General features: G+C 67.6%; 44 protein-coding genes, 4 tRNA genes and 1 riboswitch (1 of these 49 running past the window's edge). Of the genes, 25 read left to right on the top strand and 23 right to left on the bottom strand.

The genetic code is table 11. The features are described from left to right. The 4 genes from AB0280_RS19825 to AB0280_RS19810 form a co-directional block, all read right to left on the bottom strand. Positions 1-1,019: the 5' end (the start) of a hypothetical protein gene (locus AB0280_RS19825; protein ID WP_366368499.1), read on the bottom strand. 1,837 nt of this gene lie to the left of the window's left edge; only the first 1,019 of its 2,856 coding nucleotides appear in the window; its start codon is at positions 1,017-1,019; its stop codon lies beyond the left edge, outside the window. Further along, positions 1,019-1,756, bottom strand: coding sequence for an ABC transporter ATP-binding protein (locus AB0280_RS19820; RefSeq protein WP_307488018.1), 738 nt, complete (start codon positions 1,754-1,756; stop codon positions 1,019-1,021). The genes AB0280_RS19825 and AB0280_RS19820 overlap by 1 nt, the downstream gene beginning before the upstream one ends. After that, positions 1,753-2,358, bottom strand: coding sequence for a PadR family transcriptional regulator (locus AB0280_RS19815; protein ID WP_224024946.1), 606 nt, complete (start codon positions 2,356-2,358; stop codon positions 1,753-1,755). Before AB0280_RS19815 ends, AB0280_RS19820 begins: the two co-directional genes overlap by 4 nt. 121 nt (positions 2,359-2,479) lie before the next feature. After that, a complete protein-coding gene (locus AB0280_RS19810) occupies positions 2,480-3,463 on the bottom strand; it encodes an NAD(P)H-quinone oxidoreductase (RefSeq protein WP_366368496.1) in 984 nt (327 codons plus the stop codon). Between the two features lie 108 nt (positions 3,464-3,571). Between AB0280_RS19810 and AB0280_RS19805 the strand changes: the two genes are divergently transcribed. Then, positions 3,572-3,659 (top strand) — tRNA-Ser (locus AB0280_RS19805). Positions 3,660-4,082: 423 nt separating this feature from the next. Then, on the top strand, positions 4,083-8,603 hold the full coding sequence (locus AB0280_RS19800; RefSeq protein ID WP_307488013.1) for an ExeM/NucH family extracellular endonuclease: 4,521 nt from the start codon (positions 4,083-4,085) through the stop codon (positions 8,601-8,603). A gap of 102 nt (positions 8,604-8,705) precedes the next feature. On the opposite strand, the gene AB0280_RS19795 is transcribed toward AB0280_RS19800, so the two are convergent. Continuing rightward, positions 8,706-10,640, bottom strand: coding sequence for an FAD/NAD(P)-binding protein (locus AB0280_RS19795; RefSeq protein WP_307488011.1), 1,935 nt, complete (start codon positions 10,638-10,640; stop codon positions 8,706-8,708). An 84-nt stretch (positions 10,641-10,724) separates the two neighbouring features. On the opposite strand from AB0280_RS19795, the gene AB0280_RS19790 reads away from it, so the two are divergent. From AB0280_RS19790 to AB0280_RS19775, 4 genes are all read left to right on the top strand, one after another. After that, on the top strand, positions 10,725-12,968 hold the full coding sequence (locus tag AB0280_RS19790; protein ID WP_307488008.1) for a prolyl oligopeptidase family serine peptidase: 2,244 nt from the start codon (positions 10,725-10,727) through the stop codon (positions 12,966-12,968). 5 nt (positions 12,969-12,973) lie between these two features. Then, positions 12,974-13,498, top strand: a complete 525-nt coding sequence (locus tag AB0280_RS19785) for a GNAT family N-acetyltransferase (RefSeq protein WP_307488006.1) — start codon at positions 12,974-12,976, stop codon at positions 13,496-13,498. Positions 13,499-13,605: 107 nt separating this feature from the next. Continuing rightward, positions 13,606-13,694: transfer RNA gene (locus tag AB0280_RS19780), tRNA-Ser, on the top strand. Positions 13,695-13,931: 237 nt separating this feature from the next. Continuing rightward, positions 13,932-15,413: an MFS transporter gene (locus AB0280_RS19775; RefSeq protein ID WP_307488004.1), complete on the top strand. Its 1,482-nt coding sequence runs from the start codon at positions 13,932-13,934 to the stop codon at positions 15,411-15,413. Here AB0280_RS19775 and AB0280_RS19770 read toward each other — a convergent pair. Further along, positions 15,337-17,541, bottom strand: a complete 2,205-nt coding sequence (locus AB0280_RS19770) for a RecQ family ATP-dependent DNA helicase (protein WP_307488000.1) — start codon at positions 17,539-17,541, stop codon at positions 15,337-15,339. The genes AB0280_RS19775 and AB0280_RS19770 overlap by 77 nt on opposite strands. Positions 17,542-17,692: 151 nt before the next feature. On the opposite strand from AB0280_RS19770, the gene AB0280_RS19765 reads away from it, so the two are divergent. From AB0280_RS19765 to AB0280_RS19750, 4 genes are all read left to right on the top strand, one after another. After that, positions 17,693-19,111: a phosphomannomutase/phosphoglucomutase gene (locus tag AB0280_RS19765; RefSeq protein ID WP_275180903.1), complete on the top strand. Its 1,419-nt coding sequence runs from the start codon at positions 17,693-17,695 to the stop codon at positions 19,109-19,111. Between the two features lie 6 nt (positions 19,112-19,117). Then, positions 19,118-19,615 (top strand): hypothetical protein, encoded by a 498-nt coding sequence (locus AB0280_RS19760; protein WP_307487997.1) that lies wholly within the window; start codon positions 19,118-19,120, stop codon positions 19,613-19,615. A 15-nt stretch (positions 19,616-19,630) separates the two neighbouring features. After that, positions 19,631-20,080: an RrF2 family transcriptional regulator gene (locus AB0280_RS19755; RefSeq protein WP_159632945.1), complete on the top strand. Its 450-nt coding sequence runs from the start codon at positions 19,631-19,633 to the stop codon at positions 20,078-20,080. A gap of 140 nt (positions 20,081-20,220) precedes the next feature. Then, a complete protein-coding gene (locus AB0280_RS19750) occupies positions 20,221-21,381 on the top strand; it encodes a globin domain-containing protein (protein WP_224024926.1) in 1,161 nt (386 codons plus the stop codon). Between the two features lie 86 nt (positions 21,382-21,467). Here AB0280_RS19750 and AB0280_RS19745 read toward each other — a convergent pair whose 3' ends face one another. Next, positions 21,468-23,300 (bottom strand): phosphoenolpyruvate carboxykinase (GTP), encoded by a 1,833-nt coding sequence (locus AB0280_RS19745; RefSeq protein WP_159632947.1) that lies wholly within the window; start codon positions 23,298-23,300, stop codon positions 21,468-21,470. A gap of 276 nt (positions 23,301-23,576) precedes the next feature. On the opposite strand from AB0280_RS19745, the gene AB0280_RS19740 reads away from it, so the two are divergent. The 5 genes from AB0280_RS19740 (at position 23,577) to AB0280_RS19720 (ending at position 28,666) form a co-directional block, all read left to right on the top strand. After that, a tRNA-Arg gene (locus AB0280_RS19740) sits at positions 23,577-23,653 on the top strand. Positions 23,654-23,729: 76 nt separating this feature from the next. After that, positions 23,730-25,184, top strand: a complete 1,455-nt coding sequence (locus AB0280_RS19735; protein ID WP_366368490.1) for a dihydrolipoyl dehydrogenase family protein — start codon at positions 23,730-23,732, stop codon at positions 25,182-25,184. A 67-nt stretch (positions 25,185-25,251) separates the two neighbouring features. Continuing rightward, positions 25,252-25,989 (top strand): ABC transporter ATP-binding protein, encoded by a 738-nt coding sequence (locus AB0280_RS19730; protein ID WP_366368488.1) that lies wholly within the window; start codon positions 25,252-25,254, stop codon positions 25,987-25,989. After that, the gene (locus AB0280_RS19725) at positions 25,986-28,022 is read left to right on the top strand and encodes a YhgE/Pip domain-containing protein (RefSeq protein ID WP_366368486.1); all 2,037 of its coding nucleotides are present in this window, start codon (positions 25,986-25,988) and stop codon (positions 28,020-28,022) included. The genes AB0280_RS19730 and AB0280_RS19725 overlap by 4 nt, the downstream gene beginning before the upstream one ends. Beyond that, the gene (locus AB0280_RS19720) at positions 28,019-28,666 is read left to right on the top strand and encodes a TetR/AcrR family transcriptional regulator (RefSeq protein ID WP_224024916.1); all 648 of its coding nucleotides are present in this window, start codon (positions 28,019-28,021) and stop codon (positions 28,664-28,666) included. Before AB0280_RS19725 ends, AB0280_RS19720 begins: the two co-directional genes overlap by 4 nt. A gap of 604 nt (positions 28,667-29,270) precedes the next feature. On the opposite strand, the gene AB0280_RS19715 is transcribed toward AB0280_RS19720, so the two are convergent. Next, positions 29,271-30,275 (bottom strand): EamA family transporter, encoded by a 1,005-nt coding sequence (locus AB0280_RS19715; protein WP_307487988.1) that lies wholly within the window; start codon positions 30,273-30,275, stop codon positions 29,271-29,273. Between the two features lie 72 nt (positions 30,276-30,347). Here AB0280_RS19715 and AB0280_RS19710 point away from each other — a divergent pair, with 72 nt between their 5' ends. Continuing rightward, complete coding sequence (locus tag AB0280_RS19710) at positions 30,348-31,286, top strand: LysR family transcriptional regulator (RefSeq protein WP_307487986.1); 939 nt, start codon at positions 30,348-30,350, stop codon at positions 31,284-31,286. Here AB0280_RS19710 and AB0280_RS19705 read toward each other — a convergent pair. The 3 genes from AB0280_RS19705 to AB0280_RS19695 all read right to left on the bottom strand — a co-directional run bounded on the left by AB0280_RS19705 (position 31,255) and on the right by AB0280_RS19695 (position 34,504). Next, positions 31,255-31,782 (bottom strand): SixA phosphatase family protein, encoded by a 528-nt coding sequence (locus AB0280_RS19705; protein ID WP_159632955.1) that lies wholly within the window; start codon positions 31,780-31,782, stop codon positions 31,255-31,257. The two genes, AB0280_RS19710 and AB0280_RS19705, sit on opposite strands and share 32 nt — an antisense overlap. Before the next feature lie 367 nt (positions 31,783-32,149). Beyond that, on the bottom strand, positions 32,150-33,016 hold the full coding sequence (locus tag AB0280_RS19700) for a winged helix-turn-helix domain-containing protein (protein ID WP_159632957.1): 867 nt from the start codon (positions 33,014-33,016) through the stop codon (positions 32,150-32,152). 567 nt (positions 33,017-33,583) lie between these two features. Next, on the bottom strand, positions 33,584-34,504 hold the full coding sequence (locus tag AB0280_RS19695; RefSeq protein WP_307487983.1) for a hypothetical protein: 921 nt from the start codon (positions 34,502-34,504) through the stop codon (positions 33,584-33,586). A 226-nt stretch (positions 34,505-34,730) separates the two neighbouring features. Between AB0280_RS19695 and AB0280_RS19690 the strand changes: the two genes are divergently transcribed. The 5 genes from AB0280_RS19690 (at position 34,731) to AB0280_RS19670 (ending at position 43,729) form a co-directional block, all read left to right on the top strand. Next, a complete protein-coding gene (locus AB0280_RS19690) occupies positions 34,731-35,471 on the top strand; it encodes a response regulator transcription factor (RefSeq protein ID WP_159632959.1) in 741 nt (246 codons plus the stop codon). Between the two features lie 13 nt (positions 35,472-35,484). Next, on the top strand, positions 35,485-36,960 hold the full coding sequence (locus AB0280_RS19685; RefSeq protein WP_366368482.1) for a sensor histidine kinase: 1,476 nt from the start codon (positions 35,485-35,487) through the stop codon (positions 36,958-36,960). Positions 36,961-37,034: 74 nt separating this feature from the next. Continuing rightward, positions 37,035-40,469, top strand: coding sequence for a glycosyltransferase family 39 protein (locus AB0280_RS19680; RefSeq protein ID WP_366368480.1), 3,435 nt, complete (start codon positions 37,035-37,037; stop codon positions 40,467-40,469). 30 nt (positions 40,470-40,499) lie between these two features. Beyond that, positions 40,500-42,602 carry an ArnT family glycosyltransferase gene (locus AB0280_RS19675; RefSeq protein WP_366368478.1) on the top strand — a complete coding sequence of 701 codons (2,103 nt, stop codon included), beginning with the start codon at positions 40,500-40,502 and terminating at the stop codon, positions 42,600-42,602. A gap of 234 nt (positions 42,603-42,836) precedes the next feature. Continuing rightward, positions 42,837-42,998, top strand: a riboswitch (cyclic di-AMP (ydaO/yuaA leader). 5 nt (positions 42,999-43,003) lie between these two features. After that, positions 43,004-43,729, top strand: a complete 726-nt coding sequence (locus AB0280_RS19670; protein WP_366368476.1) for a hypothetical protein — start codon at positions 43,004-43,006, stop codon at positions 43,727-43,729. A gap of 221 nt (positions 43,730-43,950) precedes the next feature. Here AB0280_RS19670 and AB0280_RS19665 read toward each other — a convergent pair whose 3' ends face one another. The 3 genes from AB0280_RS19665 to AB0280_RS19655 are packed head-to-tail and all read right to left on the bottom strand — an operon-like array spanning position 43,951 to position 45,917. Next, entirely contained in the window at positions 43,951-44,400 is a 450-nt protein-coding gene (locus tag AB0280_RS19665; protein ID WP_366368474.1) for a glyoxalase superfamily protein, read from the bottom strand. Positions 44,401-44,444: 44 nt separating this feature from the next. Then, positions 44,445-45,080, bottom strand: a complete 636-nt coding sequence (gene upp / locus AB0280_RS19660; protein WP_141158139.1) for a uracil phosphoribosyltransferase — start codon at positions 45,078-45,080, stop codon at positions 44,445-44,447. A 12-nt stretch (positions 45,081-45,092) separates the two neighbouring features. Further along, on the bottom strand, positions 45,093-45,917 hold the full coding sequence (locus AB0280_RS19655; RefSeq protein WP_275180917.1) for a phosphatase PAP2 family protein: 825 nt from the start codon (positions 45,915-45,917) through the stop codon (positions 45,093-45,095). 55 nt (positions 45,918-45,972) lie between these two features. Between AB0280_RS19655 and AB0280_RS19650 the strand changes: the two genes are divergently transcribed. Further along, a complete protein-coding gene (locus tag AB0280_RS19650; RefSeq protein ID WP_307487965.1) occupies positions 45,973-46,521 on the top strand; it encodes a nucleoside deaminase in 549 nt (182 codons plus the stop codon). On the opposite strand, the gene AB0280_RS19645 is transcribed toward AB0280_RS19650, so the two are convergent. The 4 genes from AB0280_RS19645 to AB0280_RS19630 form a co-directional block, all read right to left on the bottom strand. Then, on the bottom strand, positions 46,478-47,560 hold the full coding sequence (locus AB0280_RS19645) for a glycosyltransferase family 4 protein (RefSeq protein WP_366368471.1): 1,083 nt from the start codon (positions 47,558-47,560) through the stop codon (positions 46,478-46,480). The two genes, AB0280_RS19650 and AB0280_RS19645, sit on opposite strands and share 44 nt — an antisense overlap. A gap of 2 nt (positions 47,561-47,562) precedes the next feature. Then, a complete protein-coding gene (locus AB0280_RS19640; protein ID WP_224024891.1) occupies positions 47,563-47,958 on the bottom strand; it encodes a 6-pyruvoyl trahydropterin synthase family protein in 396 nt (131 codons plus the stop codon). Between the two features lie 3 nt (positions 47,959-47,961). Continuing rightward, positions 47,962-49,002 carry a zinc-dependent alcohol dehydrogenase gene (locus tag AB0280_RS19635; RefSeq protein WP_275180920.1) on the bottom strand — a complete coding sequence of 347 codons (1,041 nt, stop codon included), beginning with the start codon at positions 49,000-49,002 and terminating at the stop codon, positions 47,962-47,964. Between the two features lie 70 nt (positions 49,003-49,072). Then, positions 49,073-50,623, bottom strand: a complete 1,551-nt coding sequence (locus AB0280_RS19630) for an HNH endonuclease signature motif containing protein (protein WP_366368468.1) — start codon at positions 50,621-50,623, stop codon at positions 49,073-49,075. A gap of 110 nt (positions 50,624-50,733) precedes the next feature. Between AB0280_RS19630 and AB0280_RS19625 the strand changes: the two genes are divergently transcribed. After that, positions 50,734-50,823, top strand: a tRNA-Ser gene (locus AB0280_RS19625). Between the two features lie 115 nt (positions 50,824-50,938). Here AB0280_RS19625 and AB0280_RS19620 read toward each other — a convergent pair. Beyond that, a complete protein-coding gene (locus tag AB0280_RS19620) occupies positions 50,939-51,973 on the bottom strand; it encodes a zinc-dependent alcohol dehydrogenase family protein (RefSeq protein WP_366368466.1) in 1,035 nt (344 codons plus the stop codon). 177 nt (positions 51,974-52,150) lie between these two features. Further along, positions 52,151-52,687, bottom strand: a complete 537-nt coding sequence (locus AB0280_RS19615) for a GNAT family N-acetyltransferase (protein ID WP_307487954.1) — start codon at positions 52,685-52,687, stop codon at positions 52,151-52,153. 188 nt (positions 52,688-52,875) lie between these two features. On the opposite strand from AB0280_RS19615, the gene AB0280_RS19610 reads away from it, so the two are divergent. Further along, a complete protein-coding gene (locus AB0280_RS19610) occupies positions 52,876-53,262 on the top strand; it encodes a hypothetical protein (protein ID WP_366368463.1) in 387 nt (128 codons plus the stop codon). A gap of 11 nt (positions 53,263-53,273) precedes the next feature. Here the strand turns inward: AB0280_RS19610 and AB0280_RS19605 are convergent, their stop codons facing one another. Further along, positions 53,274-53,837 carry a hypothetical protein gene (locus AB0280_RS19605; RefSeq protein WP_159632993.1) on the bottom strand — a complete coding sequence of 188 codons (564 nt, stop codon included), beginning with the start codon at positions 53,835-53,837 and terminating at the stop codon, positions 53,274-53,276. Positions 53,838-54,262: 425 nt separating this feature from the next. On the opposite strand from AB0280_RS19605, the gene AB0280_RS19600 reads away from it, so the two are divergent. Then, positions 54,263-54,883 carry a Rho termination factor N-terminal domain-containing protein gene (locus tag AB0280_RS19600; RefSeq protein ID WP_366368461.1) on the top strand — a complete coding sequence of 207 codons (621 nt, stop codon included), beginning with the start codon at positions 54,263-54,265 and terminating at the stop codon, positions 54,881-54,883. A gap of 68 nt (positions 54,884-54,951) precedes the next feature. On the opposite strand, the gene AB0280_RS19595 is transcribed toward AB0280_RS19600, so the two are convergent. Together AB0280_RS19595 and AB0280_RS19590 are read right to left on the bottom strand one after the other, a co-directional pair. Then, the gene (locus AB0280_RS19595) at positions 54,952-57,231 is read right to left on the bottom strand and encodes a gluconokinase, GntK/IdnK-type (RefSeq protein ID WP_366368459.1); all 2,280 of its coding nucleotides are present in this window, start codon (positions 57,229-57,231) and stop codon (positions 54,952-54,954) included. 29 nt (positions 57,232-57,260) lie between these two features. Next, the coding region (locus AB0280_RS19590; protein WP_366368457.1) for an enolase C-terminal domain-like protein at positions 57,261-57,671 on the bottom strand (411 nt) is incomplete at its 5' end.

Genomic DNA, 57,671 nt, shown 5'->3' with positions numbered 1-57,671 from the left:
ACGGTGGCAGTGTCCGCTCCGGAGGAGGCCAGCAGTGCCAGCTCACGTACCTGGCGCTTGGCACCGACGGCGAAAGCGGCACCGGCCAGCAGGCCTACCTCGAGCAGTGCGAGCGCACCGACCAGGCCGAAAGTGGCATAGACGGTCACCAGGACAGGGGTGTTGTCGTGCAGCTGGGAACCGGGAACCGTGCGCTGGCCGGCGGGCGGCGGGTCCAGCACCACACTGCGGGAGAGCACGCCCACGCCTTCGCTGTTGGCCTCCCTGATCAGTTGCCAGGTGACCGGCTCGGGGCCCACCAGGTAATAGGACACGGACTGGCGGGTCGAAGGGCCCGGTGCCAGGTCCGCGGGCGCCTGGCCGGCCTTAAGGTACAGGATGCTGTTGCTGTCCGCGGCGGACGCGTCACGGATGGTACCCACCGGGACGAAGGTTCCTGCCGACGTCGTAAATTCCTGGCCGAAGGCGAGGTGGAACCGCGTCATCAGCCCGGGCGAGGCGAGCACTTCCGTCCCGTCGCGCGGTGCGCGGCCGGCCAGCAGGCTGTACTTGCCGTCAAAGGCCGGATTGAGCGCGTCCACCTCGCGGCCCGGCAAGGAAACCAGGGCCGCGCCCACGCCGGTGGTCAGCGTGAGCGTCCGCTGCGGAAGGACCTCGTAGCCCGCAGGAATGGCGTCGGCAGGGTTTGTCCGCTGGAAGTCCGGGTCGTAGCGGCCGGAGCTGGAAGCGACGACACCGTCGTTGAGTGGGTCCTGCAGGGAGTCAGCGCTGGGTACCGGCAGGACGCTGAACCTCGCCTGAGTGTTGCCCAGTTCGTACCGGACAATCTCCCCGGGCGTGCGCTGGGAGCTCTGGTAGAGGGTGGCGGCGCCGGTCATGCCCGCCACCGGCAGCATGATCAGAAGGACGATCAGGAGCGAGCGCCCCTTATGGCGGGCGATGTCGCGGCGGGCCAGCCGCAAGGCAACGCGGCGGCCGCTCCGGCGGCCCTGCGGCGCGGGAGCGAGGTCAAGCGGCATCAGAGTCCGGCCTGCGTCAGGAGCATCGTGGGGTCGTGCATGGCCGCCGCCTGGTCAATGATGCGTCCGTCGCGCAGGAAGACCACCCGGTCCGCCCAGGCGGCGTGCCTGGCCTCGTGGGTGACGAGCATGACGGCGGCTCCGGCATCGGCCCGGGCCCGCAGCACCTCCATGACCCCGTGGCCCGTTGTCGAATCCAGCGCACCGGTGGGTTCGTCGGCCAGGATCAGGCGCCGCTGGCCCACGATGGCCCGGGCGATCGCCACGCGCTGCTGCTGGCCGCCGGACATCTGGTCCATGAACCGGTCCGCCAGCTCCGGGATGCCCACCTGCCGCAGCGCATCCGCGGCCTGCCGGTGCGCCTTCCTCGCGGATGTTCCATCCAGCTCCAGCGGCAGCGCCACGTTTTCGCCGGCAGTCAACGTGGGGACCAGGTTGAAGTCCTGGAAGACGTAGCCGACGGCGCGGCGGCGCAGGCGGGCCAGTTCGTTCAGGCCCAGCCCGGCCAGGGGCGTGGATTCGACAAAGACAGCGCCCGACGTCGGCCGGTCCAGTCCGCCGGCAACGGCGAGCAGGGAGGACTTGCCTGAGCCCGACGGACCCATCACTGCGACGAACTCCCCCGCGCAGATGGTGAGGTCGACGCCGCGGAGGGCTGCCACCGCCGTCGCGCCTTCCCCAAAGGTCCGGCCAACCTGGGCAAGTTCCAGGACCTGCTGCGGCCCCAGCACGCTCACCGGCGGCTGTCCGCGTTGAGCGGGGCGTCTTCCGTGACCCCGTTGGACGTTTTCCGGGCGGACCCCGCGGCCGCGGCCTGCGCCTGCTGGACCATCCTGGCCTCACAGAGGTCCAGCCAGCGGACTTCCGCTTCGGTCTGGAAGATCAGCGAGTCCAGGACCAGGAGCCAGGCGGTATCCGTGGCCCGCTGGTTCGCCGCGGTGTCACGCCGGGCTTTGGTGTAGTCCTGCAGGGCCCTGATGGACGCCACGCGCTGGGCCTGGATGATGGCCTGGACATCAACCCCGGGCAGGGTGACGGCGAGCGCCAGCTTGATGGCGAGCTCGTTGCGGGGCGGATTGTTCCGTTCCACGGGGGCAGCGAACCAGCTCTGCACCTCCGCTTTGCCGGCGGCGGTGATGCTGTACACCACGTGGCCCTCGCCGTCGTCGCCTTCCTTGGCCACCAGGGAATCGCGTTCCAGCCGGTCCAGGGTGGTGTACACCTGCCCGATATTCAGGGGCCAGGTGGCTCCGGTGCGGTTCTCGAACTCGACCCGCAGCTGGTAGCCATAGCGTGGCTGGTCCTGCAGCAGGGCGAGGAGGCTGTGGCGAATCGACATGGTGCTCCCCCGGGCTTAGTCATTGCCGGTATGCACAGGCCCCCAAGACCCGTGCATACCGCGTATAGGCAGCCTAAACCGGAAGCATTCGGAACGCAATACCGGGTATGCATCCGGGGTCTTACATCACCAGGAGGACCTTGCCCACGTGGTCGCCGCTGTCGAAGTACCGGTGCGCCGCGCCCACCTGGTCCAGGGGGAAGGTCTTGGCAACCAGGGGACGGATCCTGCCGTCTGCCACCAGCGGCCACACAGCGTCGCGCACGGCGGTCATGATGGCACCTTTTTCCGCCACCGGCCTGGGCCGCAGGGCAGTGGCCACCACGGCCGCCCGCTTCTTCAGCAGCAGCCCCAGGTCCAGTTCACCCTTGGTTCCACCCTGCAGGCCGATCACCACCAGGCGCCCGTAGTCGGCCAGGGCGTCCACGTTCTGCGGCAGGTACTTGGCCCCCACCACGTCCAGGATGACATCAGCCCCCTTGCCTTCGTTCTGCCGCCGAAGGCTCTCCGGGAAGTCTTCCTCTTTGTAATTGATGGCGATATCCGCCCCGAGGAAGGCTTTGGCGGTGCTGACTTTCTCGTCACTTCCGGCCGTGGTGGCCACCCTGGCACCGAAGGCCTTGGCGAGCTGGATGGCCATGGTGCCGATCCCGCCGGTGGCACCGTGGATGAGGACCGTCTCGCCCGGCTGCAGCTGCGCCGTCATGATGAGGTTTGAGTACACCGTCGCAGCCACCTCGGGCAGCGACGCGGCGGTGACCAGGTCAACCCCTTCGGGGACGCGCAGCACCTGCTCGGCCGGGACCGCCACCTGCTGGGCGTAGCCGCCGCCTGCCAGCAGGGCCACTACCTTGTCCCCCAGCGAGAACGGCTTGCTGACACCGGGTCCGAAGCCGGCGATCCGTCCTGACACTTCCAGCCCGGGGACCTCGGAGGCACCCGGCGGCGGCGGGTAGAAGCCCCTGCGCTGCTGGACATCGGCCCGGTTCAGGCCGGCTGCCACCACGTGCATCAGCACTTCGCCCTGGCCGGGCACAGGGGCGTCCACGTCCCGCACTTCCAGCACTTCCGGGCCGCCCGGTTCCGATATGTAGACGGCTTTCATGGACCTCTCCCGTTCCTGACTAAAATCCTGGCTGCATCCAGTGTGCACCGGGCGCTTCCCCGGGCCTGTTTTGTTGCAGGCAAGCGCCTATGAAACACTACTAGCTGAGGAAGGTTGTCCGAGCGGCCGAAGGAGCTGGTCTTGAAAACCAGTGTGCGGTAACCCCGTACCAAGAGTTCGAATCTCTTACCTTCCGCAAGGGAACCCCTGGCAGCCGGCACCGGCCGCCAGGGGTTTTTTGCTTTAAGCAGCCCCGGCCTGCCCTGTTGCGCGGACGTAAATTCTTTGGACTAATCCCCTGCCGAACCCGGGACCCAAAGCTACCCGCGGGTATTGTTTGTGACTGCCGGCACATTTGCGTGTCTGCCGGCAGCATCACTCCCGCCAACAGCACCTCCGGTCCGGGCTAGGGAAGCCCCGGACCGCAGGGCGGGCCGCTCCGCTGGGGAACGTCCCGCCGAATGCACGCTCTAGCCACCCTGCGTTCATTCAGCGCTGTTGTCATGTGCCGGACACCACTTGACCAGGAGCAGGGTCCGGGCCCACGTCCGATCGGTACAACCACGGACGCACTCCACCGGGCCACCCACCCGGGACACCTCAATGAAAGTAAGAGCGGATGCATCAAAAAACATGGAAGTTATCGCTGGGCACAGCGTTGTCCGCGGGGCTCATCGCCGCCCCGCTGGCAGCTGTCCCGGCAGCCGCGGAGGTCTCAGCCGCGGCCGGCACCTCCCCCGTTGTCATCAACGAGGCCTACCTCAGCGGCGGCAGCAGCGGCGCCGCCTACAAGAACAAATTCGTGGAGCTGTATAACACTTCGGACGCCCCGGTCTCCCTCGAGGGCTGGTCCGTGCAGTACCGCTCCGGGACCGGCGCTGCGGCGCCCAGCGGGGTGGCTGCCCTGTCCGGGTCCATCCCGGCCAAGGGCTACTACCTGGTGCAGGGCGGAAGCAATGGCACCAACGGCGCCGACCTGCCCAAGCCTGACCTGGTGGCGGGCGCCATGAACTTCGCCGGGGCCTCGGGAACCATCGTGCTCGCCAAGCAGCCCACCGCCGTCGCGCTTCCCACCGGTTCCGTGGTGGAAACAGCCGGCGTGGCAGACCTCCTGGGCTACGGCGCCTCCAACACCTTTGAGACCCAGGCTGCTGCGGCACCTGCCGGAAACACGGATGTGAAGAGCCTCAACAGGGCCGCCGGGGCGGACAGCAACAATAACGCCGCTGACTTCACGCTCCTTGGCGCCATCACGCCAACACCTTCGGGCGGCACAGCTCCGGCTCCGGACCCCGCGCCCTCGCCGGATCCCGTTTCCAGGACCATCGCGGAGATCCAGGGCACCGGGACGGAAAGCCCGCTGGCCGGAGCCACCGTCACCACCAAGGGCCAAGTCACCGCAGCCTTTCCCACGGGCGGCCTCAACGGCTACTACCTGCAGACCCCCGGCACGGGCGGTGACCTGACGGCCACCAACCACGCCGCATCCGACGGCATCTTCGTCTACTCTCCCGCCACCGTGGCTTCGGTGCAGGCCGGTGACTACGTCCAGGTGACGGGCACGGTGGCCGAGTACTACGGCATGACCCAGCTCAACGTCACGGCAGCGGCAGGCCTCACCAAGCTCACCGACGCTGCCCCCGAGGTCAAGCCCACCATCTTCACCCTTCCCGCCGCGGAAACCTTCCGCGAATCCCTGGAAGGCATGCTGCTGGCACCCCAGGGGCCCATGACGGTGAGCGACAACTACAGCCTGAACCAGTACGGCGAGATTGGCCTGGCGGGCGGGACCACTCCCCTGGTCCAGCCCACAGCTGTGGCACCGTTCGGCTCCGCCGAGTACACCGCCGTGGTGGCTGACAACGCTGCCCGCGGCATCAAGCTCGACGACGGGTCCAGCACCAACTTCCTGAAGGACGCCGCCACCAAGGCCGAGGTCCTGCCGTACCTGACCACCGCGGACCCCGTCCGCGTGGGTTCGCCAGTGGACTTCACCACCAACGTGGTGCTGGGTTACGCCAACAATTCCTGGAAGCTCCAGCCGCTGACCCACCTGACCGAGGCCAACAAGGCTACGGTCCAGCCGGCCGGCTTCGGAGCCACCCGGACGGATGCCCCGGCAGCCGTTGGCGGCAACGTCAAGATCGCCTCGTTCAACGTCCTGAACTACTTCCCCACCACCGGTGACATGCTCTCCGGCTGCACGTTCTACGAGGACCGCGCCGGCAACCCCATCACCGTCCGTGGCGGCTGTGACGCCCGCGGTGCAGCCAACGCGGAGAACTTCAAGCGCCAGCAGGACAAGATCGTCTCTGCCATCGCCAAGTCCGGCGCCGATGTGGTGACCCTGATGGAGGTGGAGAACTCCGCGCAGTTCGGCAAGGACCGCGATGATGCCCTGGCCAAACTCGTGGAGGCGCTCAACATCCCCACCCCGGGCATCTGGGACTACGTCCGCTCACCCGCCAATGCGCCCCCGCTGGCCGACGAGGACATGATCCGCACCGCGTTCATTTTCAAGAAGGCCGCCGCGGAACCGGTGGGCGAATCCATCATCCACAACGACACCGTTGCCTTCGCCAGCGCCCGCAAACCGCTGGCCCAGGTGTTCAAGCCCGTCAGCGGGGCCGCGGGCAGTGAGTTCATCGCCATTGCCAACCACTTCAAGTCCAAGGGCTCGGCCGCCACCCCGGACGACACGGACAAGGGCCAGGGCGCCTCCAACCTCGCCCGCACGGCCCAGGCCAAGTCCCTGCTGGACTTTGCCACCTCCCTCCAGCAGGACAAGGGCACCGACAAGGTGTTCCTGATCGGTGACTTCAACTCCTATGGCAAGGAAGACCCCATCAACGTCCTCACGGGCGCGGGGTATGTCAACCAGGATGACAAGGCGCGCAACCCCGACGGCTCAGCCAAGCACTCCTACCTTTTCGGCGGCCTGGTGGGCTCACTCGACCACATCCTCGCTTCCCCCGCCGCCAACGGTGTGGTCACGGGCGCGGACATCTGGAACATCAACTCGGTGGAATCCGTGGCGCTGGAGTACAGCCGCTACAACAGCAACGTCACCGACTACTACACGCCGGACCAGTTCCGCGCCAGCGACCACGATCCTGTGGTGGTGGGCCTGGATCTGGCATCCACACCTGCCACTGTTGACCTGAACCTCCTGAACATCAACGATTTCCACGGAAGGATCGACGCCAATACGGTCCAGTTCGCGGGCACCATCGAGAAGTTGCGCGCCGCCGCTCCGGGGACCACGGCGTTCCTGTCCGCGGGCGACAACATCGGTGCCTCCCTGTTCGCCTCGGCCGTCGCCAAGGACCAGCCCACCATTGACGTGCTGAACGCATTGGAACTGAAGGCATCTGCTGTGGGCAACCACGAGTTCGACGGCGGCTGGGCGGACCTGCGCGACCGCGTCATCGCCGGAGGCACGAATGCGAAGTTCCCCTACCTGGGCGCCAACGTCTATAAGAAGGGCACCACCGAGCCGGCACTTCCGGAGTACACGGTGCTGGACCTGAACGGCGTCAAGGTGGCCGTCATCGGCACCGTCACCCAGGAGGTCCCGTCCCTGGTGACGCCGGCCGGCATCGCCGACCTCGACTTCGGGGACCCTGTGGACGCCATCAACCGGGTGGCCGCGAAGATCACCGCGGACAAGATTGCCGACGTCATCATCGTGGAAGATCACGACGGCGCCGGCTCGGGTGTGGTGGAAGGCGCCACGCTGGAGCAGGAAGTGGCAGCCGGCGGGCCGTTCGCCAGGCTGGTCACCGAAACGTCCGCCGACGTTGATGCCATCTTCACCGGCCACACCCACAAGGAATACGCCTGGGACGCACCCGTTCCCGGCGTGGCGGGCAAGACCCGGCCCATCGTTCAGACCGGCAACTACGGCGAGAACGTGGGCCAGATCCAGCTGACCGTGGACACCGCCAGCAAGCAGGTGACCGCCTACAAGGCCGGGAACGTCAAGCGCACCACGGACGCCGCCGCCGGCCTGGTGGCTGCCTACCCGCGCGTGGCCGCCGTCGATGCCATCGTCAAGAAGGCCCTGGCGGACGCCGCTGTGGTGGGCAACCAGCCCGTGGGTTCGGTCACCAAGGACATCACCACGGCTTTCACCACCGATGCCACCGGCGCCGCCAAGCGCGATGACCGCGGCAGCGAATCCACCCTGGGCAACCTGGTGGCCGACTCCCTGCTCGATTCGCTGAAGCCCGCCGGCCTCGGCGGCGCGGAAATCGGCGTCGTGAATCCCGGCGGCCTGCGCAACGAGCTGTACTACGCGCCGGACGGCACCATCACCTACGCCGAGGCCAACGCGGTCCTGCCGTTCGTGAACAACCTGTGGACCACGTCGCTGACCGGTGCGCAGTTCAAGACCCTGCTGGAGCAGCAGTGGCAGACCAACCCGGACGGTACGGTCCCCAGCCGCGCCTACCTGCAGCTGGGCCTGTCCAAGAACGTGAACTACACCTACGACGCCGTCCGGGCCGCGGGTGACCGGATCACCGCGGTGCGGGTGAACGGTGAACTGCTGGACCCGGCCAGGTCTTACCGGGTGGGCACGTTCAGCTTCCTGGCCACCGGAGGCGACAACTTCCGGATCTTCACCGAGGGCACCAATACCCGGGATTCCGGGCTGGTGGACCGGGACGCCTGGATCGGCTACCTCCAGAAGAGCAGCCCTGTGGCTCCGGACTTCGCGCGGCGTTCGGTGGCGGTCACCAACACCACCGCCGACGGGGTCAAGCCCGGTGGGCCCGTCACCCTGGCGGTCTCGAAGCTTGACCTGACCTCCCTGGGCAGCCCGGTGAACACGGCCCTGGAGGCTTCGTTCACCGACGCTGCCGGCACGGTGACCCCGCTCGGGACGGTTCCGGTGTCTTCCGGCGCGGCGGCTGTGAACCTGGCGGTCCCGGCCGGGGCGGCGGAGGGCGCGGCAACCCTGGTGCTCACCGCCGTCGAGTCCGGCACCGTGGTGAAGGTGGCCGTGCTGGTGGGAGCGGATACGCCGGCGCAGCCGGTCTGTGTTCCGCCGATCAAGCCCACCCGTCCCGCTGACGTCAGGGGGCAGGCGAACTACGGCCAGGCCATGGCTGCCTATCGCGCCTGCCTGCGGGGCTAAAACCCTGGGTGCGCCATCACTTGTGGTCCCTGTTCCGCCGGTTCAGCGGCCATAAGTGATGGCGCATCGCCGTTTAAGGCCCTGTGAGTTAAGCCCTGTGAGTTAAGCCCGGCGAAGGATGGCGACGGCGATCTCGTCCGCATCGCGGAGCGTGCGCTGGCCACTGCGGTACGCGGGGCCGCCGGGCTGGACGGCCTCGGCGGCGATGGCGGTGCCCCACTGCGCTGACGACAACTGCAGCCCCAGCACAAACAGGCCCTCGGTCACTGACCCGTTGGCCGCAACCGGGCGGTACGGGTGGGCCTCCACGTCCAGGCCGGTGGACTCGATGGGGGCACCTTCGGCGGTCATCATGAGTTTGGGCCGCACCAGCCCATCGGCCAGCAGCTGCTCCAGTACCGGTGAATCGTTGGCCGAGACCCGGTTTCCGGGGGCCAGTGCTTCCACCATGGTCCGGGCCGTGGCGGGCGGCGCGGAAACCCACGGCGAAGCAGCGGTGAACATGGCCGCCTTCCGGTCCACCCGGAATTTCGGGTCCGGCCCAACAAAGCTGACCACCCCGGCCCTGGCCAGGGCGGCGAGCTGTTCGGAGCGCAGCGCCGGCGGTCCGCTGGCCAGGCCCTCCACGAACGATTCGAACCAGCCACGCAGGCCGGCGACCCATGACTCGTCGGTGATGCCGCCGTCGGCCACTGCCGTCTTCAGGACGGCGCGCCCGTGGTGCAGCGCGGCGATGGCCATTTTGACCGGATCGTCCTCGCCCAGGGCCGACCGGCGGGCATCGTCGAGCAGGAACTCCACCACGGCGGCGTCGTGGCCCCTGCGGGAATCGAACGAACGGCCTGCCAGTGGAGCCGCGAGCCCGGGCAGGTCCAGGCGGTGCCGGGGACCCACGTGGACGGCCAGGACGCTCTCAACGCCGTCCTCCCAGTTCGCGGCGCTGTGCGCGTGCGGCTGCAGGGCTTCCTCCAGCGCTGCGAGGAACGCGGGCGCGTCGGGCACTGCGCCGGGCTGCGAGCGCACCAGCGTCGAGTAGTAGGCCCACAGCGCGTCGCGGTGCAGCAGCGGCCACAGGTCATGGTCGAACGAAGGGCGGATCCCGGCCTTCGCCAGCCGCTCGATGGCGGCCTCGGTGAGGTAGCGGAGCGTGATGGAGGAGGCGTAGTAGCCGTCCAGTGCCGCCTTGGCACGGTACGGGGTCCCGCGCCGGGACGCTGCGATGATCAGGGGTTCCTGGCCGGACGGTTCGTACTCCAGGCCTGCGCCGTTGGACACGAACTTGCCGCCGCGGCCTTCGGTGAGCTGGCCCATGGTGTCGAAGAAGTTCAGGCCCATGCCGCGGACCAGGACCGGCTCGCCGGCGGGGATCAGGGACCAGTCCACGTCCGCCGGGACGGCGGGGGGAAAGTACTGCAGGCCCAGGTGCCCGGCGGCGGCCTGGAGCTCCCGCTGTTCAGGATTCAGCCGGGAGGGGATGTGCCCCAGGGCCAGCACCACGGAATGGGCGCGGATGTCCTCCCCGGTGGCCAGGCCGACGTCGAACATTCCGTCCCCCGCGGGACGCACCGACACAGCGGTCGTTTCGTGGAATTCGATGGTGACGCCGTCGGGGGCCGTGCCCAGCAATTCCTCCACTGTGCAGCGCAGGTAGCGTCCGTAGAGGGCGCGGCTGGGAAAATCATTTGATCCCAGTACCGCCAGCTCCGCCCGGTCCCCCGCGGTGAGGGCCGGCAACGGGTCCCGCTGCTGCCGGGCCCGCCACTGGTCGAACGTGGTGCCGGCAACAGGAGCGGGAAGGGCAGGGTCCTCGGGAACCAGGGTGGGGTAGAAGGACTGCGTGTTCATGAGGAACAGCCGGGACTGGCCCGGTTGCCACACATGTCCAGGGCCTGCCGGGCAGGGGTCCACGACGTCGATGTGCAGGGCCGTTTTTGGGTTGCCGGCGACGGCGGTGTGGGCGAGCAGCCGCTCCAGCACGCTGGTGCCGCGGGGACCGCCGCCGATGATGACGGCCCGGTTGCTCTGCGATATTTCCACGCCATCCAGCGTACGGGCTGGAAGCGGAGCGTGCGCCGGACGCTTGACTTGCCAGCCATGGGGGATGTTGTTTGGATGGGGCGCATGACCACCACAGCAGCTGATCAAGCGTCCGTACCCGGCTCCGGCCGGGACATCTCCGGCAGCAACTCCAGGGAAACCGCGCCGGAACCCGTCGACGAGAACGTGTGGCTGGAGGACATCTACGGCGAGGAACAGCTGGCCTGGGTCAAGGAGCAAAACTCCCGCACCGAGGACCTGCTGGAGGACGGCGGCTACGCGGAACTGGAAACCGGCATCCTGGAAGTACTGGACTCCACGGACCGGATCGCCATGGTGGGCAAGCGCGGCGACTGGTACTACAACTTCTGGAAGGACGGGCAGAACCCCAAGGGCCTGTGGCGGCGGACCACTTGGGAAAGCTACTGCACCGACTCCCCGGAATGGGACGTGCTGCTGGACGTGGACGAACTGTCCCGCGCCGAAGGCGAGGAGTGGGTGTTCCACGGCGCCACGTTCCTGCGCCCCGCAGCCGGGGAGCCCTACCGCCTGGCGCTGCTTGCCCTCTCCCCCGACGGCGGCGACGCCAACCGCTACCGCGAGTTCGACGTCGAGGCGCGCGGCTTCGTGGACCCCGCCCGCGGCGGGTTTGACCTCCCGACAGCGAAGGGCAACGTGTCCTGGCTGGATGCCGATACGCTGCTGGTTGCTTCCACCGCGGACGGGCTGCCCAAGACAGCGTCCTCCTACGCGCGGACGGCGGTGACGCTCAAGCGCGGAGAGTCCCTGGCAGCGGCTCCGCGCCTCTTCGAGGTAGCGGAAGACCACATGATGGCCGTGGCGGCCCATGACTCCACGCCCGGCTTTGAGCGGACGTTCGCCGTGGACTACATCGACTTCTTCAACCGCTCCAACTTTGTGCTGCGGGACGGATCCTGGGTACAGATCGACGTTCCCACCGACGTCAACGTCAGCGCCCACCGGGAATGGCTGCTCTTCCGTCCGCAGCAGGACTGGATTGTGGACGGCACCACGTATCCTTCCGGGGCCCTGCTCGCCGCCAACTTCGAGGACTACCTCGCCGGCAGCCGCAATCTCACGGTCCTGTTCACCCCCGACGCGCACACGTCCCTGCAGTCCTGGAGCTGGACCCGGAACTTCCTCCTGCTCAACCTGCTCAAGGACGTCTCCTCCGAGATCCGGGTCCTGGACCCGTCCCGGCCATCCGGCGGCGCGGACGGCGGCTGGGCGGCCACGCTCCTGGACGCCTGCCCGCCGCTGCACGATGTGAACGCCTACGCCGTGGATGACGAGGACGAGGGGCCGGCGCACGGCGGCGCGGGCGATGACTTCTGGCTCATCGCCACGGGTTTCACCACCCCCACCACCCTGATGCGCGGCACCCTGGAACGCGGAAGCGCCGGGACGTCCGGCGTGGTGAGCCGGCATGCGGTGGTCAAGACCTCGCCGTCGTTCTTTGCCGATGCTGACTACCAGGTGGAGCAGCACTTCGCCGTGTCCGACGACGGCACCCGGGTCCCATATTTCCAGGTTGCTCCGCGGGACCTGGCTTTGGACGGGCAGAACCCCACCCAGCTGTCCGGCTACGGCGGATTCGAGGTGTCCCGGACGCCCGCCTACAGCGGCACCGTGGGCAGGGCATGGCTGGAGCGGCGGACCACGCTCTCGGACGGCAGCGACGGGAAGGCCCCCCACTCGCGCGGCGGGGTGTATGTGGTGGCGAACATCCGCGGAGGCGGCGAATACGGGCCGGCCTGGCACCGTGCCGCGCTGAAGGAAAACCGGCACCGCGCCTACGAGGACTTCGCAGCCGTGGCACGGGACCTCATCTCCCGCGGGGTCACCTCGCCGCGGCGGCTGGGCTGCGTGGGCGGATCCAACGGCGGACTCCTGGTGGGGAACATGCTCACCCGGTATCCGGAACTGTTCCGGGCCGTCTCCTGCGGCGTTCCCCTGCTGGACATGCGCCGCTACACCAAGCTCTCCGCCGGGCACTCCTGGATTGCCGAGTACGGGGACCCGGACGTTCCCGAGCAGTGGGAGTACATCAGGACCTTCTCGCCCTACCACCTGCTCAAGGACGCGGTGGAGTACCCGGAGACGTTCATCTGGACCGCGACCTCGGACGACCGGGTAGGCCCCGTGCAGGCACGGAAGATGGCCGCCCGGATGCTTGCCATGGGCATCCCGAACGTGTGGTTCCACGAGGCCCTGGAGGGTGGCCACGCCGGCGCCTCCGACAACCGGCAGGCCGCTGCCCTGCAGGCGCGCAGCCAGCACTTCCTGTGGAAAGCGCTGGCAGGCTGACCGCCATGGCACCCGGGCTGGCGGTACGGCGGGCCGTTGCCGCGGACGTGGAGCGGCTGGCCCAGGTGCACGTCCGCTGCTGGCAGGAGACCTACCGGGGCATGCTGTCCGATGCCTTCCTCGCCGCCGTGGACCCGGAAGACCGGCTGCGGCTCTGGCAGCACCTTCTGGACCGGGCCGAACCCGCCGAAGCGTGGGTGGCGTGCGACGGCGGGACGGTGGTGGGGTTCGCCGGTTCCCGCCGGCTGCCTGCCCCCGGCTCCCCGGAAGGGCATCCGCCGCCTGCCTCCGGAGATCTGGAGTTGTGGGGGCTGTACCTGCTGGCCTCGCATCAGGGTCTTGGCTTGGGCGCCCTTTTGCTGGACGCGGCCATCGGCTCCAGGGCGGCGAGCCTCTGGGTGGCAGCCGCCAACAGCCGGGCCATCGGTTTCTACCGCCGCTTCGGCTTTGCACCGGACGGCGCAGCGGACGTCCTGCCGGAGTGGGAGGACCTCCCGGAGATCCGGATGGTCCGCCCGGCGCAGGGCTGAGCGCGGAGCAGCCGAACCCCGTTTACCGGGGGCGGCGCCGGTGGCGGGCACCGTTTTGCACTGCATGGCCGGATCTGCGTATCCTTGGTGGGCTAGTAATAGCAACTGGAGACGTGCCAGAGCGGCCGAATGGACTTCACTGCTAATGAAGGGTCGGGGTTAAACTCGACCGGGGGTTCAAATCCCCCCGTCTCCGCGTTTGGCCCCGGTCCCTTGGACCGGGGCCTTTTGCGTTTCCAGGAGTAGCTGCACGACGGCCTCTGCAGCCTGGGCCCCGTCAGTCCCGGGCTGCTTCGCAGATCCGGGCGTTCAAGCTTCGGAAACGCGAACAACCTTATGACTCTCCGGGGCATGGCTCGGCAACCGTCGGAAAACGCTGTCCGGTAGTCGGACGCGGCGGGCGCCGCCGGAGCCACGGTGGCAGGATTGGCCCATGGCGGCACGCAGCAACCCACACCACCCGGACGTCGTCCAGACAGCATGGAATCCGCGCCTGGCACTCCTGGTGGCGGCAGCGTTCTTCATGGAATTCCTGGACGGCACGGTCCTCACCACCGCCATTCCCAGTATTTCGGCGGATTTTGCCATCCCCGCCGCCGACGTCAACATCACCATGACCGCCTACCTGCTGACGGTGGCCATCGGCATTCCCCTCAGCGGCTGGCTGGCGGAACGGTTTGGTGCCAGGCGGATCTTCTGCACTGCCATCGCGGTGTTCACCCTGTCGTCCCTGGCCTGTGCATTCAGCCAGGACCTGGCCACCTTGACCCTGAGCCGCATTGCCCAGGGTGCCGGCGGCGCCATGATGGTACCGGTGGGCACCCTGGTGGTGCTGCGCGGCACCCCGAAGTCCGAGCTGCTGCGTGCCACCGCGTTCCTGGTGTGGCCCGGGCTCCTGGCACCCGTACTCGCCCCGTTGGTGGGCGGGGCGCTCACGACGTACCTGTCGTGGCACTGGATCTTCCTGGTCAACCTTCCGCTGGGGGCGGCCGCCTTCGTGGCGTCCCTGCGGCTGGTTCCGGCGGTGGCCGGAGATCCCGGCCGGCGGCTGGACTGGCCGGGAATGCTCCTGACAACGGTTGGCGTCGGTGCCCTGGTGACCGGCCTGGAGCTCGCCAGCAGCCACCCGGGACTGCCCTGGGCAGGAATCAGCGCTGCGGCCGGGATTGCGGCACTGGCCGGGGCGGTCCTGTGGATGCGACGGGCTCCCCATCCGCTGTTCAACCTGCAGGTCTTCCGCACCAGGACGTTCCGGGCCATGGCCACGGGCGGATTCGTGTACCGGGTCACCATCAGCTCCGTCCCGTTCCTGCTGCCGCTGATGTTCCAGGCGGGGTTCGGCTGGTCGCCGCTGCACGCCGGCGCCCTGGTGGCAGCAGTGTTCGTCGGGAACATCGGGATCAAACCGGCCACCACGCCGTTGATCCGGAAGTTCGGTTTCAAGGCGATGCTGGTGTTCGCCTCGCTGGCATCAGCCGTGACGTTCGCCCTCTGCGCCTTCCTGACACCGGAAACCCCGGTGGCTTTGATGGCCGCACTGCTGGTGTGCAGCGGCGCCTTCCGCTCCATCGGCTTTTCGGCCTACGCCTCGGTCCAGTACGCGGACATTCCCCCGGCGCAGCTGACCTCCGCCAACACCGTGTCCGCCACCCTGGTGCAGCTCGGCACAGGCTCCGGCATCGCCATCGCTGCCCTGCTGATCCGGACCTTCGAGGGCCTGTCCTCCGCGGCCCAGGATCCGGCCGGGCCATTCCGCGGCGCTTTCCTGGCGATGGCGGTCCTGATGCTGGCAAGCACCGCGGACAGCATCCTGCTCCCCCGGCACGCGGGGGCAGCAGTCAGCCGGCCTGGGCCAGCACCAGGGGCAGAACCGCTCCCGCCCCGGCCTGCCGAAGGGCGCGCCCCGCGACGGTGAGGGTCCACCGGCTGTCGGTGAGGTCGTCGATGAGCATCACCGGCTGGCCTTGGACGGACTGCAGGGCGGCCTCGAGCTCGGGACCCACCACCAGCCGGTCCCATACTCCCGCCAGCCGGTATGCGCTGTTGCCGCCTCGGCCGCCGGTGGGTCCGCCGTGGGCCAGCTGCAGCTCACCAAGGTAGGGGATGCGCCCGATTTCCGAGATTCCCCGGGCCAGCGAGCTCACGAGCTGGGGCTTGCCACGGGACGGCACAGCCACGATCGCGGCCGGCCTGCCCACCCCGCTCCACCCCGGGTTCCGGCCATCACCGGTCCCCCACTCGCGCAACACCTGGACGCAGGCCTGGAGCATGCCCGGGTCCACCGGCCGGTCCTCCGCGCCGGCGGCAAACAGTTCCCGCAGGGCGCCGCCCCAGCCGAGGTCCGTCAGGCGGGCCAGGACGCGCCCCTCCGAGAGGCCCTCAGCCGGTTTGAGTTTCCCCTTCACCGGCACCCCAAGACGGTCCATGCCGCTTGGCCACTGAAGACGCGGCTCCAAGACGCCGCCCGCCCTGCTGAGGGTCTGGTTGGCCGCCGCCGTGGCGTCGGCGGCCACGTCCGCAGGGAACCACTGGCCGGCGCAGTTGTCGCACCGGCCGCAAGGACGGGCTGTCTCGTCGTCCAGGACCGACGTGATGTACTCCATCCGGCAACCGGCCGTGTCCTGGTAGATGACCATGGAGTCCTGCTCGTCCACCCGGGCCTCCGCAATGCGGCTGTAGCGCTCGGCGTCGTAAACCCAGGGTTGGCCCGTGGAGCGCCAGCCGCCGCCGACCCGCTCCACCGCCCCGTCCACGGACAGGACCTTCAGCAGCAGCTCAAGCGGCGTGCGGCGAAGGTCCACCCGGGCTTCAAGCGCCACCGTTGACAGTGCCGTTCCTGCCTCTGCCAACGCCGTCAGCACGGCGGCCGCCTTCTCCTCGGACGGCATGGACGCCGTGGCGAAGTACTGCCAGATCTCCCGGTCCTCGGATCCGGGCAGCAGCAGGACGTCGGCGTTCGCGGCCCCACGGCCGGCGCGGCCCACCTGCTGGTAATAGGCCACCGGCGACGACGGGGCGCCCAGGTGGACGACGAAACCAAGATCGGGCTTGTCGAACCCCATGCCAAGTGCGGACGTGGCCACCAGCGCCTTGACCTGGTTGTCCTTCAGGAGCTGCTCTGCCCGCTCCCGGTCCGCCGGATCGGTCCGCCCGGTGTAGGCGAGCACATTGTGCCCCGCTTCGGAAAGCAGCCGGGCGGTGTCCTCCGCCGCGGAGACGGTCAGGGTATAGATAATTCCGCTGCCGGGAAGGTCTGCCAGGTGGGTCAGCAGCCACCCCAGCCGCTCCTTGGAATTGGGCAGCGACAGGACTCCCAGCCGCAGTGAGTCGCGGCCCAGGGAGCCCCGGATGGTCAGGACCCCGGCACCGAGCTGCTCTTCGATATCGTGCACCACCCGTGAGTTGGCCGTGGCGGTGGTGGCCAGGACCGGCACCGTGTCCGGCAGCCGGGTGATGAGGTCCGCGATCCGGCGGTAGTCGGGGCGGAAGTCGTGGCCCCAGTCCGAAATACAGTGCGCCTCGTCGATGACCAGCAGGCCGGTCCGGCGGAGCAGCTCCGGCAGCTGGGTTTCCCGGAACGCCGGATTTGTGAGCCGCTCCGGGGACACCAGCAGGACGTCCACCTCGTCCGCGGCCAGCTGCTCACGGACCGTGTCCCACTCCAGCTGGTTGGCTGAGTTGATGGCCACGGCCCGGACCCCTGCCCGGGCGGCGGCAGCCACCTGGTCCCGCATCAGGGCCAGCAGGGGCGAGACAATCAGCGTGGGCCCGGCTCCCCGGCGGCGCAGCAGCAGCGATGCCACGAAGTACACGGCGGACTTGCCCCAGCCGGTGCGCTGGACCACCAGGGCCCGCCGCCCGCCGTCGACCAATGCCTCGATGGCTTCAAACTGGCCGTCGTGGAAAACGGCGCCCGGGTTCCCTACCAGGCCCCGAAGGACCTCCAGTGCCTCGGCGTGCGTGGCGGTCCCCGGACCGTCCGGGCCTGCCGACTCTGCAACTGCGGTAGCGGAAACTGTGGAAGCGTACTGGTTATTGGCCATTGATTCAGTATCCCAGCACCCTCCGACACCCCGCACAGCGATCGCGCCGCTATGTGGAAACCTGCCGGGCACGCGCTGCAAAGCCACCGCTGTGACGCAAGTTCTCCCCAAACCCGTTGGCCACATGCGCCGCACACGTAAGATAAAGCCCGTGACTAGCGAACAGACAACGACATTTGATCTCTCGGCATCCTTCAAGGCCTACGACGTCCGTGGGATTGTGGGCGAGTCGATCACCGCCGAAATCGTCGAAGCCGTGGGGGCCGCGTTCGTGGATGTCCTGCAGCTCGAAGGCCAGACCATCGTGGTGGGCGGCGACATGCGCCCATCCTCCCCCGAGTTCTCCAAGGCCTTCGCCAACGGAGCGGCAACCCGGGGTGCCAGCGTGGAGCTCCTGGACCTGATCTCCACCGACGAGCTGTACTTCGCCTGCGGCTTCCTCAACCGCGCCGGAGCCACCTTCACCGCCAGCCACAACCCCGCCGAATACAACGGCATCAAGATGGCCAAGGCAGGCGCCGTTCCCATCTCCTCCGAAACCGGCCTCAAGGACATCCAGGCCCTCGCGGAGCAGTACCTCAACTCCGGTTCCATCCCCGCCGCCGGCGCCCGCGGCCTGATCAGCGTCCGCGACGTGCTCAAGGACTACTCCGAGTACCTCCGCAAGCTCGTTGACCTCTCCGCCTCCCGCCCCCTGAAAGTAGTGGTGGACGCCGGCAACGGCATGGCCGGCCTGACCACCCCGGCGGTGCTGGGCGACACGCTGCTGCCCAAGCTGCCCTTCGACATCGTTCCGCTGTACTTCGAACTGGACGGCTCCTTCCCCAACCACCCGGCCAACCCGCTGGAGCCGGAAAACCTCCGCGACCTGCAGGCCGCAGTGATCGAGCACGGAGCGGACATCGGCCTTGCCTTCGACGGCGACGCCGACCGCTGCTTCGTCATTGACGAGAAGGGCGAGCCCGTCTCGCCGTCGGCCATCACCGGCATGGTGGCACGCCGCGAAATCGCCCGCGCCAAGGCCCAGGGCGAGGAAACGCCCAGCATCATCCACAACCTGCTCACCTCCCGCGCCGTTGCGGAACTGGTGGAGCACGACGGCGGACGTGCGGTCCGCACGCGGGTGGGCCACTCCTTCATCAAGGCAGTCATGGCCAAGGAAGGTGCCGTGTTCGGCGGCGAGCATTCCGCGCACTTCTACTTCCGCGACTTCTGGAACGCTGACACCGGCATGCTGGCCGCCATGCACGTCCTGGCGGCGCTGGGCGAGCAGGACGGCCCGCTTTCCGAACTGGCCCGCGAATACGAGCCCTACGTCAGCTCCGGCGAGATCAACTCCGAGGTGGAGGACAAGCCGGCAGCGGTGGAGCGCGTGCGCCAGGCGTTCGCGGACGAGGACCTCACCATCGACAACCTGGACGGCAGCACTTTCACGGCCAACGACGGCAGCTACTGGTTCAACCTGCGCCCGTCCAACACCGAACCGTTCCTGCGGCTCAACGCCGAGGCCACGGACCGGGCCACCATGGAACGCGTGCGCGACCGCGTCCTTTCCCTGGTGCGGGCCTAGCACCGGATGACTGACCATACCGGGCAGGCAGCGGACGGAAACAGCGGGCAGGACAGCTGGCATGATTCCGTCTCCGAAGCCACGGCAACGGACCTGGAAAACCTCCTGGGCACGGGCGTCAGCGCGGCCCAGGAGCAGCTCCAGCGCAACGGCGGCTTCCTGCCCTTCGCGTTGACCGTCCAGAACGACGGCGAAGTGCGGCTGGTTGCCGTCTCTCCCGCGGATGCCGGAGAGGGCAGCGACGCGGACTTTGACGCCGACGCCATGATCCACGACCTGCAGGCCCTCCTCCGCCAGAACCGGGACGACTTCCGCGCCGCTGCCGTGGTGTGCGACATCCTGCTGGTGGAGGAAGATTCGGACGCCATCCACGTGGCGGCTGAACACCGGGATGGTTCCCTCTTCGCCGCGGTGCTCCCCTACTCGGCCAACGCCACCACCCAGTCCTGGGAATTCGGCGAGCTCGGTGCAGATGCCAGCGAGCCCGTCATCTGGGTGGACTAGACCGGATTTGCTGCCATGAAGATCAATGCCTTCGCTGACGTGAGCCTGCGGGCACTCATGGTGCTCGCAGCGGTTCCGGACGGCACGCTGCTCACCACCCAGAGCATCGCGGACTCGGTGGGGACACCGTACAACCACGTCAGCAAGGCCATGGCCAGGCTGCGGACCATGGGCCTGATCGAAGTGGTGCGCGGCCGGTCCGGCGGTTCACGGCTCAGCCATGCCGGGCGCATCGCCACGGTGGGCCAGATCCTGCGGCAGCTTGATACCCGCACCGATCCCGCGGACTGCGTGTCCCCGGCCGGCAACTGCCCCCTGATCAACGAGTGCAGGCTGCGTGGCGCCCTGGCCCGTGCGCGGGAGGCTTTTTACGCCGAGCTTGATTCGGTGGTGATCGGAGACCTTCCCCAGGCCCGGCAGATGGCGCCGGTCTTCCAGATGATCGGCCTCCGTCCCGGCCTCTGAGTGCCCCGTATCCGGGTGCCAGCTCCCGGTTTGATTTCAAACTTCTACAAGGTGTAGAACTGAGGCAGAAATACTCGCATTTCAAATATGAGTTTTCATCCGGCCGGACGAAGGCCCCGGCCATAACCTCAGGAGTACAGATGCTCTCGGACAAGTCCCGCCCCGTCATTGAGGCCACCCTGCCGCTGGTCGGCTCCCGGATCGGTTCCATCACCCCCAACTTCTACGCCCGCCTGTTCGCGGCGCACCCCGAACTGATGGATGGCCTGTTCAGCCGCTCCAACCAGCGCTCCGGCAACCAGCAGCAGGCCCTGGCCGGGAGCATCGCCGCCTTCGCCACCCACCTGGTGAACAACCCGGGCACCCTGCCGGAGACGGTCCTTTCCCGCATCGCCCACCGCCACGCATCCCTGGGCATCACCGAACCGCAGTACCAGGTGGTCTACGAGCACCTGTTCGGCGCCATCGCCGAGGACCTGGCCGAGGTCATCACGCCCGAGATCGCCGAAGCCTGGACCGAGGTGTACTGGCTGATGGCCGATGCCCTGATCAAGCTCGAGAAGGGCCTCTACGCAGCCCAGGCCAATGACAAAATGTGGATGCCGTGGCGCGTGGCGGCCAAGACCCCCGCAGGAACCGGGTCCATGACCTTCACCCTGGAGCCCGCGGACGACACCCCCGTCACCCCGGCCCTTCCCGGCCAGTACATCAGCGTCAAGGTGGCCGTTGCCGATGGCCTGCGCCAGGTGCGCCAGTACTCCCTTTCCGGCGACGCGGGCACCAGCCGCACCTTCACCACCAAGCTGGACGACGGCGGCGAGGTCTCCCCCGTGCTGCACAACACCGTCCAGGTGGGCGACGTCGTCGAGATCTCCAACCCCTACGGCGAGATCACGCTCAAGGAAGGCGACGGACCCGTCGTCCTGGCCTCCGCCGGCATCGGCTGCACCCCTACCGCCTCCATCCTCCGTTCCCTCGCCGAGTCCGGCTCCGACCGCCAGGTCCTGGTGCTTCACGCCGAGAGCACCCTGGACAGCTGGGCCCTGCGCAGCCAGATGACGGACGACGTCGAACGCCTGGACGGTGCCGAACTGCAGCTCTGGCTGGAGAAGCCGGTGGACGGCGCCAAGCAGGGATTCATGTCCCTGCGTGAAGTCGACCTGCCGGCCGACGCCTCCCTGTACCTCTGCGGCCCGCTGCCGTTCATGAAGAACATCCGCAACGAGGCCATCAACGCCGGCATCCCGGCCACCAAGATCCACTACGAGGTCTTCGGCCCGGACATCTGGCTCGCCAGCTGATTTCCGGCGCCTCCGTGAACGACGACGGCCCCGCACCTTTTCGAAAAGGTGCGGGGCCGTCGTCGTATGGAAGGTGGGGGCGGCTGCTAGTGCTGGGCCATCCGGGCCTTCAGGGAATCGAGCTCGGAGCGCAGGGCCTCGGGCAGCGAGTCGCCGAACCTGGCGTACCACTCCTCGATGGAGGCGAGCTCCGTGTCCCACTCCTCGCGGTCGACGCGGACGGCGTCCTCTACGTGGGCGTGGGTGAGGTCCAGGCCGGTGAGGTCCAGCGCGTGCCCGGCGGGGACGTATCCGATGGGGGTCTCGACGGCGTCGGCCTTGCCCTCGATGCGCTCGATGGCCCACTTGAGGACGCGGGCGTTGTCGCCGAAGCCGGGCCAGGCGAAGCCGCCGTCGGCCGTGCGGCGGAACCAGTTCACCAGGAAGATGTGGGGCAGGCGTTCCGGGTTGGCCTTGCCGGAGACGCTGATCCAGTGCTTCAGGTAGTCGCCGGCGTCGTAGCCGATGAACGGCAGCATGGCCATGGGATCGCGGCGGAGCACGCCAACCTGGCCGGCGGCCGCGGCCGTGGTCTCGGAGGACAGGGTGGAGCCCATGAAGATGCCATTGGTCCAGCTGCGGGCCTGGGTGACCAGCGGAACAGTGGTCTTGCGGCGTCCGCCGAAGAGGATGGCCGAAAGCTCCACGCCCTCGGGGCTGTAGTACTCCTCGGCAAGCATGTCGATCTGTGCGATCGGCGTGCAGAAGCGGGAGTTCGGGTGTGCTGCGGGCTTATCCGAATCCGGGGTCCAGGAGTTGCCCTGCCAGTCGGTCAGGTGCGCCGGAACCTCGTCCGTCATTCCTTCCCACCACACGCCGCCGTCGTCGGTCAGGGCGACGTTGGTGAAGATGCTGTGGCCCTTGGCGATGGCGCGCATGGCGTTGGGGTTGGTGCCCCAGCCAGTGCCGGGGGCAACGCCGAAGAGGCCTGCTTCCGGGTTAGTGGCGCGGAGTTCGCCTTCCTTGCCGATCCGCATCCAGGTGATGTCATCGCCCAGCGTCTCCACTTCCCAGCCTTCGATGGTGGGATCCAGCAGGGCGAGGTTTGTCTTGCCGCAGGCGGAGGGGAAGGCGGCGGAGACGTAGTAGGTCTTCCGCTCGGGGGAGGTCAGCTTGAGGATGAGCATGTGCTCGGCCAGCCAGCCTTCGTCGCGTGCCATGACCGAGGCGATGCGCAGGGCGTAGCACTTCTTTCCGAGCAGGGCGTTTCCGCCGTAGCCGGAGCCGAAGGACCAGATGGAGCGCTCCTCGGGGAAGTGGACAATCCACTTGTCCGGGTTGCAGGGCCATGCCACGTCTTCCTGGCCGGGCGCCAGGGGTGCACCCAGCGAGTGCAGGGCCGGAACGAAGAAGGCGTTGGTCGCGGTGATCTTGTCCAGCACTGCGGTGCCGATGTTGGCCATGATGCGCATGGACGCAACAACATAGGCGCTGTCCGTGATTTCGACGCCGAACTTGGGGTCCTCGGCGTCGAGGTGTCCCATGACGAACGGGATGACGTACATGGTGCGGCCGCGCATGGAACCGGCGAACAGGCCGCGCAGCTTGTCCTTCATCTCCCGCGGGTCCATCCAGTTATTGGTGAAGCCGGCGTCGCGCTTGTTCTCGGAGCAGATAAAGGTCTGCTCCTCAACCCGGGCTACGTCGGCGGGGTCGGAGAACGCGGCGAAGGAATTCGGGAACAGGTCCTGGTTGAGCCTGGTCAGGGTGCCGGCAGCAACGAGCTCGTCCGTGAGGCGGGTGTTTTCCTCTTCGGAGCCGTCAACCCAGTAGATGCGGTCCGGCTGCGTAAGCTCAGCAACCTCTTCGACCCATGCCAGCAGGCCGGCATGTGTGGTGGGTGCTTTCTCAAGCAGCGGCTTCTGCGCCAGATCGCCCATTGCAGTTCCCTTCCTCGGGTTCATCGGTGTGTCCTAAATGCTATGGTCCGGACCAGTGGAGTTTTTGGGGAGCTTGACTGACATATCCGGTCACCGAAAGTGAATTCCGCGGGAAATCAAGGAATTGTTGCCGCGAAAACGCCGATTAAGTGACGAAGGTCACCTAGACCGGTCTAGTCGCACAGATTACAGCCGCTTCGATTTGGCATCGGGCCGCACCTCGCGTAAAGTAATTCGAGGTTCGGGGAGAGCGGTTCTTCTCCCGGGACACGGAATGCGCCCATAGCTCAGCTGGATAGAGCGTCTGTCTACGGAACAGAAGGTCAGGGGTTCGAATCCCTTTGGGCGCACCAACAAGGTCCGCACCGGTTCGCCGGTGCGGACCTTTTTTGTGCTGTCAGGCCGGCCGTCCCCGGCTAGGCTTTGGTCATGAATCCCGAGGCCGCTGGGCGCGAATTTGATGTTGTTGTTATCGGCGCAGGCGCCGTAGGGGAAAACGTGGCCGACCGCGTGGTCCAGGGCGGCCTGACGGCCGTCCTCGTGGAGGCGGAACTGGTGGGCGGCGAATGCTCCTACTGGGCGTGCATGCCATCGAAGGCACTCCTCCGGCCCGGCACCGCGCTCCATGGGGCACAGACCACCCCGGGGGCCAAGGAGGCGGTCACGCGCACCCTGGACGCCGCCGCCGTCCTGGAGCGCCGCAACTACTTCACCTCCAACTGGCAGGATGACAGCCAGGTTTCATGGGTCAAGGACACCGGCATCGAACTGGTGCGCGGCCATGCATGGCTGACCGGGCCGAAGGCCGTCGAGGTGGCCGGCCTGGACGGCACGCAGCACCTCCTGCGGGCCCGGCATGCCGTGGTGCTTGCCACGGGCTCCACCCCCAACATGCCGCCCATTGAGGGACTGCAGGACGTGCAGGTCTGGGGAACGCGCGAAGCAACGTCGGCCAGCGAGGTCCCGGACCGGCTGACGGTTTTGGGCGGCGGTGTGGCCGGAGCAGAGCTGGCCCAGGCCTTCGCCCGGCTTGGTTCAAGCGTTACCCTGGTGGCGCGCAGCGCACTGCTGGGCACTTTTCCGGAAGAGGCCGCGGCCCTGGTCGCCGCGGGACTGAGGGCGGACGGCGTCGAACTCCGGCTGCACACCGCCACGGAGCGGATCAGCGGGAACGACGACGGAACCCTCACCGTAGGCCTTGGCGACGGAACCACCGTCACCTCGGACAAGGTCCTGGTCTCCACCGGCCGCCACCCGGCACTGGAGGGCCTGGGCCTGGAAAGCGTGGGTTTCGAGCCCGACGAATCAGGCCACCTGTCCTTGTCAACGGACGCCTCGGGCCTGGTCCGCGAAATACCCGGCGACGATCCCTGGCTCTACGCCGTGGGCGACGCCGCCGGCAAGAACCTCTTCACCCACCAGGGCAAATACGAGGCCCGCGCCACGGGTGACGCCATTGCCGCCCGGGCCAAGGGCGGGCTGAAGGGGACCCCGGAGGACTGGACGCGCTACGCGCAGACGGCCAACCAGCATGCCGTGCCCAGCGTGGTCTTTACCGACCCCGAACTGGCCGGCGTGGGACGGACGCTGAAGGCGGCGAGGAAGGACCGGTACAACGCCTCGTCCGTGGAGCTCCCCATCCAGGTTGCCGGCTCCTCCCTCCACTCGGAGAACTACGACGGCTGGGCCCAGCTGGTGGTCGACGAAGACCGGAAGGTTCTCCTCGGCGCAACGTTCGCCGGCCCGGATGTGGCCGAGCTGCTGCACGCCGCCACCATCGCCATAGTGGGTGAGGTGCCGCTGGACCGCCTGTGGCATGCCGTCCCCTCCTACCCCACCATCAGTGAGGTGTGGCTCCGCCTCCTGGAGAAGTACGGTCTCTGAGCTCTATTTGAACTGACCAGTCAGTTCGGTTAGCCTTGATGCAGACTTCTTCTGCGAAAGGCAATCCTTGCTCTCAGCACACCAGCTCCAGGCCAAAGGACGCCGGGACCCGCTGCTTCCCCCCACCTCCCTGGGGGTGGCGCGCGGTGAACTGCTGCTCGTGACCGGCGACAGGCAGGACCAGCGCACGGCGTTGTCCCTGCTGCTCAGCGGCAGGATGAGGGCAGCCGCCGGGCAACTCAGCTGGGACGGCGGTTCCCGCACCAAGCAGCTCCGCCTGGCCGCAGCCCTGGTGGACTCCCCGGGTGTCAACGAACCCGAGGAGCACCTCAGCGTCCGCGACCTGGTGACCGAAGACCTCGCCCTGATACCCCGCCGCTACCGGGGAGCGTTGCTCAGCGGCCCCTGGCTCAAGGTCAACCGCTTCGAGGACATCGCGGGCCTGTGGACCGAGCAGCTGGAACCCGGGCGGCGGCTTGAACTGCTGACCGCCCTGGCGCTGGCCAACCCCCGCACGGACCTGCTGGTGGTCGATTCGCCGGACCGCCACAGTGCGGATGAGCTCACCTGGCTGCCGCGCCTCCAGGAGTTGGCGTACGACGCCGGCCGGCCGCTCGCCGTCGTGGCGGCAGTCAGTGCCGTCCCCGCCTCGTGGAACGGCCCCGTGGCCGGGATCGGCAATGCCGCACCCGAGCCTGCCCCCGCGGGCAAGCACGCCGCACCAACCGGGGAAGCAGAGACCGCGGAAACCGTCCGTGAGGCGGAAAACCAGGAAACCAAACTCGAAACTGAGGTTGCCAAGTGACTGTCCTGCGGCTGGCCCGCTCCGAACTGAAGCGCATGACCGGTGGGCTCCTGCCCAAGCTGACCATCCTGGCGCTGACCATGGTCCCGTTGCTCTACGGCGCCGTTTACCTGTACGCCAACTGGGATCCCTATGGCCACCTCAACAACCTGGATGCTGCCCTGGTGGTGGAGGACTCCGGCGCCACCAACGCCGACGGCACGCGCCTTGAGGCAGGGGCGAAGGTGGCGGACAGCCTGGTGGAGGGCAACGTGTTCCACTGGGTGCCGGTGGAAAGCTCAGCGGAAGCCGATGCCGGCGTCAGCAGCGGCCAGTACGCCTTCGCGCTGAAGATCCCGAAGGACTTCTCCGCCAACCTGGTCTCCCCCGGGAGCTTTGACTCGGCCAGCCAGGCCATGCTGAACGTGACCACGAACGACGCCAACAACTACCTCCTGAGCACCATCGTGGACAAGCTGACCACTGCCGTGCACACCACGGTGGCCAAGGAAGTGGGCGAGGAAACCGCCAACCAGCTGCTCACCGGGTTCGGCACCATCCACTCCAAGATGGTCCAGGCGGCGGACGGCGCTTCCCAGCTGGCCGACGGCGTAGCCACGCTCCGGGACGGAACGGTCACCCTCCACGAGGGGACCTCAGCCCTGAGCAGCGGCGCGGACCAGTTGTACGCCGGCCAGCTCAAGCTGCGGGACGGGGCCAACCAGCTAACCGACGGCGCGGGGCAGCTCAGCAGCGGCCTGGCAGTCCTCAAGGACAAGACAGCCACCCTGCCCACCGACACCCAGACCCTCGCTTCCGGCGCCGCCCAGGTTGCCGCCGGGAACGCACAGCTGAACACCAAGGTGCAGGACGTGGCGGCCCAGCTGGAGGCGGTGGACCAGGGCCTCCGCAACCGCGTGGTGGAGTCCAACAGCAGGCTCGTCGCGTCAGGCGTCCTCACCCAGGCGCAGGCGGACAAAGTCCTGGCCGATTTCGATGCCACCGCCGCGGCCAGCCCGATGGCTGCTGCGAAGGGCAAAATCCAGGCGGATGCTGCCCAGGTCCAGCAGCTGGCCACCGGGTCCGAGGCCGTGAGTGTCGGCGCATCCCAGCTCGCAGCCGGGATGCCGGCACTCAAGGGTGCCATCGCACAGGCCTCGGCAGGGGCTGACCAGCTGCACACGGGTGCCGCCGCGCTCGCAGCCGGTGAGCAGTCCGCCGTCGACGGCGCCGCCGGCCTTGCCGACGGAGCGCGGAAGGTTGATGCGGGGGCCGCCCAGCTCTCGGACGGGGCGGGACAGGCCGCCACAGGTTCGCGCACCCTCTCCGATGAGATCGGCAAGGGTGCCGGACAGGTCCCCAACCCCGACGACGCGCAGAAGAGCAACCTGTCCCAGGTGATGGCGGATCCCGTGGCGGTCAGCAACGTCTCGCAGGCCAAGGCGGGATCGTACGGCGCAGGACTGGCACCGTTCTTCCTCACCCTCGCCATGTGGATCGGGATCTTCATGCTGGTGCAGGCCATGCGCCCCATCACGCAGCGGGCGCTGGCCTCCAACGCACCGTCGTGGAAGATCGCCCTGGGCGGCTGGCTGCCCTTCTTCCTGGTCTCGGTGGTGCAGGCGTCCCTGTTGACCCTGGTGGCGGACCTCGCGCTGGGGCTCAATCCCGCCCACCCGGTCCTGATGTGGCTGCTGATGTTGGCCGCCGCCATGGCGTTCAGCGCGCTCATCCAGGGCATCGTGGCACTGCTGGGCTCCCCCGGCAAGCTGGTGGTGCTCATCCTGCTGGTCCTGCAGCTGGTGTCATCCGGGGGCACGTTCCCGTGGCAGACCACCCCCGAGCCGCTGCATGTGGTGCACCAGGTCCTGCCCATGGGATACGTGGTGACCGGAATGCGGCACCTGGTCTACGGCGGGGACCTGTCCATGATTGCCCCCACCTTCGTGGGCCTGCTGGGCTACACGGTGCTGGGCGCGGCCATGTCCACGCTCGCGGTGCGCAAGAACAAGTACTGGAAACTCAAGACCCTGAAGCCGGAGATCGCGGTATGACCACCGAACCCACGTCCGCGGGCAAGGGGCTGCGGCCCGCCCGGACCAACGCCACCCGCCAGAAGCTCTTCGACGCCTCCATGGAGCTGATCGGCGAGCGCGGGGCCGCCAGCGTCACCGTGGATGAGATCGCGGCAGCTGCCGGAGTCTCCAAGGGCACCGTCTATTACAACTTCGGCAGCAAGTCGGAGCTGATCGCGCAGCTCCTGCGGCACGGCGTGGACATCCTCAAGGCGCGGCTGCTCGAGGCCGCCAACGGCGGAGCAACGGGCCGCGACCCGCTGCTCGCCATGGAAGCGATGATCGGCCAGGCCATGGACTTCATGGCGGAGTACCCGTCCTTCGCGCGCCTGTGGGTCAGCGAAAACTGGCGGATTCCCAGCGAATGGCAGGGCACGTTTTCCGTCCTGCGCGGGGAGCTCCTGGAAGTCATCGGCCAGGCCGTGGAAAAAGTGGCCGAGGCTTACCCGGTGGACGATTCCGTGTCCAGGGGAAGCCTGGAAACAGCCATCTTCGGTGCGTGCTTCGTGGTGGGCCTGGACCGGCAGACGTACAACCCCGAGCGCACCCGTGACCAAAGCGTTGCAGCAATCATGGCCATCATGCGCGGCTACGTCCTGAAGGGGCCAGCTCCTCAGGGATGATGGAGCACATGCGCCATACGGGGAAGAGCGGAAAGTTCGCGGTGATCTGCGGCGTCGTTGCTGCAGGGCTGCTGGTGCTCACGGCCATGACCCTTGCAGAGCCGGTGTTCCTCGCGTTCCTGGGCGTCCTGGGGCTGGCCTACCTGGCCGCTGTCGCCGAGATCCTGGCGAGGCGGCGCCGCTTTGCCCTGTTTGCAGCCGGCGCCGGGACCGCACTCGCCCTTGGCTTTTCGCTGGCATTCCTCAGCACGTGGGAGCTGGCGTTCGACGGCCAGTCCTCCTTCCTGGGCACCCCGCTGCCCACCGACGATCCCGACAACTACTTCATCGGCGCTGCGGGCGCCCTGGTGGCCACGTTCGGGGTCCTCTTCCTGGGTGCCCTATGGCCGGGGCAGCGACGGACGGCGGCGGCGCGCAGGCCGGCGCCGCGGCAGGCGGCCCAGCGCGGCCCATCACAACGCGGGACCTCACAGCGGACCGGTGCGACGGCGGCGCGCGGCCCCCGCGCTGCCGCACCCAGGACTGCCATGCCCCGGACCGGCGCACCCAAGACAGGCGCACCCAGGACAGGCGGCAACGGAGACGGCGCCCAAGGATCTGCCGCTCAGCGGACGTCGGCTCCCCGAACCCCAGCCCGGGGGACGTCCTCCGCAGCCCGGCGCCCGTCGTCGTCCGCCCCGCCTTCGCCCAGGCCGGCACCCAGGTCCGGCAACGGCCCGCTCCCCCGCCGCTGACGCCGCCCTCCGGCCCTGGTGAGCACCGCCGTCGCCACGCCGCCCAACAGGAGCATTCCGCCCGCCAGCTCCGTCGGTGACGGCACCTCCGCGAGGACCAGCCACGCAGCGCTCATGCCCACAACCGGGACCAGCAGGGTGAAAGGAACAACGGCCGACGACGGGTGGGTCGCCAGGAGCCGGTTCCAGATTCCGTAGCCCACCAGTGAGGCGAAAACAGCGGTGTACAGGGCACTGAGCATGGTGGGTGCCTGAAGAGAGGACAGCGACTCCCAGACGGTTCCCGGCCCGTCCACCAGCACTGACAGCGCTGCCAGCGGAAGCGGAACCACGGCGCCGGACCACACCACCAGCCCCAGGCCCGAGGCTGCCCTGGCCTTCCGGGCAATGACGTTCCCGGCGGCCCAGGACAGCGCCGCGGCCAGGACAATGACCAGCGGGAGCAATGGCGCCACGGCGCTGCGTCCCACCGCCACGAGGGCGAGTCCGGCCACGCCGAGCGCCACCCCCGCCAACTGGCGCCGGCTGGGCCGCTCACCGAGGAACGCCGCCGCGAGCAGGACCGTCAGCAGCACCTGTGCCTGGAGCACCAGCGATGCGAGGCCCGCCGGCATGCCCAACGCCATGGCCAGGTAAAGGAGGCCGAACTGGCCCGCACTCATGAACAGCCCCACGCCAATGATGGCTTTCCAGGACACCGCGGGTTTCCGCACAAAGAAGATCCACGGGACAACCACCAGGACAAAGCGCATGGCCACGAACAACAGCGGGGGGAAGTTTTGGCCGCCCGCGTGGAGCCCAATGTCAATGGCGACGAAGTTCAGGCCCCACAGCAGGGCAACGACGACGGCAAGGAGGGAATCGCGGAGGTTCACGCTCCTACTGTGGCAGAGCAGCGGATGAAGCACCAGCGCCTAATTCAGCATTCAATCATGTACCTTTGCTTCATGATTGATATCGGGTCACTGCGTGCCCTCGCGGCCATTGAGCAGCATGGCACAGTCATTGCCGCCGCGGAGGCGATGGGGTTCAGCCCGTCGGCCGTTTCCCAGCAGGTGAAGAAGCTGGAGAAGGAGGGCGGCTTCGCGGTCCTGGAGCGCCGCGGCCGCGGCGTCCTGCTGACCGAGCGCGGGCTGGCCCTGGCGGCTTACGGCCGGCGCATCCTGGCCGAGCTCGAGGAGCTTGAGTCCACCCTCCTGGCGGATCCGGCCAAACCCACCGGCAGCCTCCGCGTGGTTTCCTTTTCCACTGCCGTCAGGGGGCTGGTGGGCCCGCTGCTGGCGCGGATCGGTCAGTCGGGGGCCGCGCTTGACCTGTCCGTCCTGGCCGAGGACCCGCGCGAGGCGGTGGCGAGGGTTGCCAACGGCGAGGCGGACCTGGGCCTGGTGCACAACTGGAACTCGGTGCCCCTGGTGATCCCGGAGCACTTGACGCTTGAATGGCTCTGCGAGGACGTGGCGGACGTCCTGGTGCACAGCAGTCATCCGCTCGCACGCCAGGCGGAGGTGGAGCCGGCACAACTGGTGGACGAACGCTGGATCAGTACGCCCGACGGCGCCATCTGCAATGAAGCGCTCCTGCGGATTTTCGCCGATCTTGGGCGGGTCCCGGACATCAGGATCTACGACCCCGATTTTGCGACCCACATTGCGTTGGTGGAGCAGGGGGTGGCCGTTGCGCTGGTGCCCCGCCTGGGACGGCCGGCACTGCCTCCGGACGTGGTGGCCGTTCCTGTAGTTAACCCCATCCAGGCCCGGCAGGTGGGGCTGGTCCATCGCAGGACCATGACGGCCAGCCCGGGCATCAGGCACGTGGCCGTGCTGCTGCGCGGGATTGCCGGCAGTGGAGCTGCAGCTAGTGGGCCCGGGGCACCGCGAACCGGGTAATCCGGGCGTCCTGGCCGTCGAGTTCCGCCCACGGCTTCTCCGTCTCCAGGACGGTGAGCGCATTGGTGGGGAAACGGGTGGCGGCGTCCATGTAGGCGTCGTGGTCGGAATCCCGCGAGGCGAGGTGCATGGCCAGGTCCTGTACGCCCGGCAGGTGCGCGATCAGCATCAGCGTGGTCACGGTGTCCGGCACATGGTTGACCACTGTCAGCATCCGCAAGGCCGATGCCGCGTACAGGCCGTCTTCGAGTTTGGGCGTGGGGGCCTTGTCGCCAAGTTCGGAGCACACCCAGGTGCAGGTTTGCCGGGTGCGCAGGGCACTGGAGCACAGAATGAAGTCCGGGACGATGTTGTGGTTGAGCAGCCAGCGCCCGGCCAGCGGCGCCTCCCGGTGTCCGCGTTCCTCCAGCGGCCGCTCGTGGTCAGCCACGCCGCCGGGCCAGTCAGCCTTGGCATGGCGCATGATCACAAGGCGTCGAACGTGGTGCGAACTCATGGCCCAAGCCTAGCGCCAGCCAAAAGCACGCGAAGCAGGACCCGGCAGCGAAAACACCGTCACGGAGAGCACGCTTTCAGCCTCGCCCGGGAACATCCATGGCCGGGGCTTAGGCTTCACCACTCAAGCAGAGCTCAAAAGCATGCCCTTAGTGACGCGAGGCCAAGCAACCGCGAAGGCACAGTGCTTGGAGAGGGCCCAGGATGCCAAAAAGGGGCATTTAGGAGAGGAGGTCGCCGCAGCGTAGCGAGGCATCGCGAAGGCGCCGTTGTTGCGTGAGGCACGAGCGCAGGCGCCGAAGGATGCCTCGCGAGAGCGAAGGCGACCAGTTCCACAGGAGCAGGTCGCCTTCGCGCGCGAAAGATACTTAGATCGAGTACTCCGGAGCGGCCCAGACAACAACCTCCGGGTGCTCGTAGAACCGGTAGCCCTGGCCGCGTACGGTGCGGACCGTGTTGGCGAGGCGGCCGAGCTTGGAGCGGAGGCGGCGGATGTGGACGTCGATGGTGCGCTCGTTGGGCACTTCTTCGGCGTTGCGCCACAGCCCCTCGAGGAGCTCGTCACGGCCCACGGTGCGGGTGCCATTTTCGACGAGGTAGTTCAGGAGCTCAAACTCCTTGAACGTCAGGTTCAGGGATTCGCCGTCCAGGTGGACTTCGCGGCGGGCGAGGTCGATGAGCACACCGGAGGGACGCGGTTCCTGCGGCTGGGCAGGGCGCGGGGTTTCGGTGCGCTGGCGCGAGTTGACCGTGGGGTCGCCAAAGGTGGAGCGGACGACGTCGAGCGCGGAACCGGGAGTGCCCGCCGGCGCGACCGCCACGGCAGCGTAGCTTTCGGCACCGGAGACAAGCGACTGGGCGTAGGCGCGGATTTCCTGCGCAAGCTTGGCGATGGAGGTGCCTGCTGCCGCCGCGGTCTCCTCATCGATGCCCATGTAGAGGACGAACCCGCGGGCAACGTTGTCGTTGGCTACCGGGCGGACCTGGTTTGCACCGGGCACCACAGGGGTAGGGGCAGTAACGGGAGCGGACTCGGCGGGATGCACGGCGCGAAGCTGGCCGTAGGAATTCGGGTTGTAACCCTGCGGGGCGAAGCCCTGGGCCGGGAAGCTGCTACCGGATGCGGAGGGAGCAAGCGAGGGACGCGGGCCGAAGCCGGGGCGGAGGCCGGTGGCCTGGCCGGCCTTGGCGGCGTTACGGACAGAGATGTGGACGTATCCGGATGCAACTGACATGAATGCTTACCTCAATGTGAAATGGCCGGCTCCGCGGCTCGAATGCTGGTTTCCCCGTCACGCGGACCGGGGAGGGACGCCCGACGCTGGGCTTGGGGGCGAATGCCTAAGAACTTCGGTGGGTGGGAAGGTCAGGCGTGCATTCGACAACAGCGCATGTCGGCAGCAGCGGATGTGCTGGGCCAATATTCTGCGGCTGCAGGTGCTGTTGAGTTCTTGTTCACATTGGAAGTGTGCCGCGTAACAATGCCAACTTGCAAGTAACAATGGACCGAATCGTCCGCATTGTGAGACAGATCCGCAAATTGTGCCGCATGTCACTATTTCGGCAGCGGGGATGATTTGGGACGCTCGAATCGGCAAACGGCCAAAATTTGAGCGTATTCAGAATAATCTTCGCCTATATGGAAGTTTACCGAATGTGTCCGAAATTCAACCGTTTGACGTGGAATCGCCCCCGGACCTCTGCGGCGTGTCCAACCGATGTCCTGCCCCCAGCAGATTTTTTTGCCCGCGAACGCCGCTGAGCCGGAGGCAGGACAGTCCAAACATCGTTTCAGGCCACCGTCAGTTACTGCTGGTGCCCTGGCTGGGGGTGGTGGCGGTGGTGGCTGCAGCCAGCTGGATGGTCTCGGCAGTGTAGGTGTCCGAATTCTTCAGGGCGGTCACCCGGACGCTGGCCCCTGCGGTCACATTGGAGAGGCTGAGCGTGGTGCCGGTGGAACCTCCGCCCCGCTGCCGCATCCCCTGGGTCACCTGGACGTCTGATCCCACGGCGTAGGTCCGGGAAAACCCGTCCTCACTCTTTACGGTCATGGACGTGCCGGAGATCTCGGTGACGGTGCCGGCCTGCCCCGCCATGGTGACGTAGCTGGAGCCCTGGAGGACAACGTATTCGGAGTGGACGGCTGCGTTGAGCCCTGCCGAGCCCATCCCCAGGCCACCAGGCCCGCCGTCCATTCCCATGCCGCCGTCCATGCCACCTGCCATGCCGCCACCCGTGCTGCTTTGGCCGTCCGGACCGGTCATGCCGCCCTGGCTCCCCGGGCCGAACTGGCCCATGGCACCCGTGCCGCCCTGGCCATTGTTCGCCGAGGCCGTTCCGCTCCCGTTTCCGGCAGCATAGGCGCCGGCACCGGCTGCCGCTGCCACCACCACCGCAATGCCACCCACCAGGAGCCCCTTCTTCGCGGTCCAGTTCCCTTTCCCTGCCCGCGTCGAATCAGTGGGTGCGTACTGCCGGGGTGCGCCCCATCCCATGCCGGAGTCGGGCACCTGGCCCTGCGCCGTCGTCGTACCCCACGCCGCAGAAGGCGAACCGGGAACGGGGGCGCCCCAGCCCTGCGCGGCATCGTCGCGGGCGGCACCATCTGCCGCGCCTTCCCACACCGGGGCCGGTTGGCCCGGCTGCTTTCGGCCTTCTGCGGACGGGTCCGCCTGGCCGTTGTGGCCTGCTGCCCCGGGGTAGGCGTTGTCTTGCTGTTCCATGGCTTTCTCCAAGAAGTCGTCGGTGTTGGTGGTGGTGCTGTTGTCCCAACAGGCTGTGCCGCTTTGCTGTGCAGGGGCTGTGCGGCGGACCAAGCCTGCCTGTGACCTGCCAGGGCCACAGCCAAGCCGGCCACCTCGCCGGGTCACAGGTGGCTAGGCTGGAGCTCACAGCCGGAACACAGCAACGTCAAAGCATCGGCAAACCGACAGATCGGAGAGTTGTCCCATGGCATCCCCGCACCCCATGACCAACAACCTTCCCCAGCTCACCCACCCGGACGGTTCCCCGATCCGCGCCCTGGTGGTGGATGACGAGCCCAGCCTGTCGGAACTGATGAGCATGGGCCTGCGCATGGCAGGCTGGTCGGTGGCCGTGGCCGGCGACGGGCCCACTGCCGTGAAGCTCGCCAAGGACTTCCACCCGGACGTCCTGGTGCTCGATGTCATGCTGCCAGGGTTCGACGGCGTGGAGCTGCTGGGCAGGATCCGCGCCTTCGCGCCGGAGGTGCCCGCGCTTTTCCTGACTGCCAAGGACGACGTCCAGGACCGCATCGTAGGGCTGGCCGCCGGCGGGGACGACTATGTCACCAAGCCCTTCAGCATGGAGGAAGTCCTGCTCCGCCTGCACCGCCTGGTCCAGCGTTCCGGGGTGGCCGCCATGGACACCGCCGAGCTGGTGGTGGGCGACCTGGTACTCAACGTGGACACCCGGGAAGTCACCCGTGCCGGGGACGACATCCAGCTGACGGCCACCCAGTTCGAACTCCTCCGCTACCTGATGGAGAACCCGAAACGCGTGGTCAGCAAAGCCCAGATCCTTGACCACGTGTGGGATTACGATTTCGGTGGCCAGGCAAACATCGTGGAACTGTACATCTCCTACCTGCGCAAGAAGATCGAAGCGAACCATCCGCCGATGATCCACACCGTGCGCGGCGCGGGCTACGTCATCAAGCCCGCAGACTAGCCGGAGGAAACGCGTGTCTCTTTCCGGTGTCCCCCGGCCTGCCGGCCGCTCCTGGTTCAACCCCTCAACCTGGCACCTCCGCACCCGGCTGATCCTGCTCTCCATGGCCCTCCTGGTGGCAATCTCCAGTGCGATCGGCGTGGTCAGCTATGCCTCCATGGATGTGGTCCTCACCAACCAGCTGGACGCCCAGCTGAAGCTGGCATCCCGCGGCCGGCCGCCGGAAGGCAACCCCTCCGGCCGTCCCGACCCCCTCGACGCACGCGGACAAAGCGTGGGAACGCTCAATGCAAGGGTGGCGGGCGGACAGGTCAGCCGGGAAGCGGGCTTCCTCTCCTCGGACGCCACCCGCACAGCCCTGACCGCCCGGGACGCGGCCACCCTGCAGGCACTCCCCCACGACGGCATACCGGTGGACCGTGAGCTGTCCAACGGCGACTACCGGCTGATGGCAACCGAAACCCCGTACGGCGATGTGGTGATCACCGGCCTGCCACTGGCAACGAAACAGAGCACCGAGGCCTCGCTGGTCCTGACCATGGTGCTGGTTTCGCTGGGCGGCCTGGTCCTGATCGGGCTGGCCGGCACTGCCCTGATCCGCCGGACCATGCGGCCGCTGGAACAGTTGTCCGACGTCGCCACCAAAGTGTCCAAGCTCCCCCTGGACGCCGGTGAGGTTGCGCTCGCTGTCCGTGTGCCGCCCTCTGCGGCGCATCCCACCACCGAGGTGGGCAGCGTGGGCCACGCCCTGAACCTGATGCTGGACAACGTCTCCAGTGCGCTGGAAGCACGCCAGCGGAGTGAGACGAAGGTGCGCCAGTTTGTTGCCGACGCATCCCATGAACTTCGAACACCACTGACCGCCATCCGCGGGTACACCGAGCTGATGCGCATGACCGAACCCCTGACCGAGGACGGCCAGAAGTCGCTGGGGCGGGTTCAAAGCCAGTCGGAGCGCATGACCGCGCTGGTGGAGGACCTGCTGCTGCTGGCACGGCTGGATGAGGGCAAGGCAACCGAAGCCACCGACGTGGACCTGACCCAGCTGGTGGTGGAAACCGTCAGCGACGAAAAGGTCATGGCCCCGGACCACGCGTGGCAGCTGCAGTTGCCCGACGAACCCGTCACGGTCCGCGGGGACACCACCCAGCTCCACCAGGTGCTGGCCAACCTGCTCTCCAACGCCCGAAAGCACACCCCGGCCGGCACCACCGTGACCACCGGCGTGATGCGCTCGGCCGACGGCAGCGTGGTGGTCACGGTCACCGACGACGGGCCTGGCATCCCGGCCGAATTCCAGGGCAGCATCTTCTCGCGCTTCACCCGGGCCGATGCCGCGCGCTCCGGCTCCGAGGGTTCTTCGGGCCTGGGTCTGTCCATTGTCGAATCGATTGTCATGGCCCACGGCGGCACCGTGGAACTGGTGTCACGGCCGGGCAGGACCGAGTTCGCGGTCCGCCTTCCGGCGGCCGGGCCCGCGCAGCCCTGAAGCGCCCTGACTTACACAGCCGCGTCACAGGTTGTGCCTAAAGCCTTCAAATCAGGCGGCGCCACTCTTGATGCATGACGCTCACCGACCACACTTCAGGAACCCTGCAGGACGCCGCGGTGGCGCCGCCGGGCCTTCCCTCCCCGGGACGTGCCGTGCGGCGCGCCCCCGTGGACACGCGCACCGCAGTCCCCGTCCTTGATGTCACCATCCCCGTCTTCAACGAGGAGCGCGACCTTGAGGAATGCCTCCGCAGGCTCCACGGACACCTGCGCGACACCTTTCCGCACAGCTTCCGGATCACCGTGGCGGACAACGCCAGCACGGACGGGACCCTGAAGATCGCCGAACGGCTGGCCCGTGAGTTCCCGGAGGTCGCCGTGGTCCACCTTGATGAGAAGGGCCGCGGGAACGCGCTGCGCAAGGTATGGCTCGCGTCCCCGTCGCCGGTCCTGGCCTACATGGATGTGGACCTTTCCACCGACCTGGCAGCCCTCCCCCCGTTGCTGGCCCCCCTGATTTCCGGCCATTCCGACCTGGCAATCGGCACCCGGCTGACCCGCAACTCCCGGGTTGTCCGCGGACCCAAGCGGGAGTTCATCTCGCGCAGCTACAACCTGATGCTTCACTCCCTGATGGCAGCCCGGTTCAGTGACGCCCAGTGCGGGTTCAAGGCCATCCGGGCCGACGTCGCGCAGCAGATCCTCCCCTACACCGTGGACAATTCCTGGTTCTTCGACACCGAGCTGCTGGTCCTGGCTGAGCGCTGCGGCCTGCGCGTCCACGAAGTTCCCGTGGACTGGGTCGACGATCCCGACTCCAGCGTGGACGTGGTCCGCACGGCGCTGGCCGACGTCCGTGGAATGGCCCGGCTCACCCGGGATCTGGTCTACGGCCGCATCCCGGTTCCGGAACTGCGCGCCGCCCTTGCCAGGGGTCCGCTCCCGGCGTCGTCGCGGGCTGGCGAACAGACCCACGGCAGCAGCCTGTTCGGCCAACTGGTCCGGTTCGCCGCCATCGGCGCCGCCTCAACGCTGGCCTACCTGCTGATCTTCCTGTTCTGCCGGGGCTTCATGGATCCGCAGCTGGCCAACTTCCTGGCCCTGCTGGTCACGGCCGTGGCCAATACCGGGGCCAACCGGCGCTTCACGTTCGGGATCCAGGGCGGAAACCCGGTCCGGCACCATTTTGAGGGGCTGATTGTGTTCGGCATCGGCCTGGTGCTCACTTCCGGGGCGCTCGCCCTGGTCCACCGGACCACGACGCCCGACCGGTGGATGGAAGTCCTCACCGTGGTCGCGGCGAACCTGGCGGCCACGGCAGTGCGGTTCCTGCTTTTCCGGCTCTGGGTCTTCCGGGGAGCCGGCACCAACAAGACAACCCAGGCCGACCACCTCCACAGAAACGGGTGCACCATGACCTCCACCATCTCACCGGCAGGCGCCGGCTCAACTGCCGCACCGCTGCCCGCAAACGCCGGTGGCCCGGCCTCTGCCACAGGAGCTCCACAACCCACCCCACGCTGGACGCGCTACGCGTTCGGCAGCCAACCGCGCTGGGTGCGCCCCTCGGCCGCCGCGCTCCTGGTGGCCACGGCGGTCCTGTACCTGTGGAACCTTGCAGCCACCGGCTACGGGAACTCGTTCTACGCCGCCGCCATCCAGGCGGGCACCAAGGACTGGACCGCGTTCCTCTTCGGTTCGCTCGACGCCGGAAACGCCATCACGGTTGACAAGCCCCCGGCGGCACTATGGATTCCAGCCCTGGCGGGCCGCATCTTCGGATTCTCGTCCCTCAGCATGCTGGTGCCCGAGGCACTCATGGGCGTGGCCGCCGTCGGCGTCCTCTACCTGGCGGTCAAGAGGGTCTCAGGACCGGCCGCAGGGCTGCTGGCCGGCGCCGCGCTGGCGCTGACGCCCGTGGCTGCGCTCATGTTCAAGTTCAACAACCCCGACGCCATGCTCACCCTGTGCCTGGTACTGGCGGCATACTTCACCATCCGGGCCACCGAACGGGCTGGCTGGAAGTGGCTTGTTGCGGCCGGAGCCGTGATCGGACTGGCTTTCCTCACCAAGATGCTGCAGGGCTTCCTGGTCGTTCCGGCGCTGGGACTGGCCTACCTGTGGGCCGCCCCCACCCCGATCGGCCGCCGGTTGGCACACCTCGTGGGCGCACTGGGAGGCATCATCGTGGTGGCCGGCAGCTACATCGCCCTCTTCCAGCTGACCCCGGCTTCAGCCCGCCCGTACATGGCCGGGTCCACCACCAACAGCTTCCTGGAGCTGACCTTCGGCTACAACGGCCTGGCCCGCATCACCGGCTCGGGTGAAGGCATGCCCGGCGGCGGAGCGGCCGGCGGGCCCGGCGGCGCCGGCGGCGGTTTCGGCGGCGGCAACAGTGGATTCGGCGGCGCTGCTGGCCTGCTGCGGATGTTCGGGACGAGCTTTGGCGGCGAAGTGTCCTGGCTGCTGCCCGCCGCCCTCGTCCTGCTGGTTGCCGGCCTCTGGTTCACCCGGCGGGAAGTCCGCACCTCGATGGGCCGTGCGTCGCTGATCCTGTGGGGCGGCTGGCTCCTGGTCACCGCGGGTGTGTTCAGCTTCATGAGCGGCATTGTCCACCCCTACTACTCTGTGGCGCTGGCACCTGCGATCGCGGCACTGGTGGGAACCGGTGCCGTGGAACTCTGGCGCGGCCGGGCGTCCTGGCCGGCCAGGATTGTCCTGGCCGCAACGGTCCTGGGCACCTCCATCTGGTCGGCTGTCCTCCTGGGCCGCGACGCGTCCTGGCTCCCCTGGCTGCGCATCGTCGTCATCGTCCTTGGCGTCCTTGCCGCCGCCGGCCTGCTGCTCCGCGTTGACGGCCTCGGCACCGCCGGACGGTTCCGGCGCGCGGGCGCTGTCGCCGTCGTCGTCATATCCCTCCTGGCCGGAGGACTCGGGGCGGGTGCCTGGACCGTGGCCACCGCAGCGTCCGCGCATTCGGGTTCCATTCCGACGTCGGGGCCGGCAGGTTCGGCGGCAGGCGGCTTTGGGAACCGGGCAGCTGATTTCCGCGGCGACCGCACCGGCGGTACGGACGCCGCCACCGGAACCGACAGGTTTGACCCCGCAAACGGAATGGGCGGCGCAGCCGACGGCGCCGGTGGTCCCGGCGGGGCCGGCGGCCCCGGTGAGGGAACGGCCGATGCCGCAGTGACCGCGCTGCTCTCCTCCACCACCACGAAGTGGTCCGCGATCGTCTCCGGCGCCAGCCAGGCAGCAAGCCTGGAACTTGCCACGAACACCAACGTCATCGCACTCGGCGGCTGGAACGGCGGGGATCCGTACCCCACGCTCGCCCAGTTCCAGGACATGGTGTCCAAGGGCGAGATCGGATATTACATCCAGGGCGGCGGCATGGGTGGCGGGATGGGCGGCCGGGGCGGCAACTCGGAGGTGGCGGCCTGGGTGCAGGCCAACTTCCAGGCCCAGACCGTGGGCAATTCCACCGTCTACGACCTGGCCAAGTAGCCCGCCATGGCCAGCCGCTACCCCAGCTCCATGACTTCAGGCCCAACAACCGGGTCCACGCGCCCCCGCCTGCATCACGCGTCGGGAGGGGGCGGGGCCACCACGGCCCGGGGGACCAGGCCCGGCAGCCGGCGCCGGGATCCCCTCGGCCGACGGCGGAACCTCGAACTGGCAGCGGTGCTGGCGGGCACGGCGGCGCTGTACTTGTGGAATCTCGGGGCGTCCGGCTGGGCCAACGCCTTCTACTCCGCCGCGGCCCAGGCGGGTTCGCAGGACTGGACGGCCTGGTTCTTCGGTTCCTCGGACGCTGCCAACTCCATCACGGTGGACAAGCCGCCGGCGTCCCTGTGGGTCATGGGGTTGTCGGTCCGGCTGTTTGGGCTGAACCCGTGGAGCATCCTGGTTCCTCAGGCGCTGATGGGCGTAGCGGCCGCCTGGCTGCTCTACCTGTCCGTGCGCCGGACCGCGGTGCACGCCACCGGAGATGCCACCGCTGCCCACCGGGCGGGCTTGCTGGGAGCCGCGGTGTTGGCCCTCACCCCGGTTGCCACGCTGATGTTCCGGTTCAACAACCCGGATGCCCTGCTGGTGCTGCTCATGACGGCGGCCGCGTACGCGGTCCTCCGCGCGGTCCAGGAGGACCGGTTGCGCTGGCTCCTGCTGGCCGGGGTGTTCCTGGGCTTTGGATTCCTGGCCAAGCAACTGCAGGTCCTGCTGGTGGTTCCCGGTTTTGCCGTGGCCTACGCGGTTGCGGGGCCGGGCAGGCTGGGCCGGCGCCTGCTGCGGCTGGCCGCGGCCGGGGCGGCGATGGTGGTTTCCGCGGGCTGGTGGCTCGTGGCCGTGCAGCTGACGCCGGCCGGCATGCGGCCCTACATCGGCGGTTCGCAGGACAACTCCATCCTGGAGCTGACCCTCGGCTACAACGGACTGGGCAGGCTGACGGGCGACGAAACGGGCAGCGTGGGCGGCGGCAACGGCTGGGGCGTTCCCGGCCTGTTCCGGATGTTCAACAACGAGTTCGGTGGCCAGATCGCCTGGCTGCTGCCCTCCGCCCTGATCCTTGCGGCCGGCCTGCTGTGGGTCGGCCGACGGGCACCGCGGACGGATCCGGTGCGCGCGTCCGTGCTGGTCTGGGGCTCCTGGGTGCTGGTGACCGGCCTGGTGTTCAGCTTCATGGCGGGCATCATCCACCCCTACTACGCCGTGGCGCTGGCGCCGGGCATCGCCGGGCTGACCGGCCTGGGCGCAGTCCTGCTGTGGCAGCACAGGCAGCAGGCGGCCGCCGCAATCGTGCTCGCGGCCGCAGTGGCCGCGGCAGCCCTGACGGCGTTCTCCCTGCTCGGCACCACCTCGGCCTACGGCCCCTGGCTGCGCTGGGTGGTCCTTGCAGGCGGGCTGGCCGGGGCAGCAGGAGCGGGCTTCAGCAAGTTCCTGGGCATGCGTTCGGTGCAGCGGGCGACGGCGGCCCTGGCCATCACGGCGTCGCTCGCCGGACCGCTGGCCTACTCCATCTCCACGGCGTCCACAGCGCACAGCGGGGCAATCGTCAGTGCCGGCCCCACGGCCGGCTTCGGCGCTGGGCCGGGCGGTGCTCCCGCCGGCGTCCGGAACAGCCGGAACGGGTCCGGCCCGAACAGCACCGGCGGTTCAAGTATTGCGGGGCAAAGCAACACAAACCCGGGCAGTACGGCACAAGGCAATACGGGGCACGGCTTCCGGCAGCCGAACGCCCAGGGCGGCACGGGCTTCGCGGGTGGCCGCGGGGGTGGCGTGGGTGGCCTCCTGGGTGCGCCCACGCCGTCGGCTGACCTGGTCGCCGCGCTCAAGAGCAGCGCCTCAAGCTACACCTGGGCCGCGGCCGTGGTGGGCTCCAACAACGCCGCGGGTTACCAACTGGCAACGGAACTGCCGGTCATGGCGGTGGGCGGCTTCAACGGCACCGACCCCTCCCCCACGTTGGCGCAGTTCCAGGACCTGGTAGCCCGGGGAGAGATCCATTACTTTATCGGTGGCGGAGCCATGCGCTCCACCACCGGTTCGGACGCTGCCACCCGGATCGCTGAGTGGGTGGCAGCCAATTTCACGTCGCAGATCGTTGGCGGCACTACGGTCTACGAACTGACCGGCCACTAGCGGAGGACGCCCCGGGGACCCGGCCGAATGATGCTCTGGCACGCGAGTGCCCGGGGTGAAGGGTGCCCGGGGCCCGGGCAGTCCATTACGGGGATACTCCCTCCGCAGTCACACAACCCGACGCGCTGCCAGCCGTGACTTCCGTTACCTAAATGTGACTTTCACTTAATCTTCCTGTACCGTCGATTGGGTGCGGTCCCCGTTCGGGCCGCATATCCCGGGTTGACGCCAAGCTCTGCCGCTTCCCCGGATTTCCGATTGAGCAACGGCAGAGGCGGGGGACCCACCGTCCCGGGCAATGAATGCCCTTGGGGTTAAGCCAGTACGTGATTTTTCCGTACGGCCGGATGCCCTCATCCGAACCCGACAGCTAACTCCGCAGGTGTGAGAGGCGATCAATCATGTCCAAAAACACGGCAGAAGCACGCCTGCATGCCAAGGCTAAACATAAGGCCACGCAGCAGGCAAAGAAAAACACCCTCGGCCGCAGGGCCGGAATCCTCGCAGTATCCTGCGCGGTTCTGGTTGGGGTCGGCGCAGCCGGCCAGGCCACCAGCAGCATGGCCCCGGTGTCATCGACCCAGGCAACCCAGGCAGCGTCCGATGCCCAGATGAGCATCGAGAAGAGCGACATCCGCTCCAACCCGGTGGAGAGCCCCGCTCCCGCCGCAATCGCAGTGGCACCGCAGGCGGCGGAGCCCGCTCCCGCGGCCCCGGCACCCGCCGCCCCCGCGCCGGCCGCGCCAGCGCCTGCACCGGCACCGGAACCTGCACCCGAGCCCGCCCCGGCTCCTGAGCCGGCACCCGCCGTCGCGGTCAACGACCCCGCCGGCGCCCAGGCCTACGCCGCCAGCCAGCTGGCCACATTCGGCTGGGGACCGGACCAGATGCAGTGCCTGCAGACCCTGTGGACGAAGGAATCCGACTGGACCACCACGGCCACCAATCCCAGCAGCGGGGCGTACGGAATCGTCCAGTCCCTCCCGGCCGAGAAGATGGCCAGCTCCGGCGCGGACTACCTCACCAACTACCGCACCCAGATCAACTGGGGCCTGGATTACATCAAGAAGAGCTACCAGTCCCCCTGCGGCGCACTGAACTTCCACCTGGCGCACAACTGGTACTAGGCACCTCTCTCCCGCGGCTGCGCGTCGAAGGACCACCCTCCGCGGAGCCTGCCCCGCATTGACCGCGGCCGACGGCGCGTCCCGGCTCTCCGCCGTCGTACGCCTTGGGCAGGGGCACAGCAGAGCATTGCAGCATCACCACTGCCCGCATCCAAACGGATGCGGGCAGTGGTGTTTTAACCCCAGGCTGCCTTAACCCTGGTGGTTTAAGCTGCAGCGCCCTATGGTGCGGACGTTAGGGTCGCGGTGGTTTCGGTTGCGGCGCCTGTGGTTGCGGTGCTTTCGGTTGCGTCCGGCCCGGCGTTCCGCCACGGGATGTACTGGACGGACCACTTGTTGCCGTCCGGATCGGCGAAGTACACGAAGTGGCCCCACGGCAGCACTTCGATATCACTGACGTCCACTCCGTTGTTCTTCAGGTGGTCGTGTGCGGCCTGGATGTCGTCCACCACCAGCTGCAGGTTTGACCCCGTGCCCGGAGGTGCGTCCACCAGCCCCTCCCCCAAACAGATGGAGCAGGCGGATCCGGGCGGCGTCAGCTGCACAAAGCGGATGTCGTCCGAAGGCCGCTCGTCATAGTCGGCGTTGAAGCCCACCCTGTTGACGTAGAAATCCTTGGCGCGGTCGACGTCGGACACGGGGACAAAGACAAGTTCGAGTTTCCAGTCCATCCGCACAGGCTAGCGGCGGTGATCCTGCCGGAAAAGGGGGAAGGCTACCCTGCGATGCCGTACAGGCGGTCGCCTGCATCACCCAGGCCGGGAACGATGTAGGACTTCTCATTGAGCTTCTCGTCGATGGAGGCCAGGACGATGTGCACGTTTGCGTCGCCCAGTTCCTCCTCCAGCTTGGCCAGGCCCTCCGGGGCAGCCAGCAGGCAGATGCAGGTGACGTCGGACGCGCCCCGCTTGAACAGGAACTTGATGGCCTCGCGCAGCGTACCGCCGGTGGCCAGCATGGGGTCCAGGACGAATACCTGGCGGCCGGTCAGGTCCTCCGGCAGGCGCTCCGCGTAGGTGATGATGTCCAGCGTCTCCTCGTCCCGGGCCATGCCCAGGAAGCCAACCTCGGCGGTGGGGACCAGCTTGGTCATGCCCTCCAGCATGCCCAGGCCTGCGCGGAGGATGGGGACTACCAGCGGGGTGGGCTTGGTGAACGCCGTGCCAATGGTGGTGCTGACGGGGGTTTCGATGGTGACGGGCTCCGTGCGGACCTCCCGCGTGGCTTCGTAGGCCAGCAGGGTCACCAGCTCTTCCGTCAGCTGGCGGAAGACCGGCGACGGCGTGTTCTTGTCCCGCAGGACGGTGAGCTTGTGGGCGACCAGAGGGTGGTCAACAACGAGAGTACGCATCCCCCAAAACTATCATCCGGCGGTGTCCTTGTTGTGGCTGCCGTGGGCATGCTCGTTGCCGTCCCCGCCGTGGTGGTGCACTTCCTCTGCCACCACGTCACGGACGATCGGACGGTCGAACGACGGAGCCGCACCGGCGTGCTCCCGCCTGCGGACCAGGTGGAACAGCCTGTGGGCCAGGATCACGACGCCCACCCAGGTGAGGCCCAGCAGCCACCCTGCCATGACGTCCGTCAGCCAGTGGTGGCCTAGGAAGACGCGGCTGAGCCCCATGGCGATGATGAAGAGCGCGCCGGCCGTGATGGCGGTGACGCGCACCAGCATGGTGTTGAACTGGAGGCAGATGAGGTACACCACCAGGCTGATCACCACGGTGGTATTCAGGGTGTGGCCGCTGGGGAAGGAGGGTGAATCCTCGTAGGGGGGCACCGCGTCCGCATGGTCCGGGCGGGTGCGGCCCACCAGTTTCTTGCCAAAGGTGGTGGCCATGATGGAGACCCCCGCCGCACCGCCGATCAGGACGAGCGGGCGCCAGTTCCGGCTGAGGAACGTCAGCCAGGCGGTCAGGATACTGGCAAGGATGGGCATGCCGATGCCGCCGCCGATGTTGGTGAAGCCGGTAACGAACGCATCAAGTCCGGGGCTGCGCAGGCTCTCGGCCAGGGCCAGGGCAGGCTTGTCCAGGTTGGCCAGGCCGGCAGAATCCACCACGTTGTCGTACACCTCGGCACCCAGCAGTGCCAGGGACACGATGATGACGCCGCCCACAAGGATGGTGAGGACGAGCGCCGCGTAAGGTTTGAACCAGAGACCTAGCCGATCCCGAAGAGTGTCCATGGTGCCTCCCGGCATCCGTAAGTAACCTGAGTATCCCCGAAACTATCATTGAGCCATGCCGTTGCCCGAAAAGAAACATGATGCCTGGATGGGCCTTGCCTTGGCGGAAGCCCGCAGGGCACTCGCCACGGAGGATGTTCCCATCGGCGCTGTGGTGATAGGGCCGGACGGCGGGGTGCTGGGTTCCGGCCGGAACCAGCGGGAGGAACTGGGCGACCCTACGGCCCATGCCGAGGTGGTAGCCATCCGTGAAGCGGCGGCACGCCTGCAGGAACGGGCACGCCTCGACGGCGGCCGCGCCGACGGCTGGCGGTTGTCCGACTGCACGCTGGTGGTCACGCTGGAACCCTGCGCCATGTGTGCCGGAGCGATTGTCCTGGCCCGGATCCCGAGGGTGGTGTTCGGGGCCTGGGACGAGAAGGCCGGCGCCGCAGGCTCGGTGTTCGACATCCTCCGCGAACGCCGGCTCAACCACTGGGTTGAGGTGTACCCGGGAGTCCGCGAGGATGAGTGCGCCGTGTTGCTGCGCGGGTTTTTCGCCGGTCACCGCGGAGCAGCCTCTAGTCCCGTTCCGCCAGCGGGGCCAGCACTCCCCTTGCCGTAGTACCCCAGTCCGGAAGGCGTGTCCGCGCCTCCAGCGCTGCTGCGCGCCAGCTTTCCCTGATGTCCGGGTCCTGCAGCCAGTGGCGCAGGACGCCGGCCAACAGGCGCGGGCTCTCCTGACCACCTTCCGGAAGTGGCAGCGCTGCCCCGGGAAGCCGGGGTCCGCCGTCGGCCGCTATTAATCCTGCCAGCCCCAGCGCCTCCACCGCCCCTGTCCCTTCACGGACCAGGACCGGGATGCCGCGGGCCAGGGACTCGGTGACGGCCATGCCGAACGCCTCCTGCCGGGACACCAGGAGGCTGAGATCCGTCCGCGCCCATTCAGCTTCCAGTGCTTCGCCGGCGAGCTCACCGGTGAACCGCACCCGTTCCTGCAGCGAATTCTCCGTTATGGCAGCCCGGACTTCCCGCGCATAGTCGGAGTCTGCCCGGTCCGAGCCCACCAGGGACGCGGTCCAAGGGAGGTCTCGGACCAGGGCGAGTGCTTCCACCGCCAGCATCTGGTCCTTGTTGGGCAGCAAAGCGGCGACGACTGCCAGGTGCGGAGGCGTGGAACCGCCGGCCTGGGCTGCTGGGTCGACTCCGGGCAGGGCGACGTGTGCCTGCGGAAGCCCTCTTTCGGTCAGGACAGATGCGGCCCAGGTGCTGGTGCAGATCACACCGGCTGCTGCGCTGAGCGCCCTGGCCTCGTCTGCCAGGGCTGATTCGCCTGAACTTTCCGGCACCGGCATATGCACCAGCACCCATGTTTCCTGTCCCGCCCGGGCCGCGGCTTCCAGCTCAGCCGGGGCACCAACGGCCACCAGCCCGTCGACGATTGCCACTGCCTGCCCGGGACCTCCCCCAGGTTCGCTTGCTTCGAGGAAGGTGCCCAGCCGGCGTCGTTCGGTGGCGCCGGCGTGCGGCCAGTCCCCCTCAACGCTGATGACGTCCACCGCGGCGCCAAGTTCCCGCAACCCTGACACCAGGCGGGCGTTGTAGACGTTGCCGCCTGAGCTGTGGCGGATGTTGCCGGGGACCAGCAGCCGGATGTGGCGCACGGTCAGGCGGTGAGGTCCAGGGAATAAGCGGCCCACGCGTCCGGATTCTCGCGCAGCGTGACGTCGAGGCCCGCGAGTTCGCGGCCGTCGTCGCTGTCCTTGATCCTGGCGGCGACTTCCTGGGCGATGTACTGGGCCAGCGCTTCCGTGGTGGTGAGCTTGCCGTCAAAATCCGGGTGCTCGTCGAGGTTGCGGTAGTTCAGGCCGGCCAGCACTTCCTCGATGATGGTTCCGGCGGCGCCGATGTCCAGGACGATCGCGTCATCGTTCAGGGCACGGCGACGGAAGGTCACCTCGGCGACGAAGGTCGCCCCGTGGAGTCCCTGGGCCGGGCCGAACGCTTCACGCGGAAGACTGTGGGCAATCATGAAGTGGCGGCGGACTGTCAGGCTGAACATGGGTTACCTCAAGTTTTCGGAGTCGTGGGCGGCTGGAGTGGGTGCTTGGTTGGTGGCGGGGTACTCAACGACGTGGCACAGCGCTTCCAGGGTGCCGTCCGCCAGGCTTTGGACGACGCCGGGCAGGTCCTCGAACTTGGAAGAGCCGGTCAGGAATGCGTCGAAGACGGGATCCTTCAGCAGGGACACTGCCAGATCCAGGCGGTCCGCATTGGTGCGGCGGTGGCGCCGGGCACGCGCCACCATGCCCACCTGGCTGGCCCTGATGGACAACCGCCTTGCGTGGAAATCCTCCCCCAGCGGGACAGTGACTTCCCGGTTGGCGTACCAGGACATTTCGATGACGTCGCCTTCGTCGCCGACCAGCTGCAGGCTGCGTTCCAGGCCTTCCTGCGAGGCCGAGCAGTGGAACACGATGTCGCAGTCGTCCAGGGCGTCGTCGGGGTGTGCAAAGTCCACGCCCAGGGTGTCAGCGAGTTGCTTCCTGCCCGGATCCAGGTCCACCAGCTGAAGGCGTTGCAGCGGGAAAGTGCGCAGGAGCGTGGCCACCATGCCGCCCACCAGGCCTGCACCGACGACGGCAACCCTGTCCCCGAGCCGCGGCCCGGCTTCCCACAGGGCGTTGACTGCTGTTTCCACCGTCCCGGTGAGGACCGCACGCCGGGAGGGGACGTCGTCGGGAATCCTGGTCAAGGACTCCACCGGAACCACGTAGAGGTCCTGGTGCGGGTTCAGGCAAAAGACGCGCTGGCCTTTCCACCCCTCGGGCCCTTCCTCCACGATGCCGACAGACAGGTAGCCAAATTTCACCGGGCCGGGGAACTGGCCTTCCTGGTGCGGGGCCCGCATTTCCTCTGCGACCCGTGGCGGCACTGCCCCGGCGTGGACCACCATTTCCGTGCCCTTGCTGATACCGGAGTAGAGGGCACGGACCAGCGCTTCGCCGGGGCCCGGGGCCGGCACGTCCTCGGTTCTGAGTTCGCCGTGCTCCTTGGCAGTGGTCCAGTATGCGGTTGCGTGGATGGGAGTCTGTGAATTTGTCATCTTGCTGATGAATCTAACCGGACGCGCAGGGACGGGGAAAGTCCGACGCCGCGTGGCAGGGTTCATTGCTTCACGAGACAAGGTGCTGGAGGAGCGCTTCTTCGAGGAGGCTGTGCTCTTTGGCAAGGCTCGGTTCTCCAGGCACCGCCCCTTCGCCCGGCATGATGTGCCCACCTGGCAGGTACCTTTCACCTTGCAGGAATCGCGAGGGCCAGCGTGGTGGTTCCCAGTCCTGGTGTTCGCTTTGGTAGTGGCGGCCGGTGGGTGAGGTCCAGCCGGGTGGTTCGTTCTTGGTGGCGGGGGTGGGTTTCCAGGCGGTGGTGTGGCGGAGTTTGTGGTGTTTCGGGCAGGGCTGTCCCAGGTTGCTGATTCCGGTGGTGCCGCCGTTGGCCCAGGCGAGGATGTGGTCGGCGTCGTTGTCCAGGGAGTTGTTGCTGCAGCCCGGGAACGGACATTTGCCGTCCCGCATCCGCAGCCACGCCCGCATCGCGCCGGTGACCCGGTAGCTTGTCCGGCCGATTTCCAACGGTGCCCCGTCCCGCGGGTCCACCAGGACCCGGTAGAACGAGCCCGCACCCTCAGCGACGAGTGCCATGGCCATTGACGGCGGGATGGGGCCGCACCCGTCCAGCACCGCCGGTTCATCGGTCTGGCCCAGCAGGGAGAACACCGGAACCGTGACCAGCACCTGCGCCCGGATACCCGACGACGGCTGGTCGGTTCCGGCGCCGGCACCCGCACCCGCACCCGCACCCTCGGTGACGCTACTGCTGGAACTGCCTCTACCGCGGGTGTCGCGGTCGTTCGTGGTGCCGTTGGTGAGGATCGCCTCGGCGAAAGTGTCGGCCCGGAGCTGGGTCAGGGTCCTGCCCTCGCCGGGTCCCTGCATGCCCCGGGCGGCGGCGGTGAGCCGGTTCCACCCGGCCAGGGCTTGGTCCGCGGGAAGGTACGCGGACAGCCAGGCCATCCCGTCCTGGTCCGGGCGGAACTCCACCCGCCGGTCCGCGACGCCTTTGGCGTGGCGTTTTTCGATGGACCCGGCCTGGTGGCGTTCCCGCCAGGTCCGGGCCTTGGCCTTGAACCGGTGCGCCGGCAACTGCCCCACCGGGCACCCCCGCGCCGGGTGCGGTGCGTCCGGGTCAAGGAAATGCGCTTCCAACGCCGCAGCCCCATCAGGATCGAGGCACGCTGTTTCGTCCGCCATCACCACCGCGTGGCTCCAGGAGATCGCCCCGGCCTGCAACGCCTCCAGCGTTCGCGGCAACGTCGCCGTGACGGCGTGCGAGGTGACCAGGAACGAACCCGCGGCCCGCGGCCCCAGGGCCAGCACGCATCCGATCTCCGCCGCGACCGCCATCTCCTGCGCCCGTACCGGAACATCCGGCCCCGCAACAGCTGCGGCGCTCTCCGCATACCCAACGGCAGCCTTGGCCTTCACCGCAGCGATCCCGGCCTCAACCTCCCGGGACCCGGCCAGAATCTCCAGGCAACCCTCCGCCAAACCAGCCAACGGGTCAGCCACAGAAAAAGGCACCGCACCGGCCCCATCCACCTCAGCATTCAGCACAGCAAGGGCAGCCTTGATCTCCCCGAACGCCCTCGCCACCGCTGCCTTCCCCATAAACCCATCATGACAAAGGGGTACGACAATCAAGACCGGCCGCCGCAGCCCTGGCTGGTGGTACGCACGTTTTGGGGATGCAGGCCTTGCTCCGGTACCCTATTGAGGTTGGTGACGTGTCCGAGCGGCCGAAGGTGCAACACTCGAAATGTTGTTTGGTGTAAAAGCCAACGTGGGTTCAAATCCCACCGTCACCGCCAGATAGAAAGGCCCTGCTTCCCTTGTAGAAGGGAAGCAGGGCCTTTCTTCATCCCGGGAAAGGTGCCCCCGAGTGACGCCATGATGTGGACTACCGCTTGGTCGGCGACGAAAGCCTCAGCGGGTCGGATCGACCATGGTCATGCCCGCAACGTTGGCGGTATCAAGCCGGGGCAGCATTTCGGCAGCCTCCTCCAGACCAATCACGCGTTCGATCAACTTCTGCGGTTCGAGCGCTCCCGACTCAATCAAGGCGAGCATTCCGGGGTAGTCCGCCGCGGCCATCCCGTGGCTTCCAAAGACGTCCAGTTCCCACGCAATCACCCGCGCCATGGGCACACGGGGGTGGCCTTCCACGGGCGGCAGGAGCCCGATCTGGACGTGCCGCCCCCGGCGGCGCAGGCTCAGGAGTGCGTCGGCGCACGTCTGTTCGCTGCCGACGGCGTCGACCGAGACATGGCTACCTCCCGTGAGCGCGTGCACCTGTGCCGGAACGTCTGAACCGTCTGCAACCAGGACCTGGTCCGCGCCAAGGCGCGCAGCCACCTCAAGGGCGGCCGGGTTCCGGTCAACAGCAATCACTTTGCCGCCGAGGGCCTTGGCGATCATGACAGTGCTGAGCCCCACGCCGCCTGCCCCGATGACGGTAACCCATTCATCGGCTTTCAGGCTGGCCCGGCCGGTCAGCGCACGGTAGGCAGTGGCGAACCGGCATCCCAGGCTGGCGGCTGCCTCGAAGCTGACGCCCTCGGGAATTGCCACGAGATTGGTGTCCGCCGCGTGGATCACCACCTGCCCAGCAAACGAACCCCAGTGCGTGAAGCCAGGCTGTTGCTGCTCCGGGCAAACCTGCGCGTTGCCGCTGAGGCACCACTCGCACGCGCCACAGCCCTCGACGAATGGTGCGGTAACCCGGTCGCCGGCCGTCCACTTCGTCACTCCCGGGCCAACACTGGCAACGACACCGGCGAATTCGTGGCCCGGGACATGCGGCAGCGCTATATCGTCATGTCCTGCCCAGGCATGCCAGTCGCTGCGGCAGAGCCCCGTCGCAACGACGCTGATGACGACGCCGCCCACCGGCACCTCGGGCTCTCCAACCTCCCGGACGGCCAGCGGCCCTGCTATCTGGTCCAAGACAATCGCGCGCACATGTCCTCCACATATCGACGTTGTGCCGCCCGCATCCTTGAGCGGCTCCGGCCGACATCTTCCCACGCGGCGCCGATGCGCTGAAAAACCTCCCCAGGATCACGCCCGGGCCGCGGCGTGACGCCGGGGGCCGTCGTCGGGCCTGTCCCAAACCGCGCGCCCCAAAAGGCGCGGCGGTCAGAGAAGCCGCTGGTAGATGCGGTGATCCTGCCACTGGCCGGTGATCCGAAGGTAGGCGCGCGCCGTGCCGTAGGCCTCAAAGCCGTTCTTTTCCAGCACCCTCTGCGATGCCATATTGTGCACCAGAGTGGCTGCTTCGAGGCGGTGGAGGCCGAGCCCATCTTTCGCGATGTCGGTTGCCGCGGCCACTGCTGCCGTCATGAGCCCCCGGCCCTGGACAGACTGGGCGATCCAGTAGCCCAGGTGGGCGTTCTGGAAGGCGCCCCGGACGATCGAACTGAGCGTCAGGAGTCCCAGAATGCCGTCTCCACCAGCCAGCACCATGGAAAGCGCTGTGCCTGCGTCAAGATCATCCCGCCTTCTCCTGATCAGCTCGCGCTGGCCTTCAACGGTATAGAACTCCTCTGCCCTGACCGGTTCCCACGGGGCAAGGTGGGAACGGTTGGCCTGGAGCGCCCCAGCCAGGGGTCCTGCGTCGGCAGCCTGCACGGGACGGAGAACGGTGCCGTCAGCGAGTTCACAGGAGAAGTCCACTGGTTCAGGCTACACAGCCGGAAAAGCGCGCCGCAGGGGCCCACCATGTGTCCCGGGCCAGCACTTTGCCCCTGGCCAGCAATGAGTCCCTGCTGCCGCTGCACCAATTGTCGTCACCATCAGGCAGAATGGGCCTGAATTAGTCCAAGCTCTGGAATACAAGTCCTCAATGAGAATCCAGGACGGGAATGAACGAATTCTTTACTTCTTCTTTCGACAAGGGCGTGCTGCGGTTGCAGTGGAGCCCCGAAGTCCTCATAACCTATGACATTGCCGTCCGGGCGGCGCGGGTCCTGGAAGGCCTCAGCGGCGGCCGGGTCCTGCCTCTTCTTGTTGACCTCGCGGGGGTTGCGGCATTGACGCCCGAGGCCAGGGCCGGGATGAACGCCTACCGCGGGTTCTCCGCCGTCGCCCTCATTGGCGATGGCCCGATGGGCAAGGTTGTGGCGGCGTTTTCCCAGCGGTCCCTGACTCCCACGGCATACTTCACCAACGGCCCCGATGCCCTGCACTGGCTTTCGGAGCAGGGCAACCGGGCCGGCACGCCAGGCGGGGCGCTCCGCACTGACCGCTGAGGGCGCGGCTGTCACAGCTGTGCCGACGGCGGCGGCTTCCTTTGCGCGTCCCTTCCGGCGCGTTTTTTGATGCCCAGCAGCATGGCACGATCCATGACGAGGTAGCCCGGCCGAAGGACGAAATCCATCAGTCGAAGACCCCATGGCCGTCCGGGGCCGGACCGGGTGCGGAGCAGCAGCCTGGTCCCCGCGTCACCGGCATCATGGAGGACGAATTGCCAGGTCCCGGTGACCGTCCCAGGCGGCGCACCAGGGCTCAAGTCCAGGACCAGATGGCGGCAGCTCTCCATGTCCACCACACGCGGCCCGCTGCGTCCGCCCGGATAACCTTCCGGCGTGAAGGCAATGATGTCTCCCACCTGCAGGTCCTGCCACTCGGGGTGGATGCGGTCTGCATTCGTGACGCCCAAATGGAGCAGCCCGTTCTCCAGCCAGGTGTAGGAATACAGGCCCGCACGGTCCACCCCCATCTGCAGAAGCCATGGCCAGACTTCCTCCGGCGGTGCTGGGATGGTGACCGCCATGGTCTGCACTTCAGCCGGAGCGGGAATCAGTCCGTCGCCGGGAAGGGGCATCGATCTTTCCGGCTCCGTCGCTCCCCACGCGCCCAGGGTGCGGGGCAGGAGACCATGCGTAATGAAACCGGCCGCGGCAGCAAAGCCGAAAACCGCCGGCAACCAAGGACGGAAACCAGCGGAGCGCGAACCAGCAAAGCGCAAACCACCACTTGCCCGGTTCCCCCGCTGTGATGGCTTTACGGTAGCCAGGAAACCCGGCATCAGGCTGGTCATGGCGTCTCTCCTCCGCGATCGGATGCAAGGAGCATATGGACAGGGTTCCCCGGGGACCCAGAGTCCAAAGCCCTCCCCGTGCCGGCGCCCCACCCTCCACAGCTGATATGCGCCCAATGCTTGACGGTCCCGTCCGGCACACGCTAGAAAGTAAGTAGCCTTATCATTTCCCAATGATGCACACCCGTTCCGCAAAAGGAGGACATGCCATGAGCGACAAGCCAGGGAACCAGACCCCCAACACGCCTGATGTGAGTGAAACCGAACTGCGCAACAAGAAGGTGGACGAACTCCGCCAGGATGCCAAGCAGGAGCACATCGCCGGCGCTTCGGGCATGCGCAAGGAAGAACTTGTGAAAGAGGTGGCCCAGGCCCGGCAGGAGGACGCGGATAACGGCCGGGGCCGCAACAGCCGCTCCGGGGCGGACGACGAAGAAGACCTGGGAGCCGGCCCCGACGGCGGCAGGGTCCGCCATGGCGACGACTCGTCCAAGTCGTTGAAGTACTCGCAGGAAATTACGTCCACCGAGGAGGAGCCAGAGCGCGAAGGACGCAGCCTCGCGACCACACACCATGAGGTCATCAGGCAGTGGGCGGAAGAACGCGGCGGCGTTCCGGCGACTGTTGACGGCACGGAACACGGGGACCACCTGGGCGTCCTGCGCATCGACTTCAGGGAGAAGGACGCGAACCTTCGTGAAGTCAGCTGGGAGGAGTGGTTCAAGACGTTTGACGACCGCGGGCTCAACTTCATCTACCAGGAACAGAGGTCCGACGGGAGACAGTCCAACTTCTTCCGGCTGGAGAACCCGGAGCGTGAAGACGCCTAGGGGGACCCAGGCCTGACGCATAAAGGAGGCGCCACCGCTGCTGCGGTGGCGCCTCCTTCAGTTGGTTCCTAAAGCCGGGTGTCGAAGGACCCGCAGAATACGTTGTCGTTGAACGTGCCCTGGAACTTCGATTTGCCCTGGATCTTGTCCACGGCTGCCCGGATGGCTTCCCGGGTGCCCGCATGGGCGTGAATGGCTGTCTTGACCATGGGCACGTCGATCAGGTGGTTCGGCTGGTTCAGCGAGACGAACACCGTGGGCACTTCCGTGACGTACCACGGGATTTCCGCTGCCATCGGGGAAGACCACTTGATCCGGATGGCTGCTTCCTGCGCAAAGCCCTTGACGTTGGCGAAGACAAACGCAGCGTCGTACTTCTCCGCGTAGTCCCCCGTGGCTTCCTCGGAAATGATGGACATGAAGTTCACCCCGGTCTCCCCCGCTGCCTCGCGCTGCTCGGCGGTGCGGAACAGGTGCACGTCGAAACCGGCAGCCTCGAGTTCCTCCTTCACCACCTCCAGGTAAGCCAGCGGATCGGCACGGGTAAAGTCGGCGCCGCCGGAAATGCCGTACAAACGGATCCGGGGATGCGTCTTCGGGGTGATGGGCAGGTTGCCGGCGGTGTCCTTGACCAGGGTCACCGTCTTGTCCGCGATCTCGGCGGCCACCGAGCGGTGCTCAGCGGATCCAATGACCGCAAGCGCCTCGGCAGGCGGCACCAGTTGGTCAGCGGCCTTCAGGTGCAGCCCCAGCGACGCTTTCAGCCCAAGGATCCGCCGCAGCGCATCGTGGAGCCGCTGCTCGGTGATGATCCCGGACTTGTAGCCGTCCAGCATGTACTGGAAGTCCTCGGCCGGGTTGCGGAAGAACAGGAACATGTCGCAACCGGCAGCGATCGTGGCCGGCACCAGGTCCCTGCGCTTCCGCGCCTGCGTGAGGCCCACCATCTGTGACGCATCGGTGAGCACCAATCCGTTGAAGCCGAGTTCGCCGCGCAGCAGGTCCTGCAGCAGTTCCGGGGACAACGTGGCGGGAAGGATCTCAGCGTCGGAGAGGCCCGGCCGGAAATGCCGGGAAACCTCCGGGGCCCCGATGTGGCCCACCATGATGGACTGCACGCCGTGCGCAATCATCTCCCGGTACACGTGGCCGTACGTCCGGTTCCACTCCTCATAAGGGAGGGTGTTGTAGGACGTCACCACGTGCTGGTCGCGCTCGTCAATCCCGTCGCCCGGAAAGTGCTTCATTGCGCAGGCCGTGGGCGATTCACTGATGCCGTCGAAGTATTCCTTGGCGCGCTCCACCACGATTTCCGGAGTGTTCCCGAAGGAGCGCGTGGAGATGACGGTGTTCCGCCAGTTGTAGTGGATGTCCACGATCGGCGCGAACGCCCAGTTGCACCCCAGTGCCGCGGTTTCCACTCCGGCCACCCGCCCCATCTGCCGGGCGATGGCCTTGTCCGGGTGCGAGCCTGCCTGCAGGTGCGTGGACACGAACGTGCCGTCGTCGCAGCTGCCGGCTCCGCCCATCTCCGGGTTGGATGCAATCAGCAGGGGAATCCGGGTTTTGGACTGTGCGTAGCGGATGTGTTCCTGCACGGCGGCGGAGGGACCCGGGCGGTACCGCATGCCGCCCACATGGTAGGTCTCCAGCACACCGTCGAGGTACGCGGGTGAGTAGTCGTTGTTGTGGTTGATGAACAATTGCCCGATTTTTTCCTCGAGCGTCATGGCACCCAGGGTGCCTTCCACCCAGGCGATGGCGTCGCCGTCGAGATTAAACGGGGCAGCTGCCAGGTCGACGTCGAACCGGCGCGGCGCGGTGCCATGGGCACCGTTGGCAGGACGTACGACGGCGGCAATCCCCGAGAGTGCCTGGGCCACCACGTCCGGGACGGGCAGGGCGATGTCCACCACCACGCCGGCTTCATCGTCCTGCAGCGGTTCCAGGGTGGCGAGCTGGGAGTCCAGCAGCGTGGTGGGCATGAAGTGGCCCGACCTGCCTTCAACGCGCTGCGCGAGGACCTCCTTGCTGCCGTTCAGGTGCAGGAACACGGTGTCCGGAGCCTGCTCCCGGATGGCATCGCGGTAGCTGCGGCGCAACGCGGAGCAGGCCAGGACCAGTCCGCCGTCGCGCGCCTTGGCCAACTCTGCGCCTACCGTTGCGAGCCAGGGCCAGCGGTCCTCGTCCGTCAGCGGGGTGCCGGCTGCCATCTTGGCCACGTTCTCCACGGGGTGGAGGGAGTCGCCGTCGAGGAACGGGACACCCAGTTCGCGGGCCACGAGGTCCCCGATGGTGGTCTTGCCGCAGCCGGAAACACCCATGACGATGATGCGGTGCTTTGTCATTCTTGGTGCCTCACCAGTCGTGGCCGCGCTCACCAGTCGTGTACCGTGCCGTCGACGAGGCGGTTGTAGGGCAGGTAGGCCTGCTGGTACGGGTAGGCCGCGGCGGCTTCCTCGTTGAATTCGACGCCGATCCCGGGCTTGTCGCCCGGGTGCAGGTACCCGTCCACGAACGTCATGGACTGCTCGAAGACCTCGTTGGTCTTATCCGAGTGCTGCATGTACTCCTGGATCCCGTAGTTATGAATCGCCAACCCCACGTGCAGCTGCGCCGCGAACCCCACCGGGGAAATGTCCGTCGGCCCATGGAAACCGGACTTGATCTGGTACTGCGCAGCGAAGTCCATGACCTTCTTCAGGGGGCTGATCCCGCCGAAGTGCGTGGACGCGGCCCGGACGTAGTCGATCAACTGTTCCTTGATCAGCGTCTGGTAATCCCACAC

Source organism: Pseudarthrobacter sp. 902506025 (genome assembly GCF_040702325.1).
Lineage (GTDB): Bacteria > Actinomycetota > Actinomycetes > Actinomycetales > Micrococcaceae > Arthrobacter.
This window is presented reverse-complemented; position numbering and strand designations above follow the sequence as displayed.

Bases quoted from the DNA above. Each gene is read 5' to 3' on its own strand.
- AB0280_RS19665 (WP_366368474.1), bottom strand. From the start codon at position 44,400: ATGGACTGGAAACTCGAACTTGTCTTTGTCCCCGTGTCCGACGTCGAC.
- AB0280_RS19695 (WP_307487983.1), bottom strand. From the start codon at position 34,504: ATGGAACAGCAAGACAACGCCTACCCCGGGGCAGCAGGCCACAACGGC.
- AB0280_RS19605 (WP_159632993.1), bottom strand. From the start codon at position 53,837: ATGCCCCTTCCCGGCGACGGACTGATTCCCGCTCCGGCTGAAGTGCAG.
- AB0280_RS19755 (WP_159632945.1), top strand. From the start codon at position 19,631: ATGAAGATCAATGCCTTCGCTGACGTGAGCCTGCGGGCACTCATGGTG.
- AB0280_RS19675 (WP_366368478.1), top strand. From the start codon at position 40,500: ATGACTTCAGGCCCAACAACCGGGTCCACGCGCCCCCGCCTGCATCAC.
- AB0280_RS19775 (WP_307488004.1), top strand. From the start codon at position 13,932: ATGGCGGCACGCAGCAACCCACACCACCCGGACGTCGTCCAGACAGCA.
- AB0280_RS19790 (WP_307488008.1), top strand. From the start codon at position 10,725: ATGACCACCACAGCAGCTGATCAAGCGTCCGTACCCGGCTCCGGCCGG.
- AB0280_RS19655 (WP_275180917.1), bottom strand. From the start codon at position 45,917: ATGGACACTCTTCGGGATCGGCTAGGTCTCTGGTTCAAACCTTACGCG.
- AB0280_RS19745 (WP_159632947.1), bottom strand. From the start codon at position 23,300: ATGGGCGATCTGGCGCAGAAGCCGCTGCTTGAGAAAGCACCCACCACA.
- AB0280_RS19785 (WP_307488006.1), top strand. From the start codon at position 12,974: ATGGCACCCGGGCTGGCGGTACGGCGGGCCGTTGCCGCGGACGTGGAG.
- AB0280_RS19760 (WP_307487997.1), top strand. From the start codon at position 19,118: ATGACTGACCATACCGGGCAGGCAGCGGACGGAAACAGCGGGCAGGAC.
- AB0280_RS19640 (WP_224024891.1), bottom strand. From the start codon at position 47,958: ATGTTCAGCCTGACAGTCCGCCGCCACTTCATGATTGCCCACAGTCTT.
- AB0280_RS19680 (WP_366368480.1), top strand. From the start codon at position 37,035: ATGACGCTCACCGACCACACTTCAGGAACCCTGCAGGACGCCGCGGTG.
- AB0280_RS19710 (WP_307487986.1), top strand. From the start codon at position 30,348: ATGATTGATATCGGGTCACTGCGTGCCCTCGCGGCCATTGAGCAGCAT.
- AB0280_RS19600 (WP_366368461.1), top strand. From the start codon at position 54,263: ATGAGCGACAAGCCAGGGAACCAGACCCCCAACACGCCTGATGTGAGT.
- AB0280_RS19670 (WP_366368476.1), top strand. From the start codon at position 43,004: ATGTCCAAAAACACGGCAGAAGCACGCCTGCATGCCAAGGCTAAACAT.
- AB0280_RS19815 (WP_224024946.1), bottom strand. From the start codon at position 2,358: ATGTCGATTCGCCACAGCCTCCTCGCCCTGCTGCAGGACCAGCCACGC.
- AB0280_RS19595 (WP_366368459.1), bottom strand. From the start codon at position 57,231: ATGACAAAGCACCGCATCATCGTCATGGGTGTTTCCGGCTGCGGCAAG.
- AB0280_RS19800 (WP_307488013.1), top strand. From the start codon at position 4,083: ATGCATCAAAAAACATGGAAGTTATCGCTGGGCACAGCGTTGTCCGCG.
- AB0280_RS19635 (WP_275180920.1), bottom strand. From the start codon at position 49,002: ATGACAAATTCACAGACTCCCATCCACGCAACCGCATACTGGACCACT.
- AB0280_RS19770 (WP_307488000.1), bottom strand. From the start codon at position 17,541: ATGGCCAATAACCAGTACGCTTCCACAGTTTCCGCTACCGCAGTTGCA.
- AB0280_RS19750 (WP_224024926.1), top strand. From the start codon at position 20,221: ATGCTCTCGGACAAGTCCCGCCCCGTCATTGAGGCCACCCTGCCGCTG.
- AB0280_RS19735 (WP_366368490.1), top strand. From the start codon at position 23,730: ATGAATCCCGAGGCCGCTGGGCGCGAATTTGATGTTGTTGTTATCGGC.
- AB0280_RS19810 (WP_366368496.1), bottom strand. From the start codon at position 3,463: ATGAAAGCCGTCTACATATCGGAACCGGGCGGCCCGGAAGTGCTGGAA.
- AB0280_RS19610 (WP_366368463.1), top strand. From the start codon at position 52,876: ATGAACGAATTCTTTACTTCTTCTTTCGACAAGGGCGTGCTGCGGTTG.
- AB0280_RS19630 (WP_366368468.1), bottom strand. From the start codon at position 50,623: ATGGGGAAGGCAGCGGTGGCGAGGGCGTTCGGGGAGATCAAGGCTGCC.
- AB0280_RS19700 (WP_159632957.1), bottom strand. From the start codon at position 33,016: ATGTCAGTTGCATCCGGATACGTCCACATCTCTGTCCGTAACGCCGCC.
- AB0280_RS19720 (WP_224024916.1), top strand. From the start codon at position 28,019: ATGACCACCGAACCCACGTCCGCGGGCAAGGGGCTGCGGCCCGCCCGG.
- AB0280_RS19705 (WP_159632955.1), bottom strand. From the start codon at position 31,782: ATGAGTTCGCACCACGTTCGACGCCTTGTGATCATGCGCCATGCCAAG.
- upp (WP_141158139.1), bottom strand. From the start codon at position 45,080: ATGCGTACTCTCGTTGTTGACCACCCTCTGGTCGCCCACAAGCTCACC.
- AB0280_RS19650 (WP_307487965.1), top strand. From the start codon at position 45,973: ATGCCGTTGCCCGAAAAGAAACATGATGCCTGGATGGGCCTTGCCTTG.
- AB0280_RS19690 (WP_159632959.1), top strand. From the start codon at position 34,731: ATGGCATCCCCGCACCCCATGACCAACAACCTTCCCCAGCTCACCCAC.